The sequence below is a fragment of the Amycolatopsis cynarae genome, assembly GCF_026802195.1.
Taxonomy (GTDB): Bacteria; Actinomycetota; Actinomycetes; order Mycobacteriales; family Pseudonocardiaceae; genus Amycolatopsis_E; species Amycolatopsis_E rhizosphaerae.
In genome coordinates, this window is record NZ_CP113836.1 from 1,354,082 (window position 1) to 1,409,113 (window position 55,032).

Sequence of the window (55,032 nt, forward strand, 5' to 3'; positions counted from 1 at the left end):
CGCGTGCTCGCCGGGATCGCCGCGGTGATCCCGCTGTACGCGGTGGGCCTGCTCTCGTCCTACCTGGCGTCCCGGCAGATCACCGTCTGGCTCTACGGCCAGTCCGCCGGTACCTACGACCACTACTTCAACCTGTTCCTGCCACCGCAGGACGTGCTCTGGTCGTTCCTCAAGGTGATCATCTTCAGCGCGCTGGTCATCCTGTCCCACTGCTACTACGGCTACACCGCCCGCGGCGGCCCCGCCGGGGTGGGCGTGGCCGTCGGGCGCGCGGTGCGCACCTCGATCGTGCTGATCTCGGTGCTGGACTTCTTCCTCAGCCTGGCGGTGTGGGGTGCCACCACGACGGTGAGGATCTCGGGATGACACGGGCGATCCTGCTGCGGCGGTTGTGGCACCAGGCACTGGGACTGGTGTTCCTGGTGGTCTGCGCGCTGTTCCTGGTCACCACGGTGGCGATCTACCAGAAGAAGTTCACCCCGGTTTCCCTGGTGCGGCTGGAGACCGACCACGTCGGCAACCAGCTGGGCGCGGGATCGGACGTGAAGATCCGCGGCGTGGTGGTCGGGGAGGTCCGTTCGGTGGCCGCCCTCGGCGATCACGCCGCGCTGGAACTGGCGCTCGAACCGGACAAGCTCGACCAGATCCCGGCCAACGTCACCGCACGCCTGCTGCCCAAGACCCTCTTCGGCGAGCGTTACGTGGCGCTGCAGATCCCGGCCACCCCCGCCGCCGGGCACATTGAAGCCGGTGCGGTGATCCCCCAGGACCGCAGCAGTTCCGCGATGGCACTGGAAACCGTGCTCAACGACGTGATGCCGTTGCTCCAGGCGGTGCAGCCGGAGAAGCTGTCGGCCACGCTGAGCGCGGTGTCCACGGCGCTGCAGGGGCGGGGCGAGCAGTTCGGCCGGACCCTGGCGCAACTGTCGGACTACCTGGGCGGGCTGAACCCTTCGCTGCCGGACATCAAGGCGGACATCGCCGGTTTCGCCAAGGTCGCCGAGGTCTACGACAAGGCCGCGCCGGATCTGTTGCAGGCGCTTTCGGACCTCACCACCACGTCGAAGACGCTGGTGGACAAGCGGAACCAGCTCGCGCAGCTGTACGGCTCGGTGACCACCGTGTCCGGTGATCTGGCCGGTTTCCTCAAGGTCAACGAGAACAACATCATCCGGCTGACCACCACCGCGCAGTCTACTTTGGACGTACTCGCCAAGTACGCGCCCGAGTACCCGTGCCTTTTGAAGCAGTTCGCGGATTCGGTGCCGCGCGCCTACGAGGCCTTCGGGCACGGCACCGACGAAATGAACCACGTGACGATCCGCTTCATCGCCGACCGCACCAAGTACGTGCCGGGCGTCGACGATCCGAAGTACCTCGACAAGCGCGGGCCGCGGTGTTACCCGCAGGTGCCGCCGCCGGGCCGGTGGCCGCAGTACCCGCCGGACGGGCCGCTGCAGGACGGCTCCAGTCATCCGCCGGTGCCGCCCGGTGAGAATCCGCCCCTGCCGGGCAACGGGATCATCCCGGCGGGCTCGTCCACCACCGGTTCGCTGGCGGGTACCCCGCAGGAGCAGCAGTTGATCGACGTGCTGGTCTCGCCGACCCTGAACACCACACCGGACCAGGTGCCCGGCTGGTCGGGCCTGCTGGTCGGGCCGCTCTACCGCGGCGCGGAGGTGGAACTGCAGTGAGGAGCTTCACCGCGCCCCTGATCAAGATCCTGGTCTTCGCCGTGGTCACCGTGGTGCTGACCGGGATACTCGGGGCCACCATCGCCAACACGAACTTCGGCGTCACCAGCGGCTACGTCGCGCGCTTCACCGATGCCTCCGGGCTGCACGAGGGCGACGACGTGCGCATCGTCGGCGTGAAGGTCGGCCAGGTCGCCCGGATCAGCGTCGCCGAGGACGGCGATCGCCGCTTCGCCGACGTGCACTTCACGGTGTCCTCCACCTACCACCTGCCCGCCTCGGCCACCGCGACCGTGAAGTACCGCAATCTGGTGGGGCAGCGCTACCTCTCGATCGGCACGAACGTCGCGGACGGCACGCAACTGCCCGAGGGAGGCATGATCCCGCCCGAACGCACCCAGCCGGCGCTGAATCTCACTGTGCTGTTCAACGGGATGAAGCCGCTGTTCCAGGCACTGGACCCGCAGCAGGTGAACCAGCTGTCGTACGAGATCGTCCAGGTTTTCCAGGGCGAGGGCGGGACGATCCAGAGCCTGCTCACCCACACCGCGTCCATCACCTCCGCCATCGCGGACAAGGACAAGGTGATCGGCCAGGTCATCGACAACCTCAACGGCGTGCTGTCCACGGTGAACCAGCGCGGTCCCGAACTGTCGAACCTGATCGACCAGACGCAGCAGCTGGTGACCGGGCTGGCGCAGCAGCGCGGCCCGATCGGGGAGGCGGTGTCCGCGCTGTCGAACCTCACCGACGTCACCGCGGGCCTGCTCAAGGACGCGCGGCCCGCGGTCAAGGACGACATCGCCAGCCTCGGCAAGCTGTCGTCGAACCTGTCGGATTCGGGGCAGCTGCTGGACGAGCTGCTGCGGAAACTCCCGGGAAACCTGGACAAGTACACCCGCGTGATGAGCTACGGCAGCTGGTACAACTATTTCCTCTGCAATCTGACGGGCACCATCGGGATCTCCTCCCTGAACGTCACCCTCCCGATCCTGCCGCTGCCGGCCACCGAACTGCCGGAGAGGTGCAAGACGTCGTGAAACCGCTGCGCGAACGCAACCAGGCCGCCGTCGGCGGGGTCACCCTCGTCCTCATCGTGCTGGTCACCGTGGTGTCCTACTTCTCCGACCAGCTGCCGCTGCTCGGCACCGGGACCACCTACCAGGCCTACTTCACCGAGTCGGCCGGACTGGCCCCGGACAACGAGGTGCAGGTCGCCGGGGTGAAGGTCGGGCAGGTCAGCTCGGTCCGGCTGGCCGGGAAGAAGGTGCTGGTGAAGTTCAAGGTCTCCGGCACCAGGATCGGCTCCGCGACCACCGCCTCCATCGAGATCAAGACGCTGCTCGGCGAGAAGTACCTCGCACTGCAGCCGAAGGGGGACGGCGCGCAGAACCCGGACGACCCGATCCCCCTCGAGCGCACCTCCACCCCGTTCCAGCTGCAGGACGCCTTCCAGCAACTGTCCACAACGGTCGGTGACATCGACACCGCGCAGCTGTCCCGGGCCTTCGACGCCGTGTCCGGCGCGCTCAAGGACACGCCCCAGGCCCTCAAGGACACCCTCAGCGGGCTTTCCGCCCTGTCCAAAACGGTGTCCTCCCGGGACCAGGAACTGGCGAACCTGCTGTCCAACACCAGCAGGCTGTCCAAGACCCTGGCCGACCGCGACAGCAAGGTGCAGCAGATGATCAGCGACGGCAACCTCCTGCTGAGCGAGCTGCAGAAGCGCCGGGACGCGATCAGCGCACTGCTGACCGGAACCAAGGCGCTGTCGGACCAGTTGCACGGCCTGGTCGCCGACAACCGGCAGCAACTCAGGCCCACGCTGGAAAAGCTCGGCGACGTCACCGGCATCCTCCAGCGCAACCAGGACAACCTGAGCCGCAGCCTCGCCCTGCTGGCGCCGTTCACCCGGCTCGGCGCGAACGCCACCGGCAACGGCCGCTGGTTCGAGGGCTACATCTGCGGCCTGCTGCCCCCCGTGATCAAGGCGGGCGGGCTGTCCATCAACCCGGAGGGCTGCAGCGTGCCGCTGGCGGCGCCGGACCAGGGGGTGAGCAACCGATGAGCCCGCAGACCAGGGCGGGCCGCCGCGCCTACCGCTGGATCGCCACCGCCTGCGTGGCCGCGCTCGCCCTGACCACCGGGTTGTGGCTGATCTTCCGCGACGGCGGAACCACGATTTCCGCGCTGTTCGACCGCACGGTCGGGCTCTACTCCGGATCCTCGGTCCGGGTGCTGGGCGTGCAGGTCGGCCGGATCACCGCGGTGACCCCGCAGGGCGGTTCGGTGCGGGTGGACATGGCGATCGACTCCGGGGTGCAGATCCCCGCGGACGCCGGGGCCGTGGTGGTGGCGCCGAGCCTGGTCAGCGACCGGTACGTGCAGCTGACCCCGGCCTACGACAGCGGTCCGGTGATGGCTTCGGGAACGCTCATCCCGAAGGAGCACACCGCCACCCCGATGGAGCTCGACGACCTGTACGGCAGTATCGACAAGTTGTCGACCAGTCTCGGCCCCGGCGGGGCGAACGCCGACGGCTCGCTGTCGCGCCTGCTCGGCACGGCGGCGAAGAACCTCGACGGCAACGGCAAGAACCTCAACGACACCGTCACCGAACTGGCCGACCTGTCCCGCACCCTGAACAACTCCAAGGGGGATCTGTTCTCCACGGTGCGGAACCTCCAGTCGTTCACCACCGCGCTGGCCGACAGCGACAACCAGCTCAACCAGTTCTACCAGCGGCTCGCCGACGTTTCCGGCTTCCTCGCGGCCGATTCGGGCGACGTCGGCGCGGCACTGTCCTCCCTGGGCGGTTCGCTCGGTGAGGTGCAGCAGTTCGTCGCGGAGAACAAGACCCTCCTCGAATCCAATGTGGACAAGCTGGCGAGCGTGACGAAGGTGCTGGTGGACCAGCGGGCGGCGCTCGCCGAGGTGCTGGACGTGTCGCCCACCGCGATGAGCAACTTCATCAACTCCTACGACTCGGCGACCGGCAGCATCGCCATCCGCTACAACGCCAACGAACTCACCAACCCGCTGATGACCACGCTGTGCCGGCTGGTCAAGTCGGCCACCCCCACCGGACTGCCGGACGTGGTGGGCAACCTCTGCCAGTCCATCGCCTCGGTGGTCGACGGCGTCGCGAAGCTCCCGTCGCTGTCCCAGCTGATGGCCGACATCTCCAGCGGGAAACTCCCGCCACTGCCCCTGATGCCGCTGGTGTCGACCCCGGAGACCGGACAATGAAACGGATCCCGATCCTCGCCGCGGTGCTGCTGCTGGCCACCGGTTGCGGCACCGGCGGTTTCGACGGGCTGTACAACACCCCGCTGCCCGGCGGCGCGGAACTGGGCGACCACCCGTACCGGATCACCGCGCAGTTCGCCGACGTGCTCGACCTCGTCCCGCAGGCGAGCGTGAAGGTCAACGACGTGCCGGTCGGCCGGGTGGACAAGATCGACCTCGCCCCGGACACCCGGTCGGCGATCGTCACCATGACCGTCAACGGGGACGTGCACCTGCCCGCCAACGCCTACGCCGATCTCAGGCAGTCGAGCCTGCTGGGCGAGAAGTTCGTCGAGCTGCGCGAGCCCGGGCAGGGCGCCACCGGCGCGCTCGCCGACGGTGCCGCCATCCCGCTGGAGCGGACGAACCGCAACCCGGAGGTCGAAGAGGTCCTGGGCGCCCTGTCGCTGCTGCTCAACGGCGGTGGCATCAACCAGGTCCGGGACATCACCCGGGAGCTGAACAAGGCGCTCACCGGCAACGAGGCCGAAATCCGGGCGCTGCTGTCCAGGGTGGACCGGCTCGCCACCGAGCTGGATGGGCAGAAGAGCGAGATCATCCGCGCCATCGACGGGCTGAACCGGCTGTCGAGCACCCTGGTGGGCCAGACCGCGAACCTCGCCAACGCGCTGGACAACCTCGCCCCCGGGCTGGCGGTGGTCAACGAACAGCGCGACCAGCTCGTCGGCATGCTCCAGTCACTGGACCGGCTCTCCGGCGTCGCCGTGGACACCATCGGCAAGAGCCGGGACCAGCTGATCGACAACCTGAAGGCGCTCACGCCGACCCTGACCAAGCTCGCCGAGGCCGGGCAGAACCTGCCCACCGCGCTGAAGATCCTGCCCACCTACCCGCTGCCGGACGTCGCGGGGGAGGTCATCAAGGGCGACTACGCCAACGTGCGGGCGCGCGTCGACCTCGACCTCGACTCGATCGTGCAGAGTCTCGTCAACGCCGGGAAGTTCTCCGTACCCGGCACCACGAAGACGACCACCACGAACGGGACCGGCAACACCGGCAACAACTCCGACAGAGCCAGCGGCGGCACCACCGCGAGCCCGCCTCCGCTGCCGTTGCAGAGCACGGGGCAACCGCAGTCGTCCGGCGACCTGCTCGGCGGTCTCCTGGGCGCCATCCTGGGAGGGGGCCACTGATGTTCACCCGCAGACACTGGGCGAAACTGCTCGCGTTCGGGCTCATCGCGGTGCTGTCCGTCGGCTACGCCGGGGGCAAGTACGCCGGACTGGACCGGCTGTTCGGCCCGCGCGGCTACCTGGTGACCGCGCAGCTGCCCGACTCGGGCGGCATCTTCGTCAACTCCGAGGTCACCTACCGGGGCGTGGCGGTGGGCAAGGTCGCCGCGATGCACCTGATCCCGCGGGGGGTGGCGCTCGAGCTGGACATCGACTCCGGGGCCCCGCAAATCCCGGCGGACACCAGCGCCGTGGTCGCCGACCGCTCCGCCGTCGGCGAGCAGTACGTCGACCTGCGGCCCACGCACGAGAACGGGCCGTACCTGCACGACGGTTCGGTGATCGGGCCGGACCGGACGGCCATTCCGCTCTCGCCGGACACCGTGCTGACCAACCTGGACAAGCTGGTGTCCAGTGTGGACCCCAAGGACCTCCGCACGGTGGTGGACGAGACCTACGACGCCTTCGCCGGTACCGGTCCCGATCTGCAGCAGCTGCTCGACACCGCGGGCTCGTTCACCGCCACCGCCACCGAGAACCTGCCGCAGACGGCGAAGCTGCTGGCCGACGGCCGCACCGTGCTCGCCACCCAGCAGCGGCAGGCGCAGAACATCACCGCACTGGCCCAGGGACTGCGCCGGATCACCGAACAGCTCAAGAACTCCGACCCGGACCTGCGGAAGGTGATCGAACAGGCGCCGGGGCTGGCCGACGACGTGGACAACATCCTGTCCGTCTCGGGCACCGATCTCGGCGTGCTGATCGCCAACCTGCTCACCACCATGCAGGTGACCTCGGTGCGCACGGACGCCATCGAGGAGGACCTCGTCGCGTTCCCGGTCATCGGCGCGTTCACCCGGTCGGCGGCCTCCAACGGGGAGGGCCATCTCGGCCTGGTGCTGAACTTCTTCGACCCCCATTCCTGCACGAAGGGGTACGAGACGACGAAGCAGCGCCCGGCCAACGACACCACCGAGGTCCCGGCCAACACCCAGGCCTACTGCGCCGAACCGCCGGGCAGCAAGACCGAGGTGCGCGGCGCGCAGAACGCCCCGTACGCGGGCAAACCCGCCACCCCCGCGCAGTCGCAGGCCACGCAGAGCCCGTCGACCGGCACCCCCCAGCAGGCCGCGCGCAGCGGGCTGCCAGGCTTGCTCGCCATGACGACCGGTGGGATCACGCAGGGCATCGGACAGCTGCTGGGGCTGCCGGGATGAATCGCCGCGACCCCGTGCTGCTCGGGATGACGGTTCTCGCGGTGGTGGCCGTGGTGGCCGCCACGTGGTTCGGCCTGTCGTGGTGGACCGCGGCCCATGACGAGGCCGGCCTGCGCGCGCGGGATCGCGACACGGTGCTGGCCGCGGCGACCGACGCGCTCACCGCACTCAACACCATCGACTACCACGACCCGGGCCCCGCGCTGGACCGCTGGATCCAGGTCACCACCGGTCAGTTCGGCAAGAACCTCTCCGGCGACCGGCAACTCCAGCTCGACCGCGCCGTGACGAGCAGGACGATCGCGACCGCGAGCGTGCGCCAGGCCGCCGTCACCGAACTCGACGAGGCCGGCGGCACCGCCAGGGTGATCGCCGTGGTGGACGTCCAGCTCAGCACCAACGGCTCCGCCGCCGCGCCCAGCCGGAGCCGGTTGAACGCTACGCTGACGCGGACCGAGTCGGGGTGGAAGATCAGCGCCGTGCAGGGGGCGGGATGACCGAGACGACGGACGAGCGGCCCCGTCCGCGACCGAGGCCGCATCCCCGCCCGGCCGTTTCCGGCACCGGCCTGCGGAAACCGCGTCCCGCTCCGGCCTCCGCCGGGACCGAGGCCGCCGCCGAATCCGGGGCCACTGACGTCTCCGACGGGCCGGAGCAGCGTCCTCGCCTGCGGCGGGCGGCGAACCTGCTGCAGCGGCGCCGTGCCACCGTGCTCGCCGCGCTGACCGCGGTGGTCGTGCTCGGCGGCGGGGTGGCGGTGTGGTCGGCACTCGAGGCCGGCGCGCTGACCAGCGGCAACGCCGCACTGGCCGATCAGGCGGCGACGGCGGAGGTCCGCGACCAGGTCGGCGCCGCGGTGAAGGCGATCTTCTCCTACGACTACGGCAATCTCGCCCGCACCGACCGGGCCGCGGCGAGCGTGCTGGTCGACCAGGCCGTCACCCAGTACCAGGCCGGGTATGCCGCCGCGAAGCAGCAGGCCACGGACCAGAAGCTGGTGCGCACCACCACGGTCGGCTCGGCCGGCGTGCGGGACCTGACCGCCGACACCGCGCACCTGCTGCTGTTCCTCGACCAGCAGACGCTGAACACGGTGTCGAACCAGCAGACCTCCGCGAGCGGCTGCCTGGAGATCCTCGCCCGCAAGATCGACGGCACCTGGAAGATCGCCTCCCTGACCGCCTACTGACCCCCGCGAGTCCCACGCTCGGCCGGTCGAGTCCCACCTTCAGACACCTGTGTCCCACGTTCCGCCCCCGGAGCGTGGGACTCGGGGTGCGGAGCGCGGGACACGAGGTGCGGAGGGTGGGACTCGCCCGGGCTACTTCTGGTAGAGGTTTTCGATGGCGTGCGCGTAGTTCTTCGACACCACGTTGCGCTTGAGCTTCAGGCTCGGCGTGATCTCGCCGCTGGCCTCGGTGAAGTCCTGGCCGAGGATGACGAACTTCTTGATCGCCTCGGCCTTCGACACCTGGGTGTTCGCCTCGTCCACCGCGGCCTGCACCTCGGCGCACAGGTCGGGGTCGCCGGTGAGGTCGGCGACGGTGGCGTCCGCGGGCTTGCCGTGCTGGGCCTTCCAGGCGGGGAAGAACTCCTCGTCGATGGTGACCAGCACCCCGATGAACGGCCGCCGGTCGCCCACCACCATGGCCTGGCTGATCAGCGGGTTCGCGCGCAGGGTGTCCTCGAGACCGGACGGGGCGACGTTCTTGCCGCCCGCGGTGACGATGATCTCCTTCTTCCGCCCGGTGATCCTGAGGAACCCGTCGTCGTCGAGTTCGCCGAGGTCACCGGTGTGGAACCAGCCGCCCTCCAGCGCCTCCTTGGTGGCCTCTTCGTTGTTGTAGTAGGCCCGGAACACGACGTCGCCCTTGAGCAGCACCTCGCCGTCCTCGGCGATCCGCACCGAGTTGCCCGCCACCGGCTTGCCGACGGTGCCCACCCGGAACGCGGACTGCGTGTTCACGTTGGCCGCCGCGGAGGTCTCGGTCAGGCCGTAGCCCTCGAACACCGGGACACCGATGCCGCGGAAGAAGTGCGCCAGGCGCGGGCCGAGCGGGGCGCCGCCGGACACCGCGGCGATGCAGCGGCCGCCGAGCGCGCCGCGCAGCTTGCTGTAGACCAGCTTGTCGAACACGAAGTGCTTGGCCTTGAGCAGCAGGCCCGCGCCGCCGTTGTCCTGGGCGTGGCTGTAGTCGACCGCGACCGACTCCGCGAGGTCGAAGATCGAGCCCTTGCCCTCGGCGTGCGCCTTCTGCTTCGCGCCGTTGTAGACCTTCTCGAACACGCGCGGCACCGCCACCACGAACGTGGGCCGGAACGAGCCGAGGTCGGCCACGAGGTTCTTGACGTCCGGGGTGTGGCCCAGCGTGACGCGCGCGGTGACCGCGGTGAGGGCGATGGCACGGGCCAGCACGTGCGCCAGCGGCAGGAAGCACAGCAGCGAGTTGCCCGCCTCCATCAGCTGCGGGAAGGCGGCGATGTCGGCGCGGATCTCGGCGAGCAGGTTGCGGTGGGTCAGCTCGACGCCCTTGGGGCGGCCGGTGGTGCCCGAGGTGTAGACGATGGTGGCGAGGTCGTCGGCGGCGACCGAGCGGCGCCGCTCGTGCACCACGTCGTCGCCGGCCTTGACGCCGAGAGCGGTCAGCTCCTTGACGGCGTTGCCGCTGTGCGTGGTCTCGATCTGCCAGACGAACTGCAGGTCGGGAAGACGGTCGCGGACCTCGTCCACCTTCGCGCGGTGTTCGTCGGTTTCGACGAAGACCGCCTTGGCGACCGAATTGGACAGGATCCAGTTGATCTGCTCGGCCGAGGAGGTGTCGTAGATGGGCACGACCACGCCGCCCGCCGCCCAGATGGCGAAATCGAGCAGCGTCCATTCGTACCGGGTCTTCGACATCAGGCCGATGCGGTCGCCTCGCTCGATGCCGGCCTCGATCAGGCCTTTGGCCACGGCGAGCACCTCGGAGGCGAATTCGCGAGCGGTCACGTCGAGCCAGGAACCTTCGACCTGGCGCCGGAAGCTGATGGCCTCCGGGAACCGTTCAGCATTCGCCCAAAAGATGTCGCCGAGGTTCTCGTCATCGGCAACCGGCTTCGCTGCCGGGGCGCTGTACTCGCGCACGGGGACCTCCGCGTTCTGGGTGTTACTCGCCAGTCAACTTAGCGTCAGCACCACCTTACGACCAAGTTGCGTATCTCATGTCATTCTGACACTTGTGAGCACGCCGAACAGCGCACCGCCCGCGATCGACATCGTCGACGAGACCTTCCTGGCGGTGCCCCCCGCCACCGTCGCGGCCGCCTTCGCCGACCCGGCCGCCTGGCGCCGGTACTGGCCTGACCTGCGGCTCGAGGTCTACACGGACCGTGGCGACAAGGGTCTGCGATGGACGGTGCGGGGTGCCCTGGTGGGCACCCAGGAGGTATGGCTGGAGCCGGTTCTGGACGGCACGCTGTTGCACTACTTCCTGCGCGCGACGCCCGCGACCCCGCCGCGGCGGCCACGTGATCTCCGTCGCGAGTTCGACCACCGGGCCCGCGCGGCCAAGGCGATCTCGCTCGAACTGAAGGAGATCCTCGAGGACGGGCGCGAGCCCGGGATCCCGCCGCGGCCCCAGCCCGCCTGACCCTCCCACCACGGGCGTCCGGGCAGCCCTCCCTGCCGTCGCGTGCGCAACGGTGCGCGGCGCGTACACGCCGGCGGGAGTGCCCTCTAAGCTCGCCTCATGCGGGTTCATGTCGTCTCCGACGTCCACGGTAACGCCGAGGCGCTGGCCCGGGCGGGCGAAGGCGCGGACGCCCTGATCGTGCTGGGCGATCTGATCGACTTCGTCGACTACCACGAGCACGACAAGGGCATCCTCGGCACGCTCTTCGGCGCCGAGAAGGTGGCGGCCTTCGCCCGGCTGCGGCGGGAGGGCACGCGCGCGGAGGCGGTGGCCTACTCCCGGTCGCTGTGGGCCACCCTCGACGATCCGGCCGCCGCGGTCGAGGAGGCGATCCGCGCGCAGTACACCGAGTTGTTCGCCGCGATGAAGGCGCCGACGTACGCCATCCCGGGGAACGTGGACTCGCCGCACCTGTGGCCGGAGTTCGCCGGGCACGGGGTGACGCTGGTCGACGGCGAGGTGGTCGAGATCGGCGGCCTGCGGTTCGGGTTCACCGGGGGCGTGGTCCTGCCGGAAGGGGTGCCGATGGCGCGGCCCGGCCGGGTCTGGCGGCCCTACCTGCGGGCGCCGGAGGAGTTCGACGCTTCGGTGGCGAAGCTGACCGGCATCGACGTGCTGTGCACCCACGTGCCGCCCGCCTTCCCCGAACTCACCTACGACGTGGTCGCCAGGAAGCACGAACTCGGCTCGGCCGCGCTGGCCGGGCTGATCATCAGCGAGCGGCCGAGGTGGTCGCTGTTCGGGCACGTCCACCAGCCGTTGTCGGCGCGGCTGCGCGTCGGAGGGACCGAATGCCGCAACGTCGGGCACTTCAAGGTGACGCAGCGCCCGTACGTGCTGCGGTGGTGATGGCCCCCGGACCTGTAACCTCTCCGCCATGGCCGACCAGTCCACGCAGTCCATCGAGGTCGAAGCGCCGCCGGAGCAGGTGATGGCGGTGATCGCGGACTTCGGGTCGTACCCGGAGTGGGCCAAGCAGGTCCAGCAGACGGAGGTGCTGCTCGTCGACGACGGCACCGGGAACGCCAAACAGGTGCGCCTCACACTGGACGCGGGGCCGATCAAGGACGTCTACACGCTCGAATACGAGTGGGCGGACGACGGCCGCTCGGTGAGCTGGCATCTGGTCAAGGGGCAGATGCAGAAGGCGCAGAACGGCCGTTATCACCTGGAGGAGGTCGCCGAGGGGCGCACCCGGGTGACCTACACGCTTTCGGTCGAACTGGTGCTGCCGATGATTGGCCTGCTGCGCCGCAAGGCCGAGAAGATGGTCATGGACACCGCGCTCAAGGAGCTGAAGCGCCGGGTGGAGGAGCTCGACTGAGCGGCGGGAAGAGGGGGCGTTGACGGACATGCCGCGGTTGCTGCTGTTCACCGGTAAGGGGGGCGTCGGCAAGACGACCCTCGCGGCGGCGACGGCGGCGAGGCTGGCCGCACGGGGCCGCAAGACCCTCGTGGTGTCCACGGACCCGGCGCATTCGCTGGCCGACGCCTTCGCCCGCCCGCTGAGCGGGGAGCCCGCCGAGATCCACCACGGTCTCGACGGGGTCCAGATCGACTCGCGGGGCCTGGTCGACGGGGTGTGGCAGGAGTTGCGGGGCAAGCTGCGCTCGGCGCTGGCCGGGGCCGGGCTCGACGCACTGGACGCCGAGGAGCTCACCGTGCTGCCCGGCGTGGACGAACTGCTCGCGCTCACCGAGGTGCAGCGGCTGGCCGAGCTGGACCGCTGGCACACGGTGGTGGTGGACTGCGGGCCGACCGCCGAGACCCTGCGGCTGCTGGCGCTTCCGGAGGCCGTTTCCGGGTACCTCAACCGGGTGTGGCAGCTCAAGCTCGTGGGCCCTCGGGGCACGGTCGAATCGGTGCGGCGGCTGGCGGCGCACGTGGAATCGCTGCGGGCCCTGCTCACCGATCCCGCACTGACCGGGGTGCGCCTGGTCCTGACCCCGGAACGGGTGGTCGTGGCCGAGGCCCGCCGCACGCTGAGTTCGCTGGCGCTGCGCGGCATCCGCGTGGACGGGGTCATCGTGAACCGGCTGATGCCGGCGCCGGGCGTGTGGCGCGGTGCGGCGGCGGCGTGGATGCGCACCCGCCGCCGCGAGCAGGACGCGGTGCTCGCCGAACTCGCCGAGGCCGGGGTGCGGAAGTTCGCGAAGGTGGAGCACCGGGCGGTCGAGCCGGTCGGGCGGGAAGCGCTGCTGGAGATCGCCGGGGACCTGTATGGCGACGCCGATCCCTTGCCCGACAAGGCGGAGGGCATCGCGCCGCTGCTCGAGGTGTCCGAAGTGGATGGTGAGTACCTGCTCCGGGTGGCGATGCCGCTGGGCGCCGGTTCCCGGGTGGACCTGGCCAGGGTCGACGACGACCTGGCGATCACCGTGGACGGGTTCCGCAGGCTGGTCGCGCTGCCGGAGGCCCTGCGGTCCTGCCACGTCACCGGGGCCGAATCCGATGCCCGCGGACTGGTCGTTTCACTGACCCGGAGGCCCGCATGACCGAAAATGGGTGGGGCGGGTCATGGGGGCCGACCGGGTGCGGGTGTCCCGCGAGGCACCGGAGGCCCGCATGACCGAAAATGGGTGGGGCGGGTCATGGGGGCCGACCGGGTGCGGGTGTCCCGCGAGGCACAGGAGGCCCGCATGACCGACGCCGAGGGGGCGAGCCTCGCCGAGGAGATCCGTCTGCTGGTGGAGATGGTGATCGAGCGCGCGGCGCCGTGGCTGGATGGCCTGGTGGCCGCCGGGCACGGGGAGGACGAGCGGGAACGGTCGAGCTGCGGGTGGTGCCCGTTGTGCGCGGTGGTCGCGGTGGCGCGGGGTGAACGGCCGGAGCTGGCCGCCCGCCTGGTCGAGCAGCTGGCCCAGCTGGTCGCGCTGCTGCGTGCCGTGCTGGCGGACCGCTGGGAGCCCGAGCACGGTTTCCACATGCCCGGTTTCCAGCCCGCCCGGAAACAGCCCGAGCCCGCCGCCTCGGCGAGGGTGCAGCGCATCCCCGTGCGCTGGCGGGACGGTGCGGCGGACGGGACCGGGGAGCGCTAGTGCGGGCGATCGGCCTTGACGTCGGGGGGACGAGTGTCCGGGCGGCCGTGGTGGACGAGCAGGGGTTCGTCCTGGACACGGCCAGGGCGGGCACCCCCAGCGACGAGAACGCGCTGGAGGACGCGATCTCCGGGGTGATCGATGAACTGCGCAACCGGTACGACGAGGTGGTCGCGGTGGGGCTCGCGGTCGCCGGGTTCGTGGCGAGCGACCGGGAGACCGTGATGTTCGCGCCGCATCTGGCGTGGCGGGCGGCCCCGGTGGCGGAGCGCATCGCCAAGCGGGTCGGCCTGCCGGTGACCCTGGAGCACGACGCGAACGCCGCCGCGCTGGGCGAACACCGCTTCGGTGCGGCGCGGGGTGCGCGGGTGGCCGCGCTGGTGGCGATCGGCACCGGGATCGGGGCCGGGCTGCTGCTGGACGGCGAGATCTACCGCGGCGCCCACGGCGTGGCGCCGGAGCTGGGGCATCTGACCGTGGTGCCCGGCGGCCGGGCCTGCCCGTGCGGTAAGTACGGCTGCTGGGAGCGGTATTGCAGCGGTACCGCGCTGGCGGCGACGGCGATCGAGCTGATGGCCCGGCAGCCGGGCCAGTCCACGGTGCTGGCGCGGGACATGGCGGAGGATCCCGGGGCGATCACCGGCCGCCGGGTGGCGCGGGCGGCGCGGGACGGCGATCCGGTCGCCCAGCGCGCGGTGGCCGAGCTGGCGAAATGGCTGGGCGAGGGCCTCGCGCTGGTCGCCGACGTGTTCGATCCGGAGATCGTGGTCATCGGGGGCGGGGTGTCCGGTTCTTCGACGCTGTTCCTCGACGAGGCCCGCGAGCACTACGCGGGCGCGATCACCGGGGCCCGGCACCGGCCACTGGCCCGGATCCGCACCGCGCACCTGGGTGACGACGCGGCGATGGTGGGGGCGGCGGCTCTCGCGCTGGAAGGCGCCTCCTGAGCGCTCGGTGTGACAAGCTGGAGGAGTCGGTCCGCTTGTTCCCGGAGGCTCGCCGTGCCACTGTCCCCCGCTCCTGACGACGCCGCTTGCGCCGATGGGGACGGGTTCGTGGTGTGTCTCGGCGGGCACCGGCACTGGGGCCGCTATGGCGCGGCCGGTCTGCTGCTGACCGATCCGGGGCGGGGGGTGCTGCTGCAGCGGCGGGCCTGGTGGACCCACCACGGCAGCACGTGGGCGTTACCGGGCGGGGCGCTGCGCAGCACCGAAAAGCCGTGGGAGGCCGCGGTACGGGAGGCGGAGGAGGAGGCCGCGGTCCCGGCCACCGCGGTCCGCCCGGTGGCGGCGTCCACGGCCGATCACGGCGGCTGGAGCTACACCACGGTGCTCGCGGTGCCGCGGTGGCCGCTGCGCGAGCAGGTGATGAACGACGAGAGCGACGAGTTGCGCTGGGTGCCGCCGTCGGAGGTGACGGCCTTCCCGCTGCACCACGACTTCGCCGCGGCCTGGCCCGCGTTGCACGAGCAGCTCGGGCGTGAACTGGTGCTGGTGGTGGACGGCGCGAACGTGGTCGGTTCGCGCCCGGACGGCTGGTGGCGGGATCGGCCCGCGGCGGCGGAACGGCTGCGTGACCGGTTGGCGCTGCTGGCGCGCAGCGGCCTGCGCGGTTCCGACGTGGGGCTGGACGCGGGGGACAACTGGTCGTGGTGGCCGAGGGTGGTGCTCGTCCTGGAAGGCCAGGCGCGCGGGGTGGGCCCGGCCGACGGCGTGGAGGTGGTGGCCGCGCCCCGGGACGGGGACGCCTCGATCGTGGCGGCGACGAGGGAGGTCCGCACCGCCCGCCCGGACGACCACCTGGTCGTCGTGACCGCGGACCGCGAGCTGAGGGGGCGGGTGGCCGGGGAGGGAGCCTCGCTGCTCGGCCCCGGTGCCCTGCTCGACGTCCTCGACGCCGGTTGAGCCTTCAGGCGAGTCGCACTTCTCCGTCAAAGTGCCGTCGCGCGCTTAGGATCGGGGCATGGGGTTACCGAAGGTCTGGGTGCGCACGATCAGCGACGGCCTGATCCGGGCGGACCACATCATCGCCGTCTCGGCTCATCCGACGCCCGCGCTGCCCGGCAAGGCGCCGCACTGGCTGCTCGACGCCACCCTCGCGGTGCCGGTGGGCAGCGGTTCCAGCGACGGGTGGGACGTCAGCGCCCTGCACCGGACTCTGGTTCAGACCCGTGCGGAACCGGTCGGCGCTCCCGAGGCGTTCGCGCAGCTGCTCGCCGCGCTCCACGACGTCGACACGGCGGGCATCATCTCGCCGGTGCCCGGCGCGTCCGACGGCCGCGTCCACTTCAGCTTCGCCCCCTTCCCGGACACCCCGCTGCCCGCCACCGTCATCACCACCAGCGACGCCGATACCGTTCTCTGACCCGTCACGGCTCGCCCCAGCCCCTCAGACGGGGGAGGGGCGTCAGGTCCGGGCGTCGATGATGTGGGGGAGGCGCGCGCCGGCGGTGTCGGGGCCGGACGCCGGGTAGTCGGTCGCGGGCCGCACCTCGGCGGTGGCGAAACCCGCCTCGTGCAGGGCGGCGACGGCCGCGGCGGGATCGGTGAAGGGGTGGTGCACGCGACCGCGGACGGCGACCGCGATCAAGCCGGTGCCGAGCCGCGGGGCCAGTGCCCAGCCGTGCGGGGCGGGGACCAGGTCGGCGAAATAGGCCCCGACGGGGAAACGCCGCAGCACGGTCGCGAAACGGGCCCACATCCGTCGTACCGTCGCCGTGTCGAAGTAGTTCAGCAGCCCTTCGGTGACTATGGCGGTGCCGGTGTCCTCGTCGAGGGTGCGGGCGAGGGAGGCGAGGCTGTCCGGCCCGTCTTCGCGCAGCGCGTCGACGACGGCGACGCGAGGGGCCTGCCCGCCCAGCCGGGCCAGCAGCCGCCGCTTGCGGGAGGCCATCCCCGGCAGGTCCGCCTCCACATAGGTGAGCTTGTCCCCGTACCGCCGGGTGAACCGCCACCCGCGGGCGGACAGCCCGGCGGCGATCTCGACCACCTGGCCGATTTCGCCCCGCTCGATCGGGCCGGCCAGTAGCGCGTCGAGCACCCGGTGGCGGGCCAGGAGCAGATCCTCGAAGGTCGGCCCGCCGAGCAGCCTGCTGGCCGTCATCGCCGGTTCGAGCGCGTGGTAGAAGAGCCTGCCCTCGGGGGTGGCCAGCGCGGCGGGCGCCAGTCCGTTGCGGACCCACACGTAGCCGGTGTAGTGCCCGGTCGGGCTGATCGCCTCGGATCCGCGGGCGAGCAAGGTGTCACCGATGGCCATCGCGTTCCCGCCCCTTCCGGCTCTGCCTCCCGGATGCCAGTGTGCCCGTCAGCGGATCGCGGCGCCGAGTTCGGTCAGCCCCGCGGCAAGCAGCTCGGCCAGATCGGACTCCGGCGACCGCAGCCACTGTTCGTAGGCGGCCAGCGCGATGCCCAGTACGGCGTACGCGATGGCTTGGGGCGCAAGGGAATCCGGGGCGATGCCGAGCCGGCCGGCGACGAATTCGGCGAGCACCTGCCGCCAGTCGGCGTACCGCAGCGCGGAATGCGCCTGCAGCGCGGGCGTGGTGAGGATGAGTTCCATCCGCCGCCGGTGCCAGGGCGCCTCCTCGGGCGGGATGCGGTTGAAGTCCACCAGCGCCGAGCGGATCGCCTCGACCAGCGGGAGTTCGGGTGGGTAGCCGGTGAGCCGCTTGCGCATCCGCTGCAGCTCCCCGTCGAAGTCACCCCAGGCGATGTCGTTCTTGGACGGGAAGTACCGGAAGAAGGTCCGCCGCCCGATCCCCGCCGCGCGCGCGATGTCGTCGATCGTGGTGCGTTCGAATCCCTGACGGGCGAACAGTTCGAAGGCGGCGTGTTCGACCTCGGCGCGTGAGGTGATCGGCCTGCGCCCGGACCGCGTGGTCAGCGGATCGCTCATGACCCCTTCCATTCGGCACTCGGTGCCATTATTCTCGGTGACGCCGGTCGCATCGAGGCGACCCGACGAAGGGAGCATCCCATGTCCGAGGCACAGCAGGCTCCGCAGGCGCACGAAGACGCTCTGGTGGAAGAGGATCTGCTCGTCGAGGAGGTCTCCATCGACGGCATGTGCGGCGTCTACTGAGCCCGTCCGCCGAGCCCCCGTTGCCCATGTTCGAACCCGATCAGCCTTACCGGTGCTCACCACGGGTCGCGCTCCGGCCGGAACCGTTCGGCGCGCTCGCCTACGACTTCGGCACCCGAAGGCTTTCGTTCCTGAAAACCCCCATGCTCGTCGAGGTGGTCCGCGGTCTCGCGGACCAGCCCGACGTGCATGCCGCGCTGGACGCGGCCGGAGTGCCGGACGACCAGCGCCCCAGCTATCTGAAGGCGCTGGCCGGCCTGGCGGAGACCGGCACCATCGAACGGCGCTGACCACGCCGGAAACAGTGCCGATCCATGCCGGTCCGGCGCTGCCGAATCCCCGATCGAGAAGGACGTGCGATGAAGCTCGTCGAGCACTTCAAGCATGGGCTCAACTCGCCCATCTGCCTGACCTGGGAACTCACCTACGCCTGCAATCTGTCCTGCGTGCACTGTCTTTCCTCGTCCGGCCGACGGGATCCGAGGGAGCTGAGCACCCAGGAGTGCAAGGCGGTCATCGACGAGCTGCAGCGCATGCAGGTCTTCTACGTCAACATCGGCGGCGGTGAGCCCACCGTGCGCCCGGACTTCTGGGAACTCGTCGAGTACGCCGTGAACCACCAGGTGGGGGTCAAGTTCTCCACCAACGGCGTCAAGCTCACCCCCCAACGGGCCCGGTGGCTCGCCGCGACCGACTACGTGGACGTGCAGATCTCGCTCGACGGGGCCACCGCCGAGGTCAACGACGCGGTGCGGGGCCCCGGCTCGTACGACACCGCGATCCGCGCCATGACGAACCTGGCCGACGCCGGTTTCCGCGATTTCAAACTCAGTGTGGTGATGACGCGCCAGAACGTCGGCCAGCTCGACCGGTTCGCCGAGATCGCCGACACCTACGGCGCGCAGCTGCGGATCACGCGGCTGCGGCCGTCGGGCCGCGGCGCCGACGTGTGGGACGAACTGCACCCGACCGCCGAGCAGCAGCTCGAGCTGTACCACTGGCTCGTCGCGCGCGGCGAGAAGGTGCTCACCGGCGACTCGTTCTTCCACCTCAACGCGCTCGGGTCGGATCCGTTACCGGGCCTGAACCTGTGCGGGGCGGGCCGGGTGGTGTGCCTGATCGACCCGGTCGGCGACGTCTACGCCTGTCCGTTCGCCATCCACCAGGAATTCCTGGCGGGCAACGTGCGGGACGAGGGCGGTTTCGCTCGCGTGTGGACGGAGTCGGAGCTGTTCACCCGGCTGCGCGGGCCGCAGACCGGGGGCGCCTGCACGTCGTGTTCGGCGTACGACTCCTGCCAGGGCGGCTGCATGGCCGCCAAGTTCTTCACCGGTCTGCCGCTGGACGGCCCGGACCCGGAATGCGTGCAGGGACACGGGGAACGCGCGCTGCAGACCGTGGGCGCGCCCCCGCCCCGGTCCGATGTGGACCATTCACACCGCAAGCGGCGGGCGGTTCCGGTCGCGATCGGCTTCGGTCCGCCGGAGGGCGGACGGCCGGACCGGGCGTGTGACACCAGCCCACTCGCCGGTCTCCGGTGAGCGCGCTCACCACCCCGGTCGAGCTGGCCGGACGGACGGCGCCGAGCCGCGTCCTGTTCGGCCCGCACGAGACGAACCTCGCCCGCGGCAGGGTGTTCTCCGAACGGCACGTCGCCTACTACCGCACCCGCGCCGCGGGCGGTGCGGGGATCGTGGTCACCGAGACCGCGAGCGTGCACGACTCCGACTGGCCGTACGAGCGGGCGCCGCTCGCCGCGCTCGCCGGACCCGGCTGGTCCTCCATTGTCGACGCCTGCCGTCCGCACGGGGCGCTCGTGCTGGCCGGGCTCGGGCACGCCGGTTCACAGGGCTCCTCGGCCTACAGCCAGTCCGCGCTGTGGGCGCCGTCGCGGGTGCCGGACGTGGCGAGCCGGGAACTGCCGATGGAGATGGAAGAGGCGGACATCCGGGCGCTGGTGGCCGGTTTCGCCGATGCCGCCGCGCTCGCCGCGGAGTCCGGGATGGACGGTGTCGAGATCGATGCCGGGCAGTACTCGCTGCTGCGGCAGTTCGCCTCGGGGCTGACCAACCAGCGCGGCGACGCCTACGGCGGCGACCGTTCCCTGCTGCTGCGCGAGGTGCTCGGCGTGGTGCGGGAAGCACTGGGAGACGGCCGTGTGGTGGGCCTTCGGTTGTCGTGCGACGAGCTGGCCCCGTGGGCAGGGATTACCCCGGAGCAGGCCGCCGTGCTCGCCCGTGACCTCGCCGGCCTGGCCGACTACCTGGTGCCGGTGCGGGGTTCGGCGATGAGCTCGTCGGCCACCCGGCCGGACCTGCACACCGAACCGGGGTTCAACCTCGACCTGTGCCGCGGGATCACCGAGGCGGTCGACGGGCGGACGCGGACCGTGCTGCAGGGCAGTGTGGTCGATCCCGGCCAGGCCGAGCGGGCACTCGGCGACGGGGTCGCCGACCTGGTCGAGATGACCCGTGCGCAGATCGCCGATCCGGAACTGGTCGCCAAGGTGCGTTCCGGCGCCGCGGTCCGCCCGTGCGTGCTGTCCAACCAGAAATGCCGCGTGCGCGACAACCGCAACCCGATCGTCGCCTGTATCGGCGAACCCCGCAGCGGCCACGAAACCGAGGACCCCGCGCTCACCGGGACGGACGCGCCGCGCGAGGTGCTGGTGATCGGCGGCGGCCCGGCCGGGCTGGAGGCGGCCCGCGTGCTCGCGCTGCGCGGGCACCGCGTCGAACTGGCCGAACGCTCCGACCGCCTGGGCGGCCTGCTGCGCGTGGCCGCGCAGGTCGGCGGCCGAGAACGCCTGGCGCGGCTGGCCGACTGGCTGGAGGGCGAGGTGCGCCGCCTCGGGGTGCGCGTCTCCACCGGGGTCGAGGTGAGCGCACCGGACCGGGAGGCGATCGTGGCCACCGGATCGGTGGCCGGGCCCCGGAACTACACCGTGCACGGGGGCACCGTGCTCGATGTCGTGGACCTGCTGTCCGGGGCGGCGCTGCCGGACGGGCCGGTGGTGGTGGCCGACCCGGTGGGCGACTACGTGGGCGCCGGAGTCGCGGAGCTGCTGGCCGCCCAGGGCAGGCCGACCGCGATCGTGAGCCAGGACCAGGTGATCGGCACCCAGCTGGCGCTCACCGGCGATCTCGCCGACGCGAACGCGAGGCTGCAGCGGGCCGGGGTGACACTGGCCAAGCGGTCGGTGCTGCGTGCGGTGCACGACGGTCACGTCGTGCTCCAGGACCGGTTCACCGCGCAGCGGCGCGAGCTGCCCTGCGCCGTCGTAGTCCACTGTGGACACCGGTTGCCGGACGAGACCCTCGGCGGGCGGTGGCGCGCGGGCGACTGCGTGGCGCCCCGCACCGTGCACGAAGCGATCCTGGAGGGCCGTCGCGCGGCGATGGCGCTGTCCCGGGAAGGAATCCTGCTATGACCGGCGGTCGGTACAAGTACCTGTTCGCCCCGCTGCGGGTCGGTCCGCTGGTGGTGCGCAACCGGATCGTGTTCTCCGCGCACCTGACCAACTACGCGGCCGAGGGGCTGCCCAGCGAGCAGCACGCCGAGTACTACGCCGCCCGTGCGGCGGGCGGTGCCGGCCTGATCATCACCGAGGAGCACTCGACGCACCGGACGGACTGGCCGTACGAGAAGCTGATCCACGGCTTCCACCGTTCGGCCGTTCCGGGTTACCGCCGCATCACCGAGGCGGTCCACGCGCACGGGGTGCCGATCCTCGCCCAGCTCAACCACAACGGCGGGCAGGCCTCGTCGATGTATTCGCGGCTGCCGGTCTGGGCGCCCTCGCCGGTGCCCGACCCCATGTTCCGCGAGGTGCCCAAGGCCATCGACACCCACGAGATCGCCGAGGTGGTCGCCGGATACGGCACCGTCGCGGGGCACTGCGCCGAGGGCGGTTTCGACGGGGTGGAACTGCAGTGCTCGCATTCCTCGATCGTGCGGGGATTCCTGTCCCCGGCGACGAACCTGCGCACCGACGCCTACGGCGGTTCGCTGGCCAACCGGGCGCGCATCCTGCTGGAGATCATCGACGCGGTGCGCGAGGCGATCGGGCCGGGCCGGGCGCTGGGCGTGCGGCTGTGCGGTGACGAGCTGATCGAGGGCGGCACGACGATCGGCGAAGCGGTCGAGGTGGCCAGGATGGTGGAGGCGACCGGGAAGGTCGACTACATCAACACCTCGATCGGGGTGGCCACCTCCACCCTGTTCATGATCGAGGCCTCGATGGCCATCCCGCCCGGGTACGCGCTGTTCATCTCCAACGCCATCCGGCAGGCCGTGCGGCTGCCGGTGATCGGGGTGGGCCGGATCAAGGACCCGGTGCAGGCCGAACGGGCGCTCGCCGAGGGGCACTGCGATCTGGTCGGCGTGGTCCGCGGGCAGATCGCGGACGCCGACTTCGTGGCCAAGGCGCGGGCCGGGCACGCCACCGAGATCCGCACCTGCCTGTCCTGCAACCAGGAGTGCGTCGGCCGGATGGGGCTCAACCGCTGGCTGGGCTGCATCGAAAACCCGCGCACCGGCCGGGAGAGCGTCCCGTTGCCGCCGCCGGGCCCGCGGCCGAAGCGGGTGCTGGTGGTGGGCGGCGGTCCCGCGGGGCTGCAGGCCGCTTCCACGGCCGCGCAGCGCGGGCACCACGTGACCCTGTTCGAGCGCCGGGAGCACACCGGTGGGCAGGTCGCGGTGGCCGCGAGCGTGCCCAGCCGCGCCGAATTCCTCGACGTGGTCCGGAACCTGCTCGCCGAATGCCAGCGCTACGGCGTGGACGTCAAGACCGGGGCCGAGGTCACCGCGGACGAACTGCGTGCCGAGGCACCGGACGCGGTGGTGCTGGCCACCGGGGCGAAACCGCTCGCGCCGTACTGGGCGGGCGGGCTGGACCGGGTGGTGGACGTGCGCGACGTGCTGGAGGGCCGCGCGGCGCCCGAGGGTGAGGTCGTCGTGATCGACGATCTCGGGTTCCACCAGGCGACCTCGGTCGCCGAACTGCTCGCCGACCGCGGCTGCCGGGTCCGGATCTCCACCTCCGGCATGGTGGTCGGCCAGGATCTCGGCATCACCCTGGACATGGAGACGTTCAACGTGCGGGCCCACGCCAAGGGAATTTCCCAGCACACCGACGAGGTCGTGCTCGGCGCGTCCGAAAAGGACGGACGGGTCGCGCTGCAGGTGCTCACCCACACCACGGGCACCACCACCGAGCTCGAATGCGACTGGGTGGTGTGCGCGACGCATCAGGCCCCCGAGGACGACCTGTGGCACCAGCTCAGGGACGCCCCGTTCCCGGTGCACCGGGCCGGGGACTGCCTGACGCCGCGCCGCGCGCACGCCGCGGTGATCGAAGGCCACCGGGTGGGGGTGGCACTGTGAACACCCCTGTGGACACTCCTGTGGACACCCCCGTAAGCACCGTAGCCGTCATCGTCGTGCGGGACGGGGTGCTGCCGCTGGGCGCGGACGAGACCGTCGCGGAAGCCGGTGGGGAAGCGCTGCTGGCCGGTACCGGCGTGAAGGAGGCCGCGGGCGAACTGGTCTCCCTGCGGAACGGACGGCTGGCCGAAAACGGCGCGTTCGCCCCGGGCCGCTGGGCGCGGCAGCTGGCCGCCGTGCTGTCCGGCACCGAACGGATCCTGCTGCCGTCCTCACCGGACGGTCGCGATCTGGCGCCCCGGCTGGCCGCCGAACTGGGGCGGCCGCTGCTGCCGGGTGCGATCCGGGTGACCGGCGGCGGGGCGGAGCTGGCCCGCTGGGACGACCGCGCCTGCGTCGGGCTGGCCGTGGACGGCCCCTTCGTGGCCACCCTGCGGCCCGGGGTGCGGGGCGCCGCTCCCGCCGGGGAACCGGCCGTGCTCACCGAGCTGGCGCTGCCCGGCCTGGCAGACACGCCGGGCACCGGGCCGGACGTGACCGTGCTGGAGGTCCTGGATCCCGAACCGGGCACGGTGGATTTGGCCGAGGCGCCGCGGATCTTCGGTGCCGGGGCCGGGCTCGGGCACGGCGAACTCGACGGCCCGGCGGTCGTCGGCCTGCTGGGCCGGGTGGCCTCGGTCGTGGGGGCCTCGGTCGGCGCGACCCGCGTGGTCACCGACGCGGGCTGGACCGGTTACCAGCGCCAGATCGGCACCACCGGGGTGGTGGTCAAGCCCGAGCTGTACGTGGCGTTCGGCATCTCCGGCGCCGCGCAGCACATCGGCGGGCTCGGCGATCCGGCGCACGTGGTGAGCATCAACCTCGATCCTTCGTGCCCGATGACCGCGATGGCGGACCTGGGCATCGTCGCGGACGCGCAGGCCGTGCTGCTCGAACTGGCCCGAATGCTGGAGGTGCGGTCATGACCCACGCGGGTCCCGGTTCGAAGTCCGTGGTGCTTGGGGAGGAGGAAGCGGCGACCCGCACCTTCGACGTGGTGGTGGTCGGCGCCGGGCCTGCCGGTTCGGCCGCCGCGATGGAGGCCGCCAGGGCCGGACTGTCCGTCGCGCTGGTCGAGCGCGGCCCGTTTCCGGGGGCCAAGAACGTCTACGGCGGCGTGGTCTACGGCCGCATCCTCGACGAGCTGATCCCCCGGTGGTGGGAGCGGATGCCGGTGCAGCGCTGGGTGACCCGGCGCTCGACGATGGTGATGACCCCGTCCCAGGCGCTCACCGTCGACTTCCGCACCGAGGACTGGGGCCGCCCCCCGTACAACGGGGCGACCGCGTTCCGGGCGGATCTCGACGGCTGGCTCGCGGAGCAGGCGGTTGAGGCGGGTGCGGTGCTGGTGACCTCCACCGTGGTCACCGGGCTGCTGAAGGACGCCTCGGGGGCGGTGGCCGGGGTGCGCACGGACCGGCCCGACGGCGATCTCACGGCCCGCGTGGTGATCGCCTGCGACGGCGTGAACTCGTTCCTGGCCAAGGAAGCCGGGATGTTCCCGGACGAGCACCAGGCCGAGCACCTCACCCTGGGGGTGAAGCAGACACTGGCGCTGCCCCGCGAAACCCTCGAAGAACGGTTCGCGATCAGCGGCCGCGACGGGGTGGACATCGAGATGCTCGGCTGCACGCGCGGCATCCCCGGCGGCGGGTTCCTCTACACCAACCTCGAATCGGTCAGCCTCGGCGTGGTGCTCGGGCTGACCGGGGTGCGCGAGGCGAAGACCCGTCCGGAAGAGATCCTCGCCGAGCTCAAGCGGCATCCGGCGATCGCCCCGCTGATCCGGGGCGGCGAGCAGATCGAGTACTCGGCGCACCTCATCCCGGAGGGCGGCTACCGGTCGATGCCGGAGCTGGCCGGGGACGGCATCCTGATCGCCGGGGACGCCGCGGCGATGTGCCTGGCGGCCGGGATCTGGCTGGAGGGCGTCAACTTCGCGCTCGGCGCCGGGATGTACGCGGGCCGGGCCGCGGCGGCCGCGATCGGCGCCGGGGACACCTCGCGGCGCGGGCTTTCCGGGTACCGGAAACTGCTGGAGTCCTCGTTCGTCCTGGCCGACCACCGCAGGCTGCGGGACTTCCCCGGGCTGGTGCTGTCCGACCGGATGCAGCGGAACTACCCCGGCTTGGTGTGCGATCTGGTCCAGGGAATGTTCCAGGTGGACAACCCGCGGCCGAAACCGGGCCTGCGCAGGCTCCTGCGGCGCAGCGCCAGGGACAACGGGGTCCGCCTGCGGGATCTCGTCCGCGACAGCTGGACCGGAATGCGAGGACTGCGATGACCGAGCGGCGTTACCAGGAACGGGCGTTCGACGACGTGATGTCCACTGTGGAGTTCCGGGTGGCCGAACGCCCGCACATCACCGTGGACACCGAGATCTGCCGTTCTTGCACCACCAAGGCGTGCGTGCACGCCTGCCCGGCCGACCTGTTCGTGCCGACCAGCGAGGGCGGCATCCTGTTCAACTACGAACAGTGCTTCGAATGCGGCACCTGCTACCAGATCTGCAACAACGAGGGTGCGATCAGCTGGAGCTACCCGGACGGCGGCCACGGCGTCGTCTTCAGGAAGGGATGAGACGAGAATGCTGGTCGTGGCTGCACTGCGCTGGAGTGACCAGCGCGCGTCGGTGGACCCGCTCACAGGTGAGGTGCGCACCGACGCCAGGACCAGCGGGGCCTCGGCCGCCGACCGGGCCGCGCTGGAACACGCGTTGCGGCTCGCCGAAGCGTTCGGTGGCCGGTGCCTCGCGGTGACGGTCGGGCCCGCGGAGGCGGAGGAGATGCTGCGGGAGGCGCTGGCCGCCGGGGCACACGAGGTGCTGCGGATCGAGGGGCCGGAGCCGGGCCGGACGGTCGGTGAGGACGGGCACGACACCGCCCGCCTGCTGGCCGCCGGTCTGCCGGCGCGGCCGGACATCGTGGTCTGCGGCGACCGTTCCGCCGATCGCGGAACCGGCAGCACCCCCGCGTTCCTCGCGCACGAACTGGGGGCCTGCCAGGCGCTCGGCCTGCTGGAGCTGAGCGTGGAGGACGGCCGGTTGCGGGCGCTGCGGCGGCTCGACGGCGGGCGGCGGGAACGGCTGGCGGTGAGCCTGCCCGCGGTCTGCTCGGTGGAACCGGCGGGCACGCTGCTGCGGCGTGCTTCCCTGCCCGCCGTGCTCGCCGCGCGGCGCGCCGAGGTGCCCTCGGTACCCGCGGTAGCCCCTGCGGACGCCGCGTCCGGGCACGGTTCCGCCGGTGTGGTGCGGCCGTACCGGCCGCGGCCCCGCGTGCTGCCCGCCCCGGCCGGGGCCGAACCGCACCAGCGCCTGCTCGCGCTCACCGGCGCGCTCGTGGAACGCACGCCACCGAAGGTGCTCCGGCCGGAAACCCCCGCCGAGGCGGCCCGCGAGCTGCTGGACTACCTGCGCGAACGCGGGTACCTGTCGTGAGCCGGGTCGCCGTGGTCACCGGGGCGGCCCGCGGGATCGGGGCCGCCGTGGTGGACCGGCTCGCCGTCGATGGCTGGCGGGTGGTCGCGGTGGACGTGTGCGCGGACCTTCCCGGCGCGCGGTATCCGTTGGCACGGCGGGAAGAGCTCGCGGCCCTGGCACACCGCTGGCCGGGTTCGGTCCTCGACGTCGTGGCCGACGTGCGGGACCCCGCGGCGCTGACCGAAGCCGTCGCGCTCGCCGAGCGCGAGTTCGGCGGCCTGGACGCCGCGGTCGCCGCCGCGGCGCTCATGGCGGGCGGGAAACCGTTGTGGGAGACCGAAGACGCCGAATGGGACGCGCTGTTCGACACCGGGGTGCGCGGCGTGTTCAACCTGGCCCGCGCCGCCGTCCCGGCGCTGCTGCGTCGCGGGCAGCCCCGCTCGGGCCGGTTCGTCGCGCTCGCTTCGGCGGCGGCGCACCGGGGGCTGTGGCATCTGGCGGGGTACAACGCGGCCAAGCATGCGGTGGTCGGGCTGATCCGGGGCCTGGCCACGGATCTGCGCGGCACCGGGGTGACCGCCACGGCGGTGTCTCCCGGCTCCACCCGCACCGCGATGCTCGACGCGACCGCGGACCTCTACGACCTCGGCGACGTCGAGGAGTTCGCGCAGCACCAGCTCGTGGAACGGCTGCTCGAACCGGACGAGGTGGCGGCGGCCGTCTGCTGGCTGTGCGGCGAACAGTCCTCGGCGATCACCGGCACCGTCGTGCACGCCGACGGAGGCTTCACGGCGTGAAACTCTGGTTGCGGTTCGATCCGGGCACGCGGAGCTTCGGCCGGGTGCTCGTCGGAGGCGCGCCGCTGCGGGTGCTCCGGCTGTCCGCGGCGGGGGCGGATCTGGTGGCGCGGTGGCGGGACGGCGCGGAGGTCGGGGAGGGCAAGGCCCGGCGCACGCTCGCCGGCCGGCTGATCGACGCCGGGATGGCGCATCCCGACTACCGCCGGTCGAGCCTGTCCACCGCCGACGTCACCGTGGTGATGCCGGTACGGGACTTCGACGGCCCGCTGCCCGCCGGGCGCACCGTGGTGGTCGACGACGGCTCACGGATCCCCGTCGAGGGCGCGGCCCACCGCCACGAGACGGCGCGCGGCCCCGCCGCCGCCCGCAACACCGGCTGGCGCACCGTGACGACGGAACTGGTCGCCTTCCTCGACGCCGACACCGAACCGGTGCCCGGCTGGCTGGAAACCCTCCTGCCGCATTTCGAAGATCCCGCCGTGGCCGCGGTCGCGCCGCGCGTGCGAAGCGTGCCGGGGCCCTCCGCGCTCGCCCGGTACGAGCGGGTCCGCTCGGCGCTGGACCTCGGCCCGGACCCGGCCCCGGTGCGGCCCGGCGGCCGCGTCACCTACCTGCCCACCGCCGCGCTGGTGGTGCGCACGTCCGCGCTGCGCGAGGCAGGAGGGTTCGACGAGGGCCTGCGCTACGGCGAGGACGTGGACCTGATCTGGCGGCTCGTCGCGCACGGCCACCGGGTGCGGTACGAGCCCGCCGCGGAGGTGCTGCACGCGCCGAGACCGACCTGGCGGGCCTGGCTGGAACAGCGGTTCCGTTACGGCACTTCGGCGGCGCCGCTGGCCCGGCGACACGGACGCCGGGCGGTGGCGCCCGTGCGCGTCTCCGGCTGGACGGCACTGGTGTGGGGGCTGGCGGCGGCGGGACGGCCCTTGCCCGCGGCGGCCCTCGCGCTGGGCACCGCCGCCCTGCTGCCCCGCAAACTGCGGCCGGTCGGCCTGCCCGCACGCCGGTCGCTGCTGATCGCGCTGCGGGGACACCTCGGCGCCGGGCACTACCTCGCCGAGGCGCTCACCCGCACCTGGGGACCGCTCGCGATACCGGTGCTCGCGGCCCGGCGGAAGGGGCGGGTCGTGCTCGCCCTGGCGCTGGCTCGCCACCTGCGGGAATGGGCGGTGTGCAGGCCCGGCCTCGATCCGGCGCGTTGGCTCCTCGCCCGCGTCGCCGACGACCTCGCGTACGGGGCGGGGGTGTGGCGGGGCTGTGCCCGTGAGCGCACGATGGCGCCGCTGATCCCCGATCTGTCGTCCTGGCCGGGCAAACCATGACCGGACTGTCCGGGCTGAGCTGGCCCGAGCTGACCGGCCCCCGGCTGCTCGCGGTGCCGCTCGGCGCCGTCGAGCAGCACGGGCCCCATCTGCCGTTCACCGTGGACACCGAGATCGCGGTGGCCCTGTGCGAGCGGCTCGCCCTCCGCCGCGCGGGCGTCGTGGTCGCTCCCGCCCTGCCCTACGGTTCCAGTGGGGAACACGCCGGTTTCGCCGGGACGCTGTCCATCGGGCAGGAAGCCACCGAAACGGTGCTGGTGGAACTGGTGCGTTCGGCCGACGCGTTCGCGGGCGTGGTGCTGGTGTGCGCGCACGGCGGCAACGCGGTTCCGGTGCGGCGCGCGGTGGCGAAACTGCGGTACGAGGGACGCAACGTGGCGGCCTGGTTCCCGCGCGGTCCCAGCGACGACTCCCACGCCGGGCACACCGAGACCTCGGTGATGCTCGCCCTGCGCCCGTCCGCCGTCCGCCGCGACCGGCTCGCCCCCGGGAACACCTCGCCGCTGCCGAGCCTGATCGGCGAACTCCGGGCGGGCGGGGTCCGCGCGGTCAGCGAGAGCGGGGTGCTCGGCGATCCGACCACGGCGAGTGCCGAGGCGGGGGAGGAGATCCTGCGCGGCTGGGAAGAAGCGCTACTTGAAACTGCCGACGCGCTGACCGAAGGTGTCATCATGGAGGCGTAGGTGCCTGCGTCCCGCGACACAAAGAGGTGATTTCGCGTGAAGACCAAAGCCGCTGTCCTGTACGAACCCCACAAGCCCTTCGAGATCGAGGAACTGGACCTCGACGGTCCCAAGAGCGGTGAAGTGCTCATCAAGTTCACCGCCGCCGGGCTGTGCCACTCCGACCTGCATCTGATCGACAACGACCTGGTACCCCGCTTTCCGATCGTCGGCGGGCACGAGGGCGCGGGCATCATCGAGGACGTCGGCCCGGGCGTCACCAAGGTCAAGCCCGGCGACCACGTCGTCTGCAGCTTCATCCCCAACTGCGGGACCTGCCGCTACTGCGCCACCGGCCGGTCCAGCCTGTGCGACATGGGTGCCACCATCCTGGACGGGGCCCTGCCGGACGGCAGCTTCCGGTTCCACGGCGGCGGCAACGACTACGGCGGGATGTGCATGCTCGGCACGTTCTCCGAGCGCGCGACCATTTCCGAGCACTCGGTGGTCAAGGTCGACGAGTCGCTGCCGCTGGAGACCGCCGTGCTGGTCGGCTGCGGCGTGCCCACCGGCTGGGGCACCGCGAACTACACCGGTGGCGTCCGTGCCGGCGACACCGTTGTCGTCTACGGCATCGGCGGCATCGGGATCAACGCCGTGCAGGGCGCCGCGCACGCCGGCGCGCAGAACATCATCGCGGTGGACCCGGTGGCGTTCAAACGGGAGACCGCGCTGAAACTCGGTGCCACGCACGCCTTCGCCAGCGCGGACGAGGCCATGGCGAAGATCGTCGAGCTGACCTGGGGCCAGATGGCCGACCAGGCGCTGGTCACGGTCGGCACCGTGGACGAAGACGTGATCACCTCGGCGTTCAACGCCGTCGGCAAGGGCGGCGTCGTCGTGGTCACCGGCCTGGCCAACCCGGAAAAGCTCACCGTGCACGTTTCGGGCGGCATCCTGACCCTGTTCGAGAAGACCATCAAGGGTTCGCTGTTCGGCTCGGCCAACCCGCAGTACGACATCGTGCGCCTGCTGCGGCTGTACCAGGCGGGCGCGATCAAACTGGACGAACTGGTCACCCGGCGCTACACGCTGGAGCAGGTCAACGAGGGCTACCAGGATCTGCGGGACGGCAAGAACATCCGCGGCGTGATCCTGCACGACGCCGCCTGACCCCACCACCCCGGAAGGGCGCCCCGCCCCGCGGGGCGCCCTTTCCCACGCCCGTGCGCTTGTGTCCCACGCTGGTGCGCGCGAGTTCGACACTCGCCCTCCCGAGCGTGGGGTTCATCCTCCCTAGCGTGGGACACAAGCTGCGTCGGAGGTCACGCACGGGTGTGGGGGCGTCACAGTTTTGTCGTACTTCGCTGTCATCGCGTCACAGACTTCGGCGGACTCGGTTACGCACCGTTGACCCCCGGTGCGCGGGGTTCCTATCGTGACCGCGGTCATGGCTCGAGGAGGAGCCCCGGCGAGGCTGTCTCGCCGTCCTTCTCGCGTGACCTTTCCCGGTCCATGTTGCGCTGAGAGGACAGTCGATGGCAGATCAAGGCCGATCGCCGCTGCCCGCCTCCGGGGATCCGGGCGTGCGGCGCCGCCGGTTCCTCGGATACCTGCTGGCCGCCCCCACGCTCGCGGTGGCGGCCCGGATCGGCGGTGACCTGACGGTCCCGGCCTCCGCGGACGCCGCGATCCCGTCCCCGCCCGAACCCGCCGACCTGCTCGACCTCGGTGACGCGCTGACCCTGGCCGCGCTCCCCACCTCGGGCCTGATCGCGATCGCCATCAACCGCGACGGGACGGCCTCCTTCGCCGTGCCGCGGGCCGAGGTCGGCCAGGGCATCACCACCACGGTCGCGATGCTCATCGCGGAGGAACTCGACCTGCCGCTGGACAAGGTCGGCGTCAGCCTCGCCGATGCCCGCCCGGAACTGGTGTTCAACCAGCTCACCGGCGGTTCCAACTCGGTGCGGTCGCTGTACCACCCGGTGCGCGCCGCGGCCGCGATCGCGCGGGCCCGGCTGCTGTCCACGGCGGCCGCGCAGTGGCGGGTCCCCGTGTCCACCCTGACCGTCCACAACGGCGTGATCCGCGGGGCCTCGGGCCGGAGCGCCACCTACGGCTCGCTGGCCGAGGCGGCGGCGAGCAGCAAGGTGCAACAGGTCAGCGCGGAACCCAAGGCGGCTTCGTCGTTCAAGCTGGTGGGCACCCCGCAGAACCGGATCGACGCGCGCGACGCGGTGACCGGGCGCAAGAAGTTCACCATGGACCTGCAGGTGCCGGGTGCGAAGCCCGCCATGGTGCGCCGGCCGCCCACCATCAACGGCACCGTGGCCAAGGTGAACAACCTGGCGGCGGTGAAGGCGATGCCCGGGATCACCGACGTCGCGGTCGTGTCGACCGGGGTGGCAGTGCGCGGGGAGACGATCACGCACTGCATCGACGCGGTCCGCGCGCTCGACGTCACCTGGGGACCGGGCACTGTGGACGGTGAGTCCGATGACACGGTGCTCGCCAAGCTTCGCGCGGCCGCCCTGCCGATGGCGGTTCCACCGGTGCTCACCGACTCCATCGACGCGGAGTTCGTGTTCGCCTTCGCCAGCAACAGCGCGCTGGAAACCAACTGCGCGGTCGCCGACGTCCGCGCCGACCGCGCCGAGATCTGGTCCGGGCTGAAGTCGCCGATCGCGGTGCAGGAGGAGATCGCGGTCCGCGCCGGGCTGCCGGTGAGCGCGGTCAAGGTGCACGTGATGCAGAGCGGCGGCTCGTTCGGGCGCAAGCTGTTCGGTGACGCCGCGATCGAGGCCGCCGAGATCTCGAAGAAGATGGGCAAGCCGGTCAAGCTGATGTGGCATCGCACCGACGACTTCCGGCATGGCAGGGCTCATCCGATGTCGGTGTCGCGGGTTCGCCTCAACCACGCTCTGGGGAATGTGGTCACCTACGAGCAGCGGCACACCAGCGTCGCCACCGACTTCGGGCACGGCCTTGGCGAACTGCTCAGCTCCGTCGCGGCCCGGCTCCCCGTCGGCGATCTCGGCTTCTCGGAGACGATTTTCGAGCTGTCCCAGTCGATGCCGTACAACTTCGGGGTCACCACGCAGCTGCTCAACGAGGTGCCGCTCAAGTTCCACACCGGCAGCATGCGCAACGTCTACTCGCCCAACGTGGTCTGCGCCCGGGAGCTCGTGGTCGACCGGCTCGCGGCCAAACTGCGCCGCGACCCGCTGGAGTTGCGCCGCTCCTTCCTGAAGGAGGAGCGGTACCGCGCGGTGCTGGACAAGGTGGCCGAGGCCGGGAACTGGGGCCGCAAGATGCCCGCCGGGATGGCCCAGGGCATCGCCTTCCATGCCGAATACAAGAGCTGCAGCGCGGTTCTGGTCGAGATCGACTGCCGTCCGGAAACGGTCCGGCGCAAGGTGCGGGAAGGGGTCACCGGCCCGCGGGTGACGAAGGCGTTCATGGCGGTGGACGCCGGGCTGCCGATCAACCCGCGGGGCCTTCAGGCCCAGATGATGGGCTGCATCAACGACGGGATCGGGCTGGCGCTCACCGAAAGCCTGCACATCGACCACGGCCTGCCGCTGGAAGGCAGCTGGGACAACTTCTTCTACACCCGGCAGTGGAACACGCCGCTGGAGATGAAGATCATCGTGATGCCCGCCAACGGCGAACCCGGCGGCGCGGGCGAACTCGGCGTTGCCAGCTCGATGGCCGCGGTGGCCTGCGCGTACGGGCGCGCCACCGGCACCATGCCCACCCGTTTCCCGATCAACCACGGCACGCTGGGCTTCGAGCCCCTGCCGCGGGAACCGTCCATTCCCGACTCTCCCGTCGACGGCCTCAAGTACGCGTTCTAAAACCTTTTTGAAAGCGGTTTGCGTGGCGGTGCGGGTGGCGGAACCTGACGCGGTCCCTCGCTGTGGGATCGCCTCCTCATGAATGCCAATTCACGAAGCGCTGGCAGTGCTGTTCTTGCGAGGAACCACGTCAGAACCCGCGGCGGTGCCAGCTGACAGCCCACAGCAAGCGGCTCAGCCGCTTAAAGAACACACGCTAGGAGTCTTCCTTGTCAGAGCACACTTTTGTCCTGAACGGCAAGCAGGTCACGGTGGACACCGACGACCATGTGCGCGTGCTGTGGGTGCTGCGGGACCTGCTGGGCGTCACCGGTCCGAAGTACGGCTGCGGGCTCAACGTCTGCAAGGCCTGCACGTCCCACATCAACGGCAAGGCGTTCAACCCCTGCTCGGTGCCCGTGTCCGACATCAAGCCGGAGGACGAGATCACCACCATCGAAGGGCTCGAGGACGAGCGGACCGGGCAGCTGCACCCGATGCAGGAGGCGTGGCTCGCGCACGACGTCGCGCAGTGCGGCTACTGCCAGCCGGGGCAGATCATGATGGCCATCGCCAAGGTGCGCCAGGCCAGGGCCGAGGGGCGGGAACTCGGCGACGCCGACTTCGACGAGATCCGCAACATCTGCCGCTGCGGTACCTACAACCGCATCCGGGAGGCAATCACCACCGGGGCCGCCCGGATGTGACCCCGGCGCAGCCGTGCCGCATCCGCGGCGGGAAAGCCCCGCGATCACCGCGATCGCGGGGCTTTTTCGCTGTCAATAGTCTAACCGGCCCAATTGGTGTTAGATGACGCTTCCGGGGGCTCGACGGGGAGCCCCGGGAGCGACACGGTGAGGACATCGATGCGGTACACGGGGACCGAGCCGGCGGTGGCCCAGCTGGCCGACGCGGCCTGGGTGCGGATGCCGAAGCTCGTGGAGAGCGCTTTCACGAAGATCGTCACGGAGATCCCGGTGTACCGGAACGAGCGTTTCGTTTCGCACGGGCATCTTCGCACTTCGTGCGAAGAGAACCTTCGCTTCCTGGTGGGAGCGTTGCGCGAATCCGGTACGCCCGATCTGTCCAAGGCGGTTGACACGGGGCGGGAAAGAGCCCGGCAGGGCGCGCCGCTGCCGGAACTGCTGCGCGCTTTCCGGATCGGGTTCACCGAGGTCTGGCAGAGCCTCGTGGAGCTGGCGGAGGCCGACGGCGACACCGACGTACTCGTTGCCGCCACGAGGGGCATCTGGGCGCTGATCGACGACTACACCGAGGCGCTCACCTCGGCCTACCGCGAGACCGTCGCCGCGATCGTGCGGACGCAGCACGAGAAACGCCTGGCACTGCTGGAAGCGCTGTTCAGTGGCGCCACCGCCACCCAGGGCGTGCTGTGGGAAATCGCGGGGTTGCTGGATCTTTCGCTCGACGGCACCTTCGTCGTGGTCGCCGCCCAGACCCCGGGGCTGGGGCAGGAACCGTTGCCCGGGATCGAAAACGCGTTGCGGCAACGGCACCACGCCTCCGCCTGGCGGCTCTCCCCGGAACTGCAGGCCGGTGTGGTGTCGCTGCGCGCGCCGGAGGGCGCGGAGCCGGTTCTGGCCCTGCTCAAGGAGAACGCGACCGGGCGGGTGGGGGTCTCCCCGGTGTTCAGCGGCCTCGGCAACACCGCCCGCGCCCTGCACCTGGCGCGGGTCGCGCTCGCCGGGGCGATGCCGGGCACGGTGGAGGTCGTCCAGTTCACCGAATCGCCGCTGGCGGGGCTGGTGGCCAGCGACCCGGAGGCCTCGGCGCACCTCGCGCACCAGGTGCTGCGGCCGCTGCTGGAACTCCCGCCCGAGGACCGCAACGTCCTGCTGCTCACGCTGAGGGCGTGGTTCGACTGCCGGGGTTCGACGAAACTGGTCGCCGAGCGTGTCTTCTGTCACCCCAACACCGTGCGCCACCGGCTGAAGAAGATCACCGACGAGCTCGGCCGCTCGCTCGCCGACCCGGCGGACATCGCCGAACTCGGTACCGCGCTGCGCGCGCTGACCCTGTTCCCCGAAACGGCGCAGCTTCCGCGGAACTGATCCGCTTCTTCTCGAGGTCCGTGCCGGTGGTGCGGTGGAACACCTCCGCCCCGCCGCGCTCGAACGCGGCCTTCACCACGCCGAAAATGGCGCCCTGCAAGGCCGCTGCGAGCAGAACCTCGCGGAAGGCGTGCTCGGTCGAGGTGGCCTTCGGGGCTTCCGCCTCGCCGGAGATCGCCTTCCACGACTGCTTGAAGATCGCGCCGGCCAGCACACCGCCGAGGGCGCTGACGACCAGGCTGAGCGGTTTGTAGAGCAGTTTCACGGCTTCTCTCCGTCCCGTCACCTTGGGTAGCCGATCGAGCGAGTACCCGCGCCTGCCCGCTTCACACCGCCGTTGTGCGGTCCGGCACGAGGCGGTACGTTGGCGCCACGGTGTGGTTGGGCGGTTTCCCGCCCGGATTGGACAATGGGTTGGCTGCGGTGGTCACGGGTAAGGTTGTTCGTTTCGACGAGGCGCGCGGGTTCGGGTTCGTGGCGCCGGACAGTGGTGGCGAGGACGTGTTCATGCACGTCAATGATCTCGATGTGGACAAGCGGATGGTCGCCCCCGGCACCATCGTCGAGTTCACCATCGAGAAGGGCGATCGCGGCCTGAAGGCCTCCAACGTCCGGGTCGTGCGGTCCACCGCCGACTACGACGTGGACAGCCTCGACTTCCGCGAGGAGCTGACCGAGGCGCTGCTCACCGGCGTCCCGACGCTGACCGCGGACCAGATCGTGCGCGTGCGCAAGCTGGTGCTCGACCTCGTGCGGGACCAGGGCTGGCTCGACTGAGCGATCCGCTCTTCGGCGTGACACTCGCCCCCCACCGGGGTGCTCCGGTGCTCGGTGCGCGAGTCCTGATGATCTTTTGGCTATGATCTGGCTTTCTGGGGATTGTCCAGCAGCGTGGCACCCGTGTCGAGCAAGCTTGTAGCACAGGAGCCGTACACGCATGTCCACAACGCCGGATCCGTTGTCCGTCCTGCCCTCCGGCCAGAGCGCCGATCAGGTCGGCATGTACCACTGGGACGTCCGTTCCCGGACCTGGTCCTGGTCCGCGGAGATCTACCTGATGTACGGCTACCGGCCGGGATCGGTCTCACCCGGCCTGGAGGTGGTCCGCAAGCACGGGCATCCGATGGATCGCCCGCAGCTGGCGGAGGTCTTCGAGGGGGCCAGAGCCGGCGGCGAGGCGTTCAGCTGCCAGCTGCGCATCGCCGCGGCCGACGGGGCCACCCGCGCGGTGGTCGTGGTCGGTGACGTCGACCGGGACGAGCGCGGCACCACCGCAGTCCACGGCTACTACGTCGACCTGACCACGGCCCGGCTACGCGAGGCGGTGCAACTGTCCGAACTGGCCGGCGAGGCCGCCGGGCTGCAGCGGGCGATGGCGTCGCGCGCCACAATCGAGCAGGCCAAGGGCATGATCATGTTCGCGTACGGCTGCGATTCGGCCGCCGCCTTCGATCTGCTCATCGGCGCTTCCCAGCGCGGCAACGTCAAGCTGCGGGAACTGGCCGAGCGGCTGGTGGCCGCGGTGCAGACCCCGGTCGAGCGGGACCGCGCCCGCGAGTACCTGGAGTCGGTCCTCGCACGGTCGGCCAGACCGGGCGAAGACGTGTAGCCCTCCCTCCGGCGAGGTACCCGAGGCGTGATCGCCAAGGTTGAAGCAAGGAGGGGCATGAGCACCATCACCGAATCGGTCGACGTGAACGTCCCGGTGAGCAGGGCCTACAACCAGTGGACGCAGTTCGAATCCTTCCCGGATTTCATGGCGGGGGTCGAGGAGGTCCGCCAGGTCGACGACACCCATCTCCACTGGGTGACCCGGATCGCCGGGGTCAGGCGCGAGTTCGACGCGACCATCACCGAGCAGCACCCGGACGAACGGGTGGCCTGGCGGTCGGACCGGGGCCCCGACCACGGCGGGGTGATCACCTTCCACCGGCTCGCCGACGACAAGACCCGCGTCACGGCCCAGATGGACATCGACCCGGAGGGGTTCGCCGAAAACGCCGCGGACAAGCTCGGGGTGCTGGACCGGCGCGTGCACGGCGACCTGCACCGGTTCAAGGAGTTCATCGAGGGGCGCGGCCGGGAGACCGGCGCCTGGCGCGGTGACGTGGGGCGGCCGGGCTGACATGCCCGCCACGCGCGAAAAGCGGGACGCCTCGCCGTTCGTCCCGGACAGCACCGAGCTGGCCCGGTTGCGGGAGGCGTCCCGCTCCTGCCGGGGCTGCGACCTCTACCGGGACGCCACGCAGACCGTGTTCGGCGCCGGGCCGGACCACGCGCGGGTGCTGGTCGTCGGGGAGCAGCCGGGCGACCGTGAGGACCTGGAGGGCGAGCCGTTCGTCGGGCCCGCGGGCCGCCTGCTCGGCCGCGCCCTCCTCGAGGTGGGCATCGACCGCGACGAGATCTACGTGACCAATGCGGTCAAGCATTTCAAGTTCGACCGCGAGGGGCGCGGGAAGCAGCGCATCCACAAGAAGCCCTCGCGCACCGAGGTGGTCGCCTGCCGTCCGTGGCTGCTGGCGGAGATGGCGGCGGTGCGGCCGGAGGTGGCCGTGCTGCTGGGCGCCACCGCCGCGCAGGCGGTGATGGGACCGTCGTTCAAGGTCACCCGGCAGCGCGGGGTGCTGCTCGACGCGCCCGAGGAATTCCACGGCTGCCCGGAACTGGTGCTCGCCACCGTCCACCCGTCGTCGGTCCTGCGCGCACCCGATCGTCACACCGCCTACGCCGCCCTGGTCGCCGATCTGAAGGCCATTCCGCACTCCTGAGCCGTCTCGGCCGCGGAAGCTCGGCGGGCACGGACTGTCCGGAAGGGACACTGCGAGCCCGTCACTCCTGCTTGCCGCGACCGCTCAGCGCGTCGCGCATCCGGTCGATGAGGCCGGCGCCCGGACCGAGGATGCGGTTGGCCGGCGGGGTGTCCGGCGCGGATGGATGCGGTCGGGTGGGAGCGAGTTTCTTGGCCCGCAGGACCTTTTCGCCGAGTTCTTGCAGCTCTTCGGCCGAGCAGGCCTGCCGCAGCTTGGGCAGCAGGTCCGTTTCCTCGTCCCCGATGTGGTGCCGGATGTCGGCCATCAGCTTGCCGAGCAGTTCGTCGAACCGCGCGTCGGTGGCGGGTACGTCTTCGAGATCCTTCATCACCCGTTCCGCCTCGGCGTGCTCCTCGATTTCGTGGTCGGCGAGTTCGTCCCCGTTGTCGAGTGCCCTGCGGGCGGCGGGGTACACGAACTGTTCTTCGGCCACGGAGTGCCGGACCAGTTCGATGATCACGTGGTCGGCCAGCGCCCGCCGGTGCTCGGGGGTGCCCTGCTGTGATTCCAGTTCGGTGAAGATCCGTTCCACTTCGCGGTGATCGGTGGTGATCACGGAGATGAGGTCGCTTTCCCGCGTGCCGGTCATCGGAGTACCCGCCTTCGTCTTCGTGGGGTGGGGCCGGACTCCGGCTACCCGCTCCGGCGGGTGGACAACCTTCCCGCCCGGATCCGCCGTTTCCCGGTAGGGTGGGGCCGGGCCGTGACTGGCGTTCGGGTGGGGCACCACCGGGGAGCGGCCCGGGCCGGAAGGGGTCCGCGTCGGTGACCTACGTGCGGATGAAGCGCAACCGGTGTCGCGAGGCGGGATCGACTCCCGGCACGTTCCGTTGCCCGCCACCACGACGACGCCCGGGCTGGTCGCGGCGATCGCGGAGCTGTCCGCCGACCCCACGGTGGACGGGATCCTGCTGCAGCACCCCGTTCCCGCCGGTATCGACGAGCGTGCCGCCTTCGAGGCGATCGCGCCCGGCAAGGACGTCGACGGGGTCACCATGCACTCGTTCGCCGCGATGGCCTTCGGGCTGCCCGGGGTCGCCTCCTGCACACCGGCGGGCATCCTACGGCTGCTGGACGCCTACGGCGTCAACGTGGCGGGTACGCACGCCGTGGTGATCGGCCGCAGCCCGATCCTCGGCAAGCCGGTGGCGATGCTGCTGCTGGCCCGGGACGCGACGGTCACCGTCTGCCATTCGCGCACCGCCGGCCTGCCGTCGATCGTGGCCGGCGCCGATATCGTGGTCGCCGCGGTCGGCAGGCCGGAATTCGTGCGCGGCGCCTGGCTCAAGCCGGGTGCGGTGGTGGTCGACGCCGGGTACAACCCGGGCAACGTCGCCGACGTCGCCTTCGAAGAGGCACTCGGCCGAGCCGGGCTGATCACTCCGGTACCGGGCGGGGTCGGGCCCACCACCATCGCCGTCCTGCTCGAACAGACCGTCGAGGCAGCCTTCCGCGCCCTGCACTGATCGGGACCAGCCGCTGGTCGGTGGGCAACAGGAGGAGGTTCCGCACCCGCCCGCTTTCCCCGGTCACAGTGTCCACAGTGGATGCCGTGAATGCGGGAGTCATCGTGCACCTCGCTGTACGATTTCGGCGATCAGGGAGCCTGCCCGCTTCGCCTCCGGGATGCCCGCGATCACCCAGGCGTGGAACATCCCGGGATACTCGTGGTACTCCAGCGGAACCCCTTGGGCGGCGGCCTTCGCCCGCAGCCGCCGTGCGTCGGAGAGCAGCACATCGCGGGTGCCCACGAACACCGTCAGCGCACCGAGCCCGCGCAGGTCGCCGTGGAGTGGGCTCACCAGCGGATCGTCCGGATCCAGGGATCCGGCGTAGAGGCGCCCGGCCTCCCGCAAACCCGGGATGGCGAGGTAGGGGTCGTGCCGGTCGTGGTCGAGCTGGTCCGGATCGGCCAGGGTGACGTCCAGCCACGGCGAGATCATCACGATCTCCCTGGGTTGCGGCCTGCCTTCGTCCCGCAATTTCCTCGCCAGTACCAGGGAGAGCGCGCCGCCCGCGGAATCGCCCATGAGGATCTGGTCCTGTGGGGCCACACCGCCCAGTTTCTCCTTGTACACCGCCTCGACCAGAGCGATGGTGTCGTCGTAGTGGTGGTTCGGCGCCAGCGGGTACAGCGGCGCGGTCGCGGTGCAACCGGTCGCACGGACCAGCCGGGACAGGAACGACCAGTGGTCCCGCTGGATCTGGTGTACGTAGGCGCCCCCGTGGAGGTAGAGCACGTGCCGGGAGGAGGGGCGCCCGCGCGGGCGCAGGGTGTAGACCGGTCTGCCGTGGATCTCCTCGCACTCGACCGAAAGGTGCCTGCGCACGGTGGCGGGCGGTCTGGCGTTCTCGGGCCGCTGCCGGGATTCGATGCTCTCGTACAGTTTTCCGATGTCGGCGAAGGTCTGCTTGCGCCGGGTCAGCCACATCGAGGCGATCAGGGCTCGGGCGCGCAGGCTGGTGCTCACACGCGTCCAGCTACCCTGGCCGCCTCCGGGGCAAACCCGGCTCACACCAGCTCCCGCGGGAAGGTGTAGTGCCAGTTGCGGGAGAAGACCCGGTGGGAACCCTCGTAGCCGTCGAGCCTGGCGTGCAGCACGAACTGGTCGCGGGTGCACCCGAGCAGCAGCTGGGTGTCGGTTCGCGCCGACCAGCCACCGCGGGAGAAGGTGATCGACCAGTCGGTTTTCCCCGCGGCGGAAGCGAAATCGTCGGCCTTCGAGCTGAACCGTTCGCAGGCGCGCCGGGCCACCGCGAGGTCGATGCCGTCCAGGCGCAGGGTGCCCGAATCGCGCACGATCTCGAGCACCGACTCGTAGGACAGCAGATCGCGGCATACGGTCCAGCGCTGTTCCCCCGGCAGCAACCGGGTGGTCGGGATGGGGGCACAGCCTTCCGGTTCCCCGAACGGGGCGGCCACTTCACCCTCCTCGCGGCGTGTGCGCACCGGAAGGGACAGCTCGCTCGCTCCCGTGTAGACGGTCAGTCGCGCGGGTTCCGGGGGCGGCCACGCCAGCGGCCAGTACGAACTGGACAGTGACAGCCGGATCCGGTGTCCGGCCGGGAAGGACTGCGCCACCCCGTTCAGGGTCAGCTTCACCCGATACCGCTTCCCAGGCTCCAGCGGCTCGGGGTGGTCGTGGCCGTCGCGGTGGGTCAGGTTCAGCAGCCCGTAGGTGACGCGGGTGGCGGCGCCGTCCGGTGCGACGTCGGAGAGCCGGGCCGCGATCATCGCCACCGGCCGGTCCGCCGAGACGCTCAGGCGCAGCACGGGTGCGCCGAGGATCTCGCAGGTGTGCGTGAGTTCGCCGGTCTCGAACACCAGCGAACCCCCGTCCTCCTCCCGCTGGTCGTAGGGCAGGTCGGGAGGCGCGTTGTAGGAGGCCCATTTCCCGGCGAACTGGCCCACCGACAGCGGTGACTCGACGTTCAGCGCGACCTCGCCGACCTCTTCCCCGGGGCACGCGAGCCGGTGCGGCGCCAGGGGATACGAGGTCGGGCGGACGTGCGGCGAGGGCCACGACGGTTCGCCGACCCACCGGCCGGGACGGTCCTCATAGGACGTCGAGGGCGGCACCGCGTCCTGCATCCAGGTCAGCAGCATCGGCCCGTCCATCACCCCGTTGTCCGCGTCCTTGAGCCAGTGGTCCCACCAGCGCACCACCTCCTGCAGGTAGCCGATCGCCGGTCCCGGTTCGCCCAGGTGCGGGTACTTGTGCGACCAGGGGCCGATCAGGCCCTTGCGGGGCACGTCCACATGGGCCAGCAGGCGGGTGACCGCGTTCGAGTAGCCATCGGCCCAGCCGCTGGAGGCCAGCACGGGAACCCTCAGGTCCTGGTAGTTCTCGCTGACCGAAGCGTGCCGCCAGTAGCCGTCGCGGTGCTGGTGGCGCAGCCACTCGTCGACCCACGGTCCGGCCGCCTCGATGCGCTCGGCCCACAGGTCGCGCCAGCGCTCGCCGGCCAGCGCCGGATCCGGCGGCAGCGTGCTGTAGGCGAACATGGTGCCTGCCTCGGCGAGATTGTCCGAGAGCATGCAGCCGCCCATGTAGTGGAAGTCGTCGGAGTAGCGGTCGTCGGTGAACGACGAGATCACGATGGCGCGCAGGCTCGGCGGTTTCCGCGCCGCCACCTGCAGTGCGCTGAAGGCCCCCCAGGAGATGCCCATCATCCCGGTCCGGCCGTCGCACCAGTGCTGCCGGGAGATCCAGTCGAGCACGTCCTCCGCGTCGAGTTGCTCCCGTTCCAGGTACTCGTCGACGAGCACGCCTTCGGACTCGCCGGTGCCCCGCAGATCGACCCGGACGCAGGCGTAACCGTGCCCGGCCAGGTAGGGATGGTGGATGGAGTCCCGGACCGCGGTGAGATCCCTCTTGCGGTAGGGGATGTACTCCAGGATCCCGGGAACCGGACGCTCGTCGGAGGACACCGGGCGCCAGATCCGCGCGGAAAGCCGGATGCCGTCGCTCACCGGAATCCAGACGTGCTCCTCCTCGGTGATCCCGTGCGGCAGGGAACCCACCGCGCGCATGGAACATTCCTCCTCACACCTCGTCGAATTCGAACCGCAGCCCGCCCGCCACGCGCTCGTACTTCTCGATCAGCTGTTCTTCGCTGTCCGCGCCGGTGTAGACGAACGCGAGCTCGTAGCTGTAGCTGTCCTGTGCGTCCATATCGGACAGTCGCTGACCGGGGGACGGCACGAGGTCCACGACGGTGCCGGGAACCTCTTCCCGCAGGCGGTCGAGTTCCGCCCGGCTCGGCAGCCTCCGGACGATCCCGTCGTGGAACCGCCGGTGGTACCACTTGGCGCCGAGCCGGTATTCCCCCTTGCGGTAGGGCATTTCCGGCCGGTTCCCCAGGCCGAGCTGGATCATGCAGTGGTGGTTGGGCACACCGTCGACGTACTCGAACATCTCCGCGTGGGACTGCGAGTGGCGCGGGTTGACCTCCAGAACGCACACCTCGCCGCTTTCGGGTTCGCAGAAGAACTCGATCGAGAACGTGGAGTTGTCCAGCCCGAGCCCGCCGATCACGCGCTTCGACACGTCGAACATCCGGTGCACCACCGGTTCCGGAAGCTGCGAGGGGTACTGGTGGCGCAGGAAGGACGAGCTCCCCGGGTAGTTGATCGAATCGAGCGCCCCGTTGACCATCACTTCCCCGTCGTGGACGAATCCTTCGGTCGCGGCCTGCACGCCGTGCATCGCCTCTTCGGCCAGGCACGCCAGTGCGCCCGCCTCGGCCACTTCCGGGGGCAGTTCCAGGCCCGGCGCGTGGTCGAGCACGTACTGGAACGGCTCGCCGACGCGGCCGATGCCCTCCCGGATTTTCGTGACGGCTTCGGCGAATTCCCTCTCGTCGTCCACCTTGAACGCCAGTTCCGAGGAGAACGACTTCACCGGCTTGAGCCACATCGGGAACTTCAGCCCCTCCGGCGGCACGGGCTCTCCCTCGAGATCGACCAGCGCGAACCTCGGGTGCTCGTTGATCACCTTCTGCTGCTCCAGGCGGCTCCAGTACTTGTGCTCGCATCGGAGCACGCCTTCGAGGTTCGGTCCCGGCAGGCCGTAGCGCGCGCACAGCAGCGGCACCATCGTGGTCACCGGGAAGTCCCAGTAACCGACGATGGCCGAGATCTCCCCGTCGAAGCCGTCGAGTTCCCGCTGTGCCTTGTCGATGAGGTCGGCGATCGGGATCTCGCCCTCCTGCAGTTCGGGGACGCTCAGCAGCGGGTGGTACCGGTAGTCCTCGGCTCCCGGCACCCGCCGCAGCGTGCGCAGGTTCGCGTCGTCCAGCCCCAGCACGAAAATGTTCTTCGGACTTGCCACACGTGTCGAATCCCCGTCGTAGCGCCGGGTAAACACCGCCGGGATGGGTACGTTGATCCTCGTGGCGGAGCTGAGCACGTACCGGAAGAAGCGGGATTCCCGGCGGACGCCGGAGCCGGTTCCGGAGGAGGACGCGCTGCCGCGCGGCGGCAACGACGTGTTCGTGATCCAGGAACACCACGCCCGGCGGCTGCACTGGGACGTGCGGCTGGAGCGGGACGGGGTGCTCGTGTCGTGGGCGGTGCCGAAGGGCCTGCCGCCCCGGCCGGGCGCCACCCGCCTCGCCGTGCACACCGAGGACCACCCCCTGGAGTACGCGAGCTTCCACGGCGAGATTCCAGTGGGGGAATACGGCGCGGGCACCATGTCCATCTGGGACCGTGGCCGCTACGACACGCTGCACTGGAGCGACAACAAGGTCGAAGTGACCTTCCACGGCAGCAGGGTGCGCGGGCGCTATGTGTTCGTGAACCGGCATTCCGCCGACGACGGGCAGGAGTGGATCGTCCGCCGCCTCGACCCGCCCCGGCGGCGGAACTCGCTGGACCTGCCCGAGTTCGTGCCGCCCATGCTGCCCGCCAAGGGGTCCTTGCCCCCGGGCGAGGAAGATCTCGACTGGGGCTACGAGTTCTTCTGGGACGGTCTCCGGCTGCAGGCGCGGGTGGAGGGCGGCCGCGCCGGGCTGCGCGGCGCGGACGGTGAGGACGTCACCGCGGCGTATCCGGAACTGCGCGGACTCGGAGAACAGCTCGGGGCGACGGAGGTGCTGCTCGACGGCGTGCTGGTCGCATTGGACGAGGGAAGGCCCGATGCCGGGGCACTGCGCCACCGGGCGGGGGCCGGGGACACGCGCCAGGTCAAGCGGCTCGCCGAGCGCTATCCGGCGCTGTACCTGCCCTTCGACGTGCTGCACCTCGACGGCCGTTCGTGCCTGGACGAGCCGTACTCGCGGCGGCGGCAGCGGTTGCGGAAGCTGCGGCTGGAGGGCGGGAACTGGCGGGTGCCGCAGCACTACCCCGGGGGCGGAGCGGACGTCCTCGCCGCCGCCCGCGCCAACGGCCTGCCCGGCATCACCGCCAAACGCCTCGACTCCCCGTACGAACCCGGCCACCGCAGCGCCGCCTGGCGCCTGATCACTCATTGACCGCCGATGCTCCCGTGAGGGGCCCCCTCACGGTCGTATTTGCTGTGAGGGGGCCCCTCACAGCAGTCGGGTGGGTGACCCGGGCGGGTTTCGCGCGGGCGGCGCCGGGCATCCCGCCGCATGCGGCCGGCCATGTCACGCCCGGTCCGGCCTCGCCCGGACGGTGACCGGATGCCGGGGTCCGGTGCGGACTCCGGCACCGGGCCGACCATGGGTGTCGAAGAGGAGTTCCTCCTGCTCGACCCGGCCACCGGCGCGACGGTGCCCCGCGCCTCCCGGATCCTGGCCGGGCAGCCGCCGCTGCCGGGCGGCGCCACCCTCCAGCGTGAACTGCGCGCGACCCAGGTCGAGGCGGCCACCGGGATCTGCCGGACCGCGGAGGAACTGGGCGAGCAACTCACGACCGGGCGCCGGGCGCTGGCGGAGGCCGCGCGGCTGCACGACAGCGTGATCGCCGCGTCGGGCACGGCAGTGCTGTCCGGTCCGGCCGCGCTGGGGGACAACGACGGCCGGTTCGCCCGCATCGACGAGACCTATCGCGGCATGGTGGCCGATTACGAGGCGTGCGGCTGCCACGTCCACGTCGGCGTGCCGGACCGGGAGACGGCCGTCGCGGTGATGAACCGGGTGGCGCCCTGGCTGCCCGTCCTGCTGGCGTTGTCGGTCAACTCGCCGATCGACCGGGGACGCGACACCGGCTATGCGAGCTGGCGCATCGTGCAGCAGGCCCGCTTCCCCGGGGCGGGGGTTCCGCCGTACTTCGCTTCCGCCGCCGCGTATGAGGCCGAGGTGGCGCGGCTGGTCGACTGCGGGGCGCTGGTGGACCCGGGCATGACGTTCTGGCTGGTCCGCCCGTCGGCCACGCTGCCGACCCTGGAATTCCGGGTCGCCGACACCGCCGCCACCCCCGGCGAGGCGGTGTTGCAGGCCCTGCTGAGCCGGGCACTGGTCCGGCGGGCACTCGGCGATCTGAGCCGTGGTTCCGCGCCGCCCCGGCTGTCACCGCAGGTCGCCGCGGCGGCGGTGTGGGCGGCGGCCAGGGACGGGCTGGCGGGCACCGGGGTGGATGCCGTGCGGGCACGGCGGGTCCCCGCCCGGTGGCTGGTGTACGAGCTGCTCACCCACCTCCGCCCGGCATTGGAGGAAACCGGCGATCTGGGCACGGTGCGGGCGCTGGTGCGCAGGCTGTACGAGCGGGGGACCGGTGCCGAGCGGCAGCGGCGCGCCCTCGCCGCGGGGTTCCCGGCCTTGATCGCTCTGCTCACCTCCCGGGCGTAACGGGCCGCGCGGACGGGTATCCGGGGCCCATGACGAGCGGGGTGGCGGCTTTGCCGCGGGCGCGGGGTCCGGTGTCGGCGGCGGTGCTGGACGCGTTGCGCCGGGACGAGCGCCGCGACTTCCCGGAACTGTCCGAAGTGGGCGGTGAGGACCCGTTCGGGGAGGACGCCCAGCTCGCCCTGCAGCTGTGTTACGAGCTGCACTACCAGGGCCTGCCCGGGGTGGATCCGGACTGGGAATGGGATCCGGAACTGCTGCGGCTGCGGGCCGCGCTGGAACGGGTCTTCCTGGCCGCGTTGCGGGCCGGGACCGAGGGCGGCGACGACGTGGAGGGCGTGCTCGGCGAACTGCTCACCGAGCCGCCGGGCGGCACCGGCATCAGCGCGTTCCTCGCCGGGGAAGGCGAATGGTGGCAGCTGCGGGAGTACCTCGTGCACCGGTCGATCTACCACCTCAAGGAGGCCGATCCGCACGCCTGGGTCATCCCGCGGTTGCGCGGAAAGGCCAAGGCGGCACTGGTGGCCGTGGAGTTCGACGAGTTCGGCGGCGGCCACGCCGAGCGGGTGCACGCGCGGCTCTACGCGGAGCTGCTGGCGGCGGCCGGTCTGGATCCCGGCTACCTGCACTATCTCGACCGCGTCCCCGCCGCCATGCTGGCGGTGGTGAACCTGATGTCGTTGTTCGGGCTGCACCGGCGGCTGCGGGGCGCGCTGGTCGGGCACTTCGCGGCGGCGGAGATCACCACACCGCCGAGCGCGGCCCGGCTGGACCGCGCGTTGCGGCGTCTCGGCGCCCCCGAAGCGTGCCGGGTGTTCTTCACCGAGCACATCGAGGCCGACGCGGTGCACGAGCAGGTCATGCGGCGGGACGTGATCGGGGGGTTGCTCGCGGACGAACCGGCACTGGCGGCGGACGTGGTGTTCGGCGTCCAGGCGACGAACCTCGTCGAGGACCGCTTCGCCGCGCACGTGCTCGAGGCCTGGCGGGAAAACCGCACCTCCCTGCTCTCCGCCGATCAGCGTAGGCCGTGAAGGGTCCCTTCACGGCTCGCCCCAGCCGGGGAGTCAGGCGCGCCGGGTGCGGCGGTGGCTGGTGTCGCAGAACGGGTAGCGGCGGCTGCGCCGGCAGGCGCAGACCGCGACGACGAACCGGTCGGAGCGGACGGTGGTGCCGTCCGGTAGTTCGAGCTCCACCGGACCCTCCACCAGGACGGGCCCGCCCGGCACGACGGTGACGCGCCGGGGCCTATCCTCCGGTGCGGTCGGCACGGATCACCACCAGTTCCTCCTGCCGCTCGCCGGGTTCGATCAGCCCGGCGCTTTCCAGGTAGCCGGCACGGCGGCGCAGGACCGGCCCGAACGGTTCGAGGGTCCTGGCCACCACCGCGGACTTCAATCCGTTGTCGCGCAGAGCTTTCAGTGTTCGCTCCACGCCGCACAACGCCGAGTGCACGACGAGCATCGCGCCACCGGGGCTGAGGAGGCCGAAAGCGTTTTCACACAGGGAATCCAGGAAGTGCCGTCCGTCGGGTCCGGCATCCCAGGCCAGTGCGGCGCCCTGCCCGGGACCGTGCGACGGCGCGGGGATGTACGGCGGGTTGGCCAGCACGAGGTCGAACGGTGCCCCCTCGAAGGGCCGGTTCAGGTCCCCGTGCCGCACCCGGACCGGCAGCCGGCGCAGGCGGGTGTTGACGCGCGCGCTCAGCACGGCCGGGAGCGAGGCGTCCACGGCGGTGACCGACTCCGCTCCGGCGCGGGCGGCCGCGATGGCCGCGATCCCGGTGCCGGTACACAGATCGAGCACCCGCGCGCCGCGGCCCAACCGCGCCTCCCGCAGTGCCGTCAGCAGCAACCGGGTGTCCGTCTGCGGGCGGTAGACACCCGGCGGTCTCAGCAACCACACCCGGGTCTGGTACCTCCCGCCGGGCCGGTCAAACATGGTCACGGCCGGACAGCAGCCGGATCACGGCCCGTTCCAGCACGTGCTGTTCACGCTCGCCCCGGACGCCGGTGCCGCCGAGGCGGCGCAGCGCGGATTCGATGGTGGCCCCCTCTTCGTAGGCGCGGCCGACTCGAGGGTCCACATAGGACTTGCGGGCCACCGCGGGGGTGTTCCCCAGTTCCTCGGCCACTTTCCGCATCACGGCGGCCTGAGTGCGCTTGAGCGCCCGCTTCGACGAGGCGGGCCCGGCGGCGGCGAACGCGGCCGCCGCGAGCACCGTGGCGTGCCAGGTGCGCAGGTCCTTCGCGGTGAACTGCGGTCCGGCCAGTTCCTTGAACCGGTCGTTGATCTGTTCGGCCCGTACCTCGTGCCAGCCGTCGGTGTCGCGGTAGACGAGCAGCCGCTCGCTGCCGGAGCGCGCGCGCCGCAGTGCCTTCACCACCGCGGCGAGTTCCTCGTCGCTGATGCTGAGCGCGCGTTCGATCCCGCCCTTGGCGGTGTAGCGGAAGATGATCACGTGCCGCCGCAGGGTCACGTCCTCCTTCAACAGGGTCGCCGCCCCGCGGGTGCCGTGCTCCTCGGCGTATTCCTCGCTGCCCACGCGAAACACGCCGCGGTCGATCATCCGCAGAGAGGCCGCCAGTACCCGGTTGCGGTGCAGCCCGCGTCCGTGCAGATCGCCCGCCACCCGCGCCCGCCAGCGGGGAAGCCGCCGGGCGAGTTCGAGCACGCGGTCGTGCTTTTCCTCGTCGCGCTCGCGACGCCACTGCTCGTGGTAGAGGTATTGCCGCCGCCCGGCGTCATCGGTGCCGACGGCCTGGAGGTGGCCGTTCGGGTCGGGCGAGACCCACACGTTGCGCCAGGCCGGGGGGATCGCCAGGCCGCTCACGCGGTCGAGGCTTTCCTGGTCCCGCAGCGGCCGCCCGTCCGGCGCGAGGTAGCGGAAGCCACGTCCGCAGCGCAGGCGGCGGATTCCGGGCGCGGACGGGTCGCTTCGCACCAGTCGCATGTCACACCGTCTCGGCGAGCGCTCCGGTGACGGCTTCGAAACAGGTGTAGTCACCCTCGGGCAGACCGGCGAGGTGGCCGAGGATGTCGTCGTCCGCCCCGTGCGCGGCGGCCTGGTGGACCAGTTCCGCCCTGCCGCACGGGTAGTCCACATCGGACAGAACCGGCCGGAGCCGGTCCTCCTCGGGCACGTGCATGAACCGGGAGTACCACTACCGGTGTGGTGGCAAACTGGCCGGGCCGGAGGTGACGGCCGGACAGGTCTGTCTCGGCAGGTTTGACCGGGGCTGCCCGTGGCTACCATGTGCGCGACATGACTACCGACAGCGCGGCCGCAACCAGGTCCGATGCTCGGGAACGCATCGTGACCACGGCCTATGACCTCTTCTCCCGCCGCGGGATCCGCGGCGTCGGAATCGATGAGGTCATCGCCCGGTCGGGGGTGGCCAAGGCCACACTGTACCGCCATTTCCCGTCGAAGGAAGCGCTCGTCCTCGCCTTCCTCGACCGGCGCGAGCAGCTCTGGACGGTGGGTTTCGTCGAGGCGCAGGCCCGGCGGCGCGGCGAGACGCCGGTGGACAGGCTGCTCGCGATCTTCGACGTGTTCGACGGCTGGTTCCGCCGTCGGGAGGAGTTCGACACCTGCTCGTTCATCAACGTGCTGCTGGAGATGGGCCCCGCGCACCCGCTGGGGCAGGCGAGCATCCGGTACCTGGCCAACATCCGGGCCCTCGTGCGCACGCTCGCCGAGGAGGCCGGGCTGGCCGATCCCGAAGGATTCGCCCACTCCTGGCACATCCTGATGAAGGGCTCGATCGTCGCCGCCACCGAAGGCGACCTCGATGCCGCCCTGCGGGCCAGGGACATGGGCCGCGACCTCCTCGCCCGTCACCGCGTCTGAGGGCTGGGTGAACCCGGGCTTGTCCTGCGGTGTATCTTCTTTTGCCTAAGCCTTGTAGGAAATGGCCTAATGGGCAAAGGGGGAGAGCATGGCGCGCGCCGGACTGACCACGGAGCGACTGGTCCAGGCCGGGGCCGAGCTGGCGGACGCGATCGGCTTCGACCAGGTGACCGTCTCGGAACTCGCCCGGCGCTTCGACGTCAAGGCGGCGAGCCTGTACTCGCACCTGGCCGGTTCCCAGGACCTCAAGACCAGGATCGCCCTGTTCGCGCTGGACGAACTTGCCGACAGGGCGGCCGCCGCCCTGGCCGGGCGGGCGGGCAAGGACGCACTGGCCGCCTTCGCGAACGTCTACCGCGACTACGCCCGCGAACACCCCGGCCGCTTCGCCGCCGCGCGGTTCCGGCTGGATCCGGAAACCGCCGCCGCGAGCGCCGGGGGCAGGCATGCGCAGATGACGCGGGCGATCCTGCGCGGCTACGACCTGGCGGAACCGGACGAGACGCACGCCGTGCGGCTGCTGGGCAGTGTCTTCTTCGGCTACGTCAGCCTGGAACTGGCCGGAGGCTTCAGCCACAGCGCGCCCGGTACGGAAGAGACCTGGGTCTGGATCCTGGATCACCTCGACACCCTGCTGCGGAAGTAGACCATGAATTCCCTGCACGACTGGATCACCACCCCCGTCACCGCGGACCTCCTGCGCGGTGCCCTCGATCTGGAGCGCACCGCGCACGGCGTGCTGCCGCACCGACTGCCCGCCCGAGCCCGAGCCCAATGCGCCGACGGGCAGCTCGCCATGGCCGAGTCCCAGCCCTCCGGGGTGCGGCTGGCGTTTCGCACCCGTGCCACCGTCGTCGAACTGGACACGCTGCCCACCAAACGGGTCTACGTCGGTGTCCCGCCCCGCCCGGACGGCGTGTACGACCTGCTCGTTGACGGCCGGCTGGCCGGCCAGGCGAGTGTCACCGGCGGCAACACGGTGACCGTCGACCTCGCCGCCGGGACCGCCGAGCACTGCCCCGGCCCGGTCGGCACCCTCCGTTTCGCCGATCTGCCCGGCGGGGCCAAGGACGTCGAAATCTGGCTGCCGCACAACGAGACCACCGAACTCGTCGCGTTGCGCACCGATGCCCCCATCGAGCCCGCCCGGGACCGGGGACGCCGGGTGTGGCTGCACCACGGCAGTTCGATCAGCCACGGTTCGGACGCCGCGAGCCCGTCCGCCACCTGGCCCGCCCTCGCCGCCGCGCTGGGCGACGTGGAACTGGTCAATCTGGGGCTGGGCGGCAGCGCTCTGCTCGACCCGTTCACCGCCCGCGCCCTTCGTGACACCCCCGCCGACCTGATCAGCGTCAAGATCGGCATCAACCTGGTCAACGCGGATCTGATGCGCCTGCGCGCCTTCGGCCCCGCCGTGCACGGCTTCCTCGACACCATCCGGGAAGGCCATCCGGAGACCCCGCTGCTGGTCGTCTCGCCCATCCTGTGCCCCCTCCACGAGGACGTCCCGGGTCCCAGCGCCATGGATTTCGCCTCGCTCGGCTCCGGGCGGCTGCTGTTCCGCGCCCTGGGCGATCCCGCGGAGCGGGCGAACGGGAAGCTGACACTGCGCGTCATCCGGGACGAGCTGGCCCGGATCGTGCGGCAGCGGCGGGCCGAGGACCCGAACCTGCACTACCTCGACGGCCGGGAGCTCTACGGCGAGGCCGACTTCGCCGAACTGCCGCTGCCCGACCGGCTCCACCCGGACGCCGCCACGCACCGCCGCATCGGCGAACGCTTCGCCAAGCTGGTCTTCGCGGCGGACGGCGCCTTCGACCGCTCCCGCTAGCGGGGCTCAGCCCGCGATCCAGCTGCCGTGGAAACCGGCGGGCACGCGGCCGGGCAGGTGGACCGCGGCGACGGGGGTGCGCAGGTCGTTGGCGTCGAGGATCACCAGGTCGCTGGTGCCGCGCGTCTCGTCGTGGACGTAGGTGAGCAACCAGTTCGGCGGCGCGAACACCGCCTCCCCGGGGATCCTGCCCGCCGCGAAGGTGTGTGCCTGCGAACCTCCGGCGTGCAGGTCGTAACGCACCAGCGTGTCGCCCGCCGTCACGTGCCCGTAGCGGACGTCCTGCCCGGCGAGGCGGTCGTCGATGCGCGGGAACTCGCAGGGCCGGTCGTCGAGCTGGTCCTCGGTGACCGTGCCCGTCGCGAGGTCGACGGTCCAGCGCCACAGTGTCGACGGCGCGTCCTCGTGGCCTGCCCACCACAGGTGCGGGTACCGCACGACGTACAACACGATCCGGTCCCCGGCTTCGTACGCGTTGAGGGTGTGGAAGACGTAGCAGGGGTCGACGGGGAACCAGCGCACCGGACCGTGGGGGTCGAGCCGGGACAGCACCCCGATCCGCGCCGCGTAGCCGGGATCCCAGCGGTAGGGCATACCCGCGTTGGCGGCCGGATCGAACACCACGGGCAGGTCGAGGAACACCACGTGCCTGCTGGTGAGGGTGAAGTCGTGCATCATCGTCGGCCCCGGCACGTCCACCGGGCGGCTCAGTTCGAGCTCCCCTCGGGCGTTCGCGCGGTGGTAGGTCAGATAGGGCGGGCCGGGTGAATAGCCGAAGAAGTGGAGCTCCCCGGTCTCGGGGCAGAGCTTCGGATGCGCCGTCATCGGGGTGCGCAGCGCGCCGTCGAAGTCGTACGGACCGACGGTGTCGAGTTCGCGGGTGACCTCGTACGGCAGCGAAGACTCCACGAGGGCGAGCGTCCGCCCCGCGTGATGGATCACGTGAGTGTTGGCCAGGGACGCGGTCAGGTCGAAACTTCCGTCCTCCCGGACAAGCGTCGCCTCGCCGGTGAAGCTGCGGGTGCGGACCCAGCGGTTGCGGTACCAGGCGGCGCGGCCGTCCTCCAGCCGGACACCGTGGATCATGCCTTCGCCGAGGAACCAGTGCGCCGAGTCGGCACGGGGGTTGGGCCCGTTGCGCAGGTACCAGCCGGTGAGTTCGGGCGGCACTGCACCGGTGACGGGCAGGTCGAAGGCCGTGAGTTCCTCGGTCACCGGGGCGTAGACACCGCGCAGATGGAAGCCGGTTTCGGTCATGCCGCACCGCCCAGCCGGCTCGCGTAGCGCGCCCGCACGATGCGCGGGTAGCGGACGGTGAACAGCACCGGCACCGCGAAGCTCGCGATCTTGAGCGTGACCACGGCGGCCGTGGCGTGCGGGGCGAAGGCCAGGAGGAAGCCCAGCGCGAGCGCTTCGAGGGTGAAGGCGGTGGCCCAGACCGCGGTGATGACCACGTTCGTCCTGCGGAACACGGGATTGTCCCAGAGTGAGCAGTCGGTCATCTGCCGCGCGATGCCCAGCGTGAAGGGGCGGCCGAGGACGAGCGAGCCCCAGGCGGTCAGGCCCAGCCAGGCCGAGGACAGCGTGACGACCTCGTCGCGCACCGGGGAATCGGGGGCCGCGAAGGCGACCACGGAGAGCGCGGCGAAGAAGAGCGCGGCGCTCAGTTCGATGACCATCGCGTCGAGCGGGGTACGCCGCAGGAGCCCCCACCCCGCTACGGCGCAGGACAGGCCGAAGCCGATGAGGGCGCTGGTGCGCCAGTCGAACTGCGTCGCCACGACGGCGTACAGGATCCAGGGCGCGAAGCTGCGCAGGTAGTTCATCGGTCCTCCCAGACATTCCAGTTGTGACATGTCAAAACTAGAAGCTCCTGTAGTGACATGTCAAGAGTGGAATGTAGGATCGGGTCATGAGCCTGAGACACGCACTGCTCGGCCTGCTCGCCGGTGGTCCCGGCAGCGGCTACGACCTGCTGCGGAAGTTCGAAATTTCGCTGGCCAACGTGTGGCCCGCCACCCAGAGCCAGGTCTACACCGAGCTTTCCCGGCTCGCCGCCACCGGCCTCATCGAGGTCACGGCCGAGGGGCCGCGGGGGCGCAAGGAGTACGCCATCACCGACGAGGGCCGGGCCGAGCTCCGGCACTGGGTGCTGGAGGTCCCCCCGCAGCAACGCCGCCGGAACGACCTGCTGCTGCGGGTCTTCTTCCTCGACACCGTGGATCCCGCCGAGGCCCGCGAGTTCCTCCTGCGCAGTCGGGACCAGGTGGCGGAACTGCGGGACGGGCTGCGCAAGGTGAGGGAGTCCGTCGACTGGGGTGACGACTCGCTGTCGGTGTACGGCACGCTCGCGCTGGAATGGGGGTTGCGCTACGCCACGATGCACGTCGAATGGGCCGAGTGGGCGATCGGGCGGCTGCCGGGGAAATAAACCCGCGGCCCGGCCGGTTGCGCCGGTCATGAGCAGCGAAGGACGGGGCCGGGTACGGGTCGAGCGGGGCGCCAAGCGGGTGCGGGCGGTGTTCGGCGGCAGGTTCGTCGCCGACACCATCCGGCCGCTGCTGGTC

The 55,032-nt window shown here is 71.1% G+C and carries 60 protein-coding genes (2 of these 60 only partly in view); 46 read left to right on the forward strand and 14 right to left on the reverse strand.

Features of this window, described 5'->3' with window-relative positions; all coding sequences use genetic code 11:
* The 9 genes in view from ORV05_RS06625 to ORV05_RS06665 are tightly spaced (each overlapping or abutting the next) and all read left to right on the forward strand, a layout consistent with a single transcriptional unit that may run on beyond the window.
* Nucleotides 1–366, forward strand: partial view of an MlaE family ABC transporter permease gene (locus ORV05_RS06625; protein WP_268757557.1) — the 3' end only. Its footprint begins 495 nt before the window's first position; only the last 366 of its 861 coding nucleotides appear in the window; the start codon falls outside the window, past its left edge; it ends in the stop codon at nt 364–366.
* Nucleotides 363–1,694, forward strand: coding sequence for an MCE family protein (locus ORV05_RS06630; RefSeq protein ID WP_268757558.1), 1,332 nt, complete (start codon nt 363–365; stop codon nt 1,692–1,694). The genes ORV05_RS06625 and ORV05_RS06630 overlap by 4 nt, the downstream gene beginning before the upstream one ends.
* Nucleotides 1,691–2,734, forward strand: a complete 1,044-nt coding sequence (locus tag ORV05_RS06635) for an MCE family protein (RefSeq protein WP_268757559.1) — start codon at nt 1,691–1,693, stop codon at nt 2,732–2,734. Before ORV05_RS06630 ends, ORV05_RS06635 begins: the two co-directional genes overlap by 4 nt.
* A complete protein-coding gene (locus tag ORV05_RS06640; RefSeq protein WP_268757560.1) occupies nt 2,731–3,762 on the forward strand; it encodes an MCE family protein in 1,032 nt (343 codons plus the stop codon). Before ORV05_RS06635 ends, ORV05_RS06640 begins: the two co-directional genes overlap by 4 nt.
* Entirely contained in the window at nt 3,759–4,943 is a 1,185-nt protein-coding gene (locus tag ORV05_RS06645; protein ID WP_268757561.1) for an MCE family protein, read from the forward strand. The genes ORV05_RS06640 and ORV05_RS06645 overlap by 4 nt, the downstream gene beginning before the upstream one ends.
* Complete coding sequence (locus ORV05_RS06650) at nt 4,940–6,136, forward strand: MCE family protein (RefSeq protein WP_268757562.1); 1,197 nt, start codon at nt 4,940–4,942, stop codon at nt 6,134–6,136. The genes ORV05_RS06645 and ORV05_RS06650 overlap by 4 nt, the downstream gene beginning before the upstream one ends.
* Complete coding sequence (locus tag ORV05_RS06655) at nt 6,136–7,392, forward strand: MCE family protein (RefSeq protein WP_268757563.1); 1,257 nt, start codon at nt 6,136–6,138, stop codon at nt 7,390–7,392. The genes ORV05_RS06650 and ORV05_RS06655 overlap by 1 nt, the downstream gene beginning before the upstream one ends.
* Nucleotides 7,389–7,889, forward strand: coding sequence for a hypothetical protein (locus tag ORV05_RS06660; protein ID WP_268757564.1), 501 nt, complete (start codon nt 7,389–7,391; stop codon nt 7,887–7,889). The genes ORV05_RS06655 and ORV05_RS06660 overlap by 4 nt, the downstream gene beginning before the upstream one ends.
* Nucleotides 7,886–8,581 (forward strand): hypothetical protein, encoded by a 696-nt coding sequence (locus ORV05_RS06665; protein ID WP_326938124.1) that lies wholly within the window; start codon nt 7,886–7,888, stop codon nt 8,579–8,581. Before ORV05_RS06660 ends, ORV05_RS06665 begins: the two co-directional genes overlap by 4 nt.
* Nucleotides 8,582–8,713: 132 nt before the next feature.
* Here ORV05_RS06665 and ORV05_RS06670 read toward each other — a convergent pair whose 3' ends face one another.
* Nucleotides 8,714–10,516 carry an AMP-dependent synthetase/ligase gene (locus ORV05_RS06670; RefSeq protein ID WP_268757565.1) on the reverse strand — a complete coding sequence of 601 codons (1,803 nt, stop codon included), beginning with the start codon at nt 10,514–10,516 and terminating at the stop codon, nt 8,714–8,716.
* Between the two features lie 94 nt (nt 10,517–10,610).
* Between ORV05_RS06670 and ORV05_RS06675 the strand changes: the two genes are divergently transcribed.
* The 8 genes from ORV05_RS06675 (at nt 10,611) to ORV05_RS06710 (ending at nt 16,465) form a co-directional block, all read left to right on the forward strand.
* Nucleotides 10,611–11,021, forward strand: a complete 411-nt coding sequence (locus ORV05_RS06675) for a polyketide cyclase / dehydrase and lipid transport (RefSeq protein WP_268757566.1) — start codon at nt 10,611–10,613, stop codon at nt 11,019–11,021.
* A 99-nt stretch (nt 11,022–11,120) separates the two neighbouring features.
* Nucleotides 11,121–11,912: a metallophosphoesterase family protein gene (locus tag ORV05_RS06680; RefSeq protein ID WP_268757567.1), complete on the forward strand. Its 792-nt coding sequence runs from the start codon at nt 11,121–11,123 to the stop codon at nt 11,910–11,912.
* 28 nt (nt 11,913–11,940) lie between these two features.
* Nucleotides 11,941–12,387 (forward strand): SRPBCC family protein, encoded by a 447-nt coding sequence (locus ORV05_RS06685; RefSeq protein ID WP_268757568.1) that lies wholly within the window; start codon nt 11,941–11,943, stop codon nt 12,385–12,387.
* A 28-nt stretch (nt 12,388–12,415) separates the two neighbouring features.
* Nucleotides 12,416–13,558, forward strand: coding sequence for an ArsA family ATPase (locus tag ORV05_RS06690; RefSeq protein ID WP_268759724.1), 1,143 nt, complete (start codon nt 12,416–12,418; stop codon nt 13,556–13,558).
* Between the two features lie 144 nt (nt 13,559–13,702).
* Nucleotides 13,703–14,101, forward strand: coding sequence for a hypothetical protein (locus ORV05_RS06695; RefSeq protein WP_268759725.1), 399 nt, complete (start codon nt 13,703–13,705; stop codon nt 14,099–14,101).
* On the forward strand, nt 14,101–15,048 hold the full coding sequence (locus ORV05_RS06700; RefSeq protein WP_268757569.1) for an ROK family protein: 948 nt from the start codon (nt 14,101–14,103) through the stop codon (nt 15,046–15,048). The genes ORV05_RS06695 and ORV05_RS06700 overlap by 1 nt, the downstream gene beginning before the upstream one ends.
* A gap of 54 nt (nt 15,049–15,102) precedes the next feature.
* Nucleotides 15,103–16,005 (forward strand): NUDIX domain-containing protein, encoded by a 903-nt coding sequence (locus tag ORV05_RS06705; RefSeq protein WP_268757570.1) that lies wholly within the window; start codon nt 15,103–15,105, stop codon nt 16,003–16,005.
* A gap of 58 nt (nt 16,006–16,063) precedes the next feature.
* The gene (locus ORV05_RS06710; RefSeq protein WP_268757571.1) at nt 16,064–16,465 is read left to right on the forward strand and encodes a hypothetical protein; all 402 of its coding nucleotides are present in this window, start codon (nt 16,064–16,066) and stop codon (nt 16,463–16,465) included.
* A 42-nt stretch (nt 16,466–16,507) separates the two neighbouring features.
* Here the strand turns inward: ORV05_RS06710 and ORV05_RS06715 are convergent, their stop codons facing one another.
* Nucleotides 16,508–17,356, reverse strand: coding sequence for a class I SAM-dependent methyltransferase (locus tag ORV05_RS06715; RefSeq protein WP_268757572.1), 849 nt, complete (start codon nt 17,354–17,356; stop codon nt 16,508–16,510).
* Between the two features lie 48 nt (nt 17,357–17,404).
* The gene (mftR, locus tag ORV05_RS06720; protein WP_268757573.1) at nt 17,405–17,995 is read right to left on the reverse strand and encodes a mycofactocin system transcriptional regulator; all 591 of its coding nucleotides are present in this window, start codon (nt 17,993–17,995) and stop codon (nt 17,405–17,407) included.
* Between the two features lie 81 nt (nt 17,996–18,076).
* Here mftR and mftA point away from each other — a divergent pair, with 81 nt between their 5' ends.
* From mftA to ORV05_RS06800, 16 genes are all read left to right on the forward strand, one after another.
* The gene (gene mftA / locus ORV05_RS06725; protein ID WP_268757574.1) at nt 18,077–18,181 is read left to right on the forward strand and encodes a mycofactocin precursor MftA; all 105 of its coding nucleotides are present in this window, start codon (nt 18,077–18,079) and stop codon (nt 18,179–18,181) included.
* Between the two features lie 26 nt (nt 18,182–18,207).
* Nucleotides 18,208–18,471, forward strand: coding sequence for a mycofactocin biosynthesis chaperone MftB (mftB, locus tag ORV05_RS06730; RefSeq protein ID WP_268757575.1), 264 nt, complete (start codon nt 18,208–18,210; stop codon nt 18,469–18,471).
* A 69-nt stretch (nt 18,472–18,540) separates the two neighbouring features.
* The gene (gene mftC / locus ORV05_RS06735) at nt 18,541–19,722 is read left to right on the forward strand and encodes a mycofactocin radical SAM maturase (protein WP_268757576.1); all 1,182 of its coding nucleotides are present in this window, start codon (nt 18,541–18,543) and stop codon (nt 19,720–19,722) included.
* Nucleotides 19,719–21,611, forward strand: coding sequence for a mycofactocin system FadH/OYE family oxidoreductase 1 (locus ORV05_RS06740; protein WP_268757577.1), 1,893 nt, complete (start codon nt 19,719–19,721; stop codon nt 21,609–21,611). The genes mftC and ORV05_RS06740 overlap by 4 nt, the downstream gene beginning before the upstream one ends.
* Complete coding sequence (locus ORV05_RS06745) at nt 21,608–23,566, forward strand: mycofactocin system FadH/OYE family oxidoreductase 2 (protein ID WP_268757578.1); 1,959 nt, start codon at nt 21,608–21,610, stop codon at nt 23,564–23,566. The genes ORV05_RS06740 and ORV05_RS06745 overlap by 4 nt, the downstream gene beginning before the upstream one ends.
* Nucleotides 23,563–24,531, forward strand: coding sequence for a mycofactocin-associated electron transfer flavoprotein alpha subunit (locus ORV05_RS06750; protein WP_268757579.1), 969 nt, complete (start codon nt 23,563–23,565; stop codon nt 24,529–24,531). The genes ORV05_RS06745 and ORV05_RS06750 overlap by 4 nt, the downstream gene beginning before the upstream one ends.
* Nucleotides 24,528–25,889, forward strand: coding sequence for an FAD-dependent oxidoreductase (locus ORV05_RS06755; RefSeq protein WP_268757580.1), 1,362 nt, complete (start codon nt 24,528–24,530; stop codon nt 25,887–25,889). The genes ORV05_RS06750 and ORV05_RS06755 overlap by 4 nt, the downstream gene beginning before the upstream one ends.
* Nucleotides 25,886–26,185 carry a ferredoxin family protein gene (locus tag ORV05_RS06760; protein WP_268757581.1) on the forward strand — a complete coding sequence of 100 codons (300 nt, stop codon included), beginning with the start codon at nt 25,886–25,888 and terminating at the stop codon, nt 26,183–26,185. Before ORV05_RS06755 ends, ORV05_RS06760 begins: the two co-directional genes overlap by 4 nt.
* Nucleotides 26,186–26,192: 7 nt before the next feature.
* Nucleotides 26,193–27,041, forward strand: coding sequence for a mycofactocin-associated electron transfer flavoprotein beta subunit (locus tag ORV05_RS06765; protein ID WP_268757582.1), 849 nt, complete (start codon nt 26,193–26,195; stop codon nt 27,039–27,041).
* Nucleotides 27,038–27,820: a mycofactocin-coupled SDR family oxidoreductase gene (locus tag ORV05_RS06770; RefSeq protein ID WP_268757583.1), complete on the forward strand. Its 783-nt coding sequence runs from the start codon at nt 27,038–27,040 to the stop codon at nt 27,818–27,820. Before ORV05_RS06765 ends, ORV05_RS06770 begins: the two co-directional genes overlap by 4 nt.
* Nucleotides 27,817–29,145 (forward strand): mycofactocin biosynthesis glycosyltransferase MftF, encoded by a 1,329-nt coding sequence (gene mftF, locus ORV05_RS06775; RefSeq protein ID WP_268757584.1) that lies wholly within the window; start codon nt 27,817–27,819, stop codon nt 29,143–29,145. The genes ORV05_RS06770 and mftF overlap by 4 nt, the downstream gene beginning before the upstream one ends.
* Entirely contained in the window at nt 29,142–29,828 is a 687-nt protein-coding gene (gene mftE / locus ORV05_RS06780) for a mycofactocin biosynthesis peptidyl-dipeptidase MftE (protein ID WP_268757585.1), read from the forward strand. Before mftF ends, mftE begins: the two co-directional genes overlap by 4 nt.
* 36 nt (nt 29,829–29,864) lie before the next feature.
* On the forward strand, nt 29,865–30,980 hold the full coding sequence (locus tag ORV05_RS06785) for an NDMA-dependent alcohol dehydrogenase (protein WP_268757586.1): 1,116 nt from the start codon (nt 29,865–29,867) through the stop codon (nt 30,978–30,980).
* 365 nt (nt 30,981–31,345) lie between these two features.
* Nucleotides 31,346–33,667, forward strand: a complete 2,322-nt coding sequence (locus tag ORV05_RS06790; protein WP_268757587.1) for a xanthine dehydrogenase family protein molybdopterin-binding subunit — start codon at nt 31,346–31,348, stop codon at nt 33,665–33,667.
* 209 nt (nt 33,668–33,876) lie between these two features.
* Nucleotides 33,877–34,353 carry a (2Fe-2S)-binding protein gene (locus ORV05_RS06795; protein WP_268757588.1) on the forward strand — a complete coding sequence of 159 codons (477 nt, stop codon included), beginning with the start codon at nt 33,877–33,879 and terminating at the stop codon, nt 34,351–34,353.
* A gap of 159 nt (nt 34,354–34,512) precedes the next feature.
* Nucleotides 34,513–35,718, forward strand: coding sequence for a PucR family transcriptional regulator (locus tag ORV05_RS06800; protein ID WP_268757589.1), 1,206 nt, complete (start codon nt 34,513–34,515; stop codon nt 35,716–35,718).
* Here ORV05_RS06800 and ORV05_RS36435 read toward each other — a convergent pair.
* Nucleotides 35,606–36,004 carry a DUF4235 domain-containing protein gene (locus ORV05_RS36435; RefSeq protein ID WP_407652708.1) on the reverse strand — a complete coding sequence of 133 codons (399 nt, stop codon included), beginning with the start codon at nt 36,002–36,004 and terminating at the stop codon, nt 35,606–35,608. The two genes, ORV05_RS06800 and ORV05_RS36435, sit on opposite strands and share 113 nt — an antisense overlap.
* A gap of 137 nt (nt 36,005–36,141) precedes the next feature.
* Here ORV05_RS36435 and ORV05_RS06810 point away from each other — a divergent pair, with 137 nt between their 5' ends.
* The 4 genes from ORV05_RS06810 to ORV05_RS06825 all read left to right on the forward strand — a co-directional run bounded on the left by ORV05_RS06810 (nt 36,142) and on the right by ORV05_RS06825 (nt 38,486).
* Complete coding sequence (locus ORV05_RS06810) at nt 36,142–36,495, forward strand: cold-shock protein (RefSeq protein WP_268757590.1); 354 nt, start codon at nt 36,142–36,144, stop codon at nt 36,493–36,495.
* A gap of 160 nt (nt 36,496–36,655) precedes the next feature.
* Complete coding sequence (locus ORV05_RS06815) at nt 36,656–37,327, forward strand: PAS and ANTAR domain-containing protein (protein WP_268757591.1); 672 nt, start codon at nt 36,656–36,658, stop codon at nt 37,325–37,327.
* Between the two features lie 57 nt (nt 37,328–37,384).
* The gene (locus tag ORV05_RS06820; protein ID WP_268757592.1) at nt 37,385–37,843 is read left to right on the forward strand and encodes an SRPBCC family protein; all 459 of its coding nucleotides are present in this window, start codon (nt 37,385–37,387) and stop codon (nt 37,841–37,843) included.
* Nucleotide 37,844: 1 nt separating this feature from the next.
* Nucleotides 37,845–38,486, forward strand: a complete 642-nt coding sequence (locus ORV05_RS06825) for a UdgX family uracil-DNA binding protein (RefSeq protein WP_268757593.1) — start codon at nt 37,845–37,847, stop codon at nt 38,484–38,486.
* Between the two features lie 61 nt (nt 38,487–38,547).
* On the opposite strand, the gene ORV05_RS06830 is transcribed toward ORV05_RS06825, so the two are convergent.
* Nucleotides 38,548–39,117 carry a hemerythrin domain-containing protein gene (locus ORV05_RS06830; RefSeq protein WP_268757594.1) on the reverse strand — a complete coding sequence of 190 codons (570 nt, stop codon included), beginning with the start codon at nt 39,115–39,117 and terminating at the stop codon, nt 38,548–38,550.
* A gap of 205 nt (nt 39,118–39,322) precedes the next feature.
* Between ORV05_RS06830 and ORV05_RS06835 the strand changes: the two genes are divergently transcribed.
* A complete protein-coding gene (locus ORV05_RS06835) occupies nt 39,323–39,994 on the forward strand; it encodes a bifunctional 5,10-methylenetetrahydrofolate dehydrogenase/5,10-methenyltetrahydrofolate cyclohydrolase (RefSeq protein WP_326938125.1) in 672 nt (223 codons plus the stop codon).
* 99 nt (nt 39,995–40,093) lie between these two features.
* Here the strand turns inward: ORV05_RS06835 and ORV05_RS06840 are convergent, their stop codons facing one another.
* The 3 genes from ORV05_RS06840 to ORV05_RS06850 are packed head-to-tail and all read right to left on the reverse strand — an operon-like array spanning nt 40,094 to nt 44,362.
* Nucleotides 40,094–40,999 (reverse strand): alpha/beta hydrolase, encoded by a 906-nt coding sequence (locus tag ORV05_RS06840; RefSeq protein WP_268757595.1) that lies wholly within the window; start codon nt 40,997–40,999, stop codon nt 40,094–40,096.
* A 41-nt stretch (nt 41,000–41,040) separates the two neighbouring features.
* Entirely contained in the window at nt 41,041–43,062 is a 2,022-nt protein-coding gene (locus tag ORV05_RS06845; protein ID WP_268757596.1) for a CocE/NonD family hydrolase, read from the reverse strand.
* A 13-nt stretch (nt 43,063–43,075) separates the two neighbouring features.
* Complete coding sequence (locus ORV05_RS06850; RefSeq protein ID WP_268757597.1) at nt 43,076–44,362, reverse strand: ATP-grasp domain-containing protein; 1,287 nt, start codon at nt 44,360–44,362, stop codon at nt 43,076–43,078.
* 43 nt (nt 44,363–44,405) lie between these two features.
* Between ORV05_RS06850 and ORV05_RS06855 the strand changes: the two genes are divergently transcribed.
* From ORV05_RS06855 to ORV05_RS06865, 3 genes are all read left to right on the forward strand, one after another.
* A complete protein-coding gene (locus ORV05_RS06855; RefSeq protein ID WP_268757598.1) occupies nt 44,406–45,506 on the forward strand; it encodes a DNA polymerase ligase N-terminal domain-containing protein in 1,101 nt (366 codons plus the stop codon).
* Between the two features lie 171 nt (nt 45,507–45,677).
* Nucleotides 45,678–46,784, forward strand: a complete 1,107-nt coding sequence (locus ORV05_RS06860; RefSeq protein WP_268757599.1) for a carboxylate-amine ligase — start codon at nt 45,678–45,680, stop codon at nt 46,782–46,784.
* Between the two features lie 29 nt (nt 46,785–46,813).
* Nucleotides 46,814–47,815: an iron-containing redox enzyme family protein gene (locus ORV05_RS06865; protein WP_268757600.1), complete on the forward strand. Its 1,002-nt coding sequence runs from the start codon at nt 46,814–46,816 to the stop codon at nt 47,813–47,815.
* 33 nt (nt 47,816–47,848) lie between these two features.
* Here ORV05_RS06865 and ORV05_RS06870 read toward each other — a convergent pair whose 3' ends face one another.
* The 4 genes from ORV05_RS06870 to ORV05_RS06885 are packed head-to-tail and all read right to left on the reverse strand — an operon-like array spanning nt 47,849 to nt 49,930.
* On the reverse strand, nt 47,849–48,052 hold the full coding sequence (locus ORV05_RS06870) for a CDGSH iron-sulfur domain-containing protein (protein WP_144592228.1): 204 nt from the start codon (nt 48,050–48,052) through the stop codon (nt 47,849–47,851).
* Entirely contained in the window at nt 48,030–48,686 is a 657-nt protein-coding gene (locus tag ORV05_RS06875; RefSeq protein WP_268757601.1) for a HemK2/MTQ2 family protein methyltransferase, read from the reverse strand. The genes ORV05_RS06870 and ORV05_RS06875 overlap by 23 nt, the downstream gene beginning before the upstream one ends.
* A gap of 28 nt (nt 48,687–48,714) precedes the next feature.
* The gene (locus ORV05_RS06880; protein ID WP_268757602.1) at nt 48,715–49,734 is read right to left on the reverse strand and encodes a DNA topoisomerase IB; all 1,020 of its coding nucleotides are present in this window, start codon (nt 49,732–49,734) and stop codon (nt 48,715–48,717) included.
* Nucleotide 49,735: 1 nt separating this feature from the next.
* Nucleotides 49,736–49,930 (reverse strand): DUF2795 domain-containing protein, encoded by a 195-nt coding sequence (locus ORV05_RS06885; protein ID WP_144592230.1) that lies wholly within the window; start codon nt 49,928–49,930, stop codon nt 49,736–49,738.
* A 116-nt stretch (nt 49,931–50,046) separates the two neighbouring features.
* Between ORV05_RS06885 and ORV05_RS06890 the strand changes: the two genes are divergently transcribed.
* From ORV05_RS06890 to ORV05_RS06900, 3 genes are all read left to right on the forward strand, one after another.
* A complete protein-coding gene (locus ORV05_RS06890; RefSeq protein ID WP_268757603.1) occupies nt 50,047–50,634 on the forward strand; it encodes a TetR/AcrR family transcriptional regulator in 588 nt (195 codons plus the stop codon).
* A gap of 88 nt (nt 50,635–50,722) precedes the next feature.
* Nucleotides 50,723–51,280 carry a TetR/AcrR family transcriptional regulator gene (locus tag ORV05_RS06895; RefSeq protein WP_268757604.1) on the forward strand — a complete coding sequence of 186 codons (558 nt, stop codon included), beginning with the start codon at nt 50,723–50,725 and terminating at the stop codon, nt 51,278–51,280.
* Nucleotides 51,281–51,283: 3 nt separating this feature from the next.
* Nucleotides 51,284–52,465 (forward strand): GDSL-type esterase/lipase family protein, encoded by a 1,182-nt coding sequence (locus ORV05_RS06900; protein WP_268757605.1) that lies wholly within the window; start codon nt 51,284–51,286, stop codon nt 52,463–52,465.
* Nucleotides 52,466–52,471: 6 nt separating this feature from the next.
* Here the strand turns inward: ORV05_RS06900 and ORV05_RS06905 are convergent, their stop codons facing one another.
* Both ORV05_RS06905 and ORV05_RS06910 read right to left on the reverse strand, forming a co-directional pair.
* Nucleotides 52,472–53,722 carry a carotenoid oxygenase family protein gene (locus ORV05_RS06905; protein ID WP_268757606.1) on the reverse strand — a complete coding sequence of 417 codons (1,251 nt, stop codon included), beginning with the start codon at nt 53,720–53,722 and terminating at the stop codon, nt 52,472–52,474.
* On the reverse strand, nt 53,719–54,291 hold the full coding sequence (locus ORV05_RS06910; protein WP_268757607.1) for a hypothetical protein: 573 nt from the start codon (nt 54,289–54,291) through the stop codon (nt 53,719–53,721). Before ORV05_RS06910 ends, ORV05_RS06905 begins: the two co-directional genes overlap by 4 nt.
* An 86-nt stretch (nt 54,292–54,377) precedes the next feature.
* On the opposite strand from ORV05_RS06910, the gene ORV05_RS06915 reads away from it, so the two are divergent.
* Nucleotides 54,378–54,896, forward strand: a complete 519-nt coding sequence (locus ORV05_RS06915) for a PadR family transcriptional regulator (protein WP_268757608.1) — start codon at nt 54,378–54,380, stop codon at nt 54,894–54,896.
* A 28-nt stretch (nt 54,897–54,924) separates the two neighbouring features.
* A protein-coding gene (locus ORV05_RS06920) for a DUF427 domain-containing protein (protein WP_268757609.1) crosses the window boundary here: on the forward strand, nt 54,925–55,032 show its 5' portion. The gene runs 648 nt beyond the window's last position; only the first 108 of its 756 coding nucleotides appear in the window; its start codon is at nt 54,925–54,927; its stop codon lies beyond the right edge, outside the window.

Excerpts from the sequence above, each read along its gene's own strand:
- mftR (WP_268757573.1), bottom strand. The coding sequence starts at position 17,995 with ATGAGCGATCCGCTGACCACGCGGTCCGGGCGCAGGCCGATCACCTCA.
- mftB (WP_268757575.1), top strand. The coding sequence starts at position 18,208 with ATGTTCGAACCCGATCAGCCTTACCGGTGCTCACCACGGGTCGCGCTC.
- ORV05_RS06645 (WP_268757561.1), top strand. The coding sequence starts at position 3,759 with ATGAGCCCGCAGACCAGGGCGGGCCGCCGCGCCTACCGCTGGATCGCC.
- ORV05_RS06800 (WP_268757589.1), top strand. The coding sequence starts at position 34,513 with ATGCGGTACACGGGGACCGAGCCGGCGGTGGCCCAGCTGGCCGACGCG.
- ORV05_RS06895 (WP_268757604.1), top strand. The coding sequence starts at position 50,723 with ATGGCGCGCGCCGGACTGACCACGGAGCGACTGGTCCAGGCCGGGGCC.
- ORV05_RS06630 (WP_268757558.1), top strand. The coding sequence starts at position 363 with ATGACACGGGCGATCCTGCTGCGGCGGTTGTGGCACCAGGCACTGGGA.
- ORV05_RS06830 (WP_268757594.1), bottom strand. The coding sequence starts at position 39,117 with ATGACCGGCACGCGGGAAAGCGACCTCATCTCCGTGATCACCACCGAT.
- ORV05_RS06855 (WP_268757598.1), top strand. The coding sequence starts at position 44,406 with ATGGGTACGTTGATCCTCGTGGCGGAGCTGAGCACGTACCGGAAGAAG.
- ORV05_RS06665 (WP_326938124.1), top strand. The coding sequence starts at position 7,886 with ATGACCGAGACGACGGACGAGCGGCCCCGTCCGCGACCGAGGCCGCAT.
- mftC (WP_268757576.1), top strand. The coding sequence starts at position 18,541 with ATGAAGCTCGTCGAGCACTTCAAGCATGGGCTCAACTCGCCCATCTGC.
- ORV05_RS06815 (WP_268757591.1), top strand. The coding sequence starts at position 36,656 with ATGTCCACAACGCCGGATCCGTTGTCCGTCCTGCCCTCCGGCCAGAGC.
- ORV05_RS06910 (WP_268757607.1), bottom strand. The coding sequence starts at position 54,291 with ATGAACTACCTGCGCAGCTTCGCGCCCTGGATCCTGTACGCCGTCGTG.
- ORV05_RS06685 (WP_268757568.1), top strand. The coding sequence starts at position 11,941 with ATGGCCGACCAGTCCACGCAGTCCATCGAGGTCGAAGCGCCGCCGGAG.
- ORV05_RS06885 (WP_144592230.1), bottom strand. The coding sequence starts at position 49,930 with ATGCACGTGCCCGAGGAGGACCGGCTCCGGCCGGTTCTGTCCGATGTG.
- ORV05_RS06880 (WP_268757602.1), bottom strand. The coding sequence starts at position 49,734 with ATGCGACTGGTGCGAAGCGACCCGTCCGCGCCCGGAATCCGCCGCCTG.
- ORV05_RS06765 (WP_268757582.1), top strand. The coding sequence starts at position 26,193 with ATGCTGGTCGTGGCTGCACTGCGCTGGAGTGACCAGCGCGCGTCGGTG.
- ORV05_RS06845 (WP_268757596.1), bottom strand. The coding sequence starts at position 43,062 with ATGCGCGCGGTGGGTTCCCTGCCGCACGGGATCACCGAGGAGGAGCAC.
- ORV05_RS06860 (WP_268757599.1), top strand. The coding sequence starts at position 45,678 with ATGCCGGGGTCCGGTGCGGACTCCGGCACCGGGCCGACCATGGGTGTC.
- ORV05_RS06690 (WP_268759724.1), top strand. The coding sequence starts at position 12,416 with ATGCCGCGGTTGCTGCTGTTCACCGGTAAGGGGGGCGTCGGCAAGACG.
- ORV05_RS06650 (WP_268757562.1), top strand. The coding sequence starts at position 4,940 with ATGAAACGGATCCCGATCCTCGCCGCGGTGCTGCTGCTGGCCACCGGT.
- ORV05_RS06900 (WP_268757605.1), top strand. The coding sequence starts at position 51,284 with ATGAATTCCCTGCACGACTGGATCACCACCCCCGTCACCGCGGACCTC.
- mftA (WP_268757574.1), top strand. The coding sequence starts at position 18,077 with ATGTCCGAGGCACAGCAGGCTCCGCAGGCGCACGAAGACGCTCTGGTG.
- ORV05_RS06660 (WP_268757564.1), top strand. The coding sequence starts at position 7,389 with ATGAATCGCCGCGACCCCGTGCTGCTCGGGATGACGGTTCTCGCGGTG.
- ORV05_RS06825 (WP_268757593.1), top strand. The coding sequence starts at position 37,845 with ATGCCCGCCACGCGCGAAAAGCGGGACGCCTCGCCGTTCGTCCCGGAC.
- ORV05_RS06695 (WP_268759725.1), top strand. The coding sequence starts at position 13,703 with ATGACCGACGCCGAGGGGGCGAGCCTCGCCGAGGAGATCCGTCTGCTG.
- mftE (WP_268757585.1), top strand. The coding sequence starts at position 29,142 with ATGACCGGACTGTCCGGGCTGAGCTGGCCCGAGCTGACCGGCCCCCGG.
- ORV05_RS06890 (WP_268757603.1), top strand. The coding sequence starts at position 50,047 with ATGACTACCGACAGCGCGGCCGCAACCAGGTCCGATGCTCGGGAACGC.
- ORV05_RS06790 (WP_268757587.1), top strand. The coding sequence starts at position 31,346 with ATGGCAGATCAAGGCCGATCGCCGCTGCCCGCCTCCGGGGATCCGGGC.
- ORV05_RS06760 (WP_268757581.1), top strand. The coding sequence starts at position 25,886 with ATGACCGAGCGGCGTTACCAGGAACGGGCGTTCGACGACGTGATGTCC.
- ORV05_RS06755 (WP_268757580.1), top strand. The coding sequence starts at position 24,528 with ATGACCCACGCGGGTCCCGGTTCGAAGTCCGTGGTGCTTGGGGAGGAG.
- ORV05_RS06915 (WP_268757608.1), top strand. The coding sequence starts at position 54,378 with ATGAGCCTGAGACACGCACTGCTCGGCCTGCTCGCCGGTGGTCCCGGC.
- ORV05_RS06820 (WP_268757592.1), top strand. The coding sequence starts at position 37,385 with ATGAGCACCATCACCGAATCGGTCGACGTGAACGTCCCGGTGAGCAGG.
- ORV05_RS06710 (WP_268757571.1), top strand. The coding sequence starts at position 16,064 with ATGGGGTTACCGAAGGTCTGGGTGCGCACGATCAGCGACGGCCTGATC.
- ORV05_RS06905 (WP_268757606.1), bottom strand. The coding sequence starts at position 53,722 with ATGACCGAAACCGGCTTCCATCTGCGCGGTGTCTACGCCCCGGTGACC.
- ORV05_RS06655 (WP_268757563.1), top strand. The coding sequence starts at position 6,136 with ATGTTCACCCGCAGACACTGGGCGAAACTGCTCGCGTTCGGGCTCATC.
- ORV05_RS06680 (WP_268757567.1), top strand. The coding sequence starts at position 11,121 with ATGCGGGTTCATGTCGTCTCCGACGTCCACGGTAACGCCGAGGCGCTG.
- ORV05_RS06865 (WP_268757600.1), top strand. The coding sequence starts at position 46,814 with ATGACGAGCGGGGTGGCGGCTTTGCCGCGGGCGCGGGGTCCGGTGTCG.
- ORV05_RS06715 (WP_268757572.1), bottom strand. The coding sequence starts at position 17,356 with ATGGCCATCGGTGACACCTTGCTCGCCCGCGGATCCGAGGCGATCAGC.
- ORV05_RS06745 (WP_268757578.1), top strand. The coding sequence starts at position 21,608 with ATGACCGGCGGTCGGTACAAGTACCTGTTCGCCCCGCTGCGGGTCGGT.